Here is a 57,671-nt window from a genome sequence, read left to right as displayed (position 1 = left end):
TGGACCGCGCGGCCGAGCCGTACGACATCGCGCTGCCGGCCGGCGTCGTCTCCCACACCGGCGTCGCCGGTCTCACCCTCGGCGGCGGCATGGGCTACCTGTCGCGCATGTTCGGCTCCACCGTCGACTTCCTGCGCGAGGTGGAACTCGTCACCGCCGACGGCCAGGTGCGCCGCGTCGACGCCGACAGCGACCCCGACCTGTTCTGGGCGCTCAAGGGCGCCGGGCACAACTTCGGGATCGCGACCGAGTTCGTCTTCGATTACGTCGACCTCCCCGGCCTGGCGACCGTGCGCCTGGCCCTCTACCCGGCGCGGGCGCGCAAGGAGGTGCTGCGGCTGTTCCGCGAGCAGGGCCCGGCGATGCCGGACAACGTCGGCACGTACGTGCGGCTCTACCGCAGCCCGGAGTACTGGTCGCAACTGCCGCGCGAACACCGCGGCGAGCCGATCGTCTCGGTGGCGACCGTCACCTACGGCGACCCGGCCGACGAACCGGCGCTCAGCGCGCCGATGTTCCGGACCGGCGAGCCGATCTACCGGACGGTCCGCTCCATCCCGCACGTGACGCTGCAACACGCCACCGACGACGAGTTCCGCTACGGCATCGCGCACTACTGGCGGCACGTCGCCTTCGGCGAGCTCCCCGACGAGCTGCTCGACCTGGCCATCGAGCACGTCGACGCCTACCCCGGGCGTTCGCTCAACTCCAGCTCGTTCATCACGCACCAGACGATGTGCCCGTTCGAGCTGATCGCCGGCCGGCTCACCCCGCGCGACCACGCCAACGACTCCACCTCGGGCATCCACTCCCGCTGGGCGGGCAACATCGGCGCCGACTGGGAGCACCCGGACGAGCGGGCGGAGCTGGTGGCGTGGGTCAAGCGGTTCTCGGCCGCCGTCTCGGAGTGGGAGAACGGCAGCTACGTCAACTTCACCTCCGAGCAGGAGGACGAGGGCGGCGCCCGCGAGATCTACGGCCCCAAGTACGACCGGCTGGTGGAGCTGAAGCGCCGCTACGACCCGTTGAACGTGTTCGCCAACGGCCTCGTCGACCTGCGGCCCGCCGACGCCGGCCGCTCGGCCGCGAAGTGACGCGACCATGCTGAAAGTCGGCGTCGACAGCACCAAGTTCCCGCACGCCCCGGGCAAGGGAGCCGTCCGGCTGCTGGAGCAGGCGGCGGCGCTCGGCCTGGACGGCGTGTTCTTCCGGTCGGTGCTCGAACTGAGCGGGCGCCTCGACCCGGCGGAACTGCGCGACGCCGCCCAGGCCGCGCAGGCGCTCGGCCTGCGGGTCGAGGCGGGGGTGGGGAAGGTGAACCCGTTCGCCAACCCCGAGTCGCCCGCGATCCGCGCGCTCGGCGACGGGGACTACCTCCTCGGCCTGCGACGGATGATCACCGCCGCCGCGGACGCGGGCATCCGGGAACTGTGGACCGCGACGGCGAACTACCAGTTCCGCCTGAACGGGCTGTACGCCTGCGACCGCTTCCGCACCGACGTGAGCTGGCCACGGCAACTGGCCGCCATCGAGCGCTTCCTCGGCAAGGTCGCGCCGGTCGCCCGGGACGCCGGCGTGCATCTCGACATCGAGACGCACGAGGAGATCACGACGTTCGAGCTGGTCCGGATCGTGGAGGCGGTGGGCGCCGACGTGCTCGGCATCACCTTCGACACCGCGAACGTGCTGGTGCGCTGCGAGGACCCGGTGCGCGCGATGCGCCGCGCCGCGCCCTACGTGCGCGCCACCCACGTCCGCGACGCCGCCCTGGCCTTCACCGACGAGGGCATCGGCCGGTTCCTGCTGCCCGTCGGCCAGGGCGTGATCGACTGGCCCGCGCTGCTCGCACCGCTGGCCGGCCGCGACGTGATGCTCTCGATCGAGGGCATCACGGACAGCCGCGCCGAGATGTCGCTGCACGTCGACGACGAACGCTGGCTGCGCGGGCATCCGGATCTCACCGCCGCCGAGGCGCTGGAGGTCGTCCGGCTGACGCGGGCGTACGAGGCTCGGGCGGCCGCCGGGTCGGCGCCGGACCTGCGGCGGCTCAGGGCGCCCGTCACCCCGGACGAGCCACTCGAATTCATCAGGGAGAGCGCGCGTCGCCTGCGCGAGCTCGTCGCGGCCCTCCCGCCGTCACCCACAGAGAGCGAAGCACGCACATGAGCGACACCCTGGACGAGATGACCGCCACGTACCCCACCCTGAGCCTGCGCGAGCGCGACCGCCGCTGGGCCTCGATCCGGGCGCTGCTGGAACGCTCCGGCCTCGACGGAGTGGTCGTGTTCGGCTACGGCCGGGACTCCGCGGACTCCTACATCACCAACGAGGCCACCCACTCGGTCGTGCTGTTCCCCCGGACCGGCGACCCGCTGCTGCTGGTCGGCGACGTGCCGCTCGGCCGCTTCGACGAGCCGGGCGCCCGCTGGGAACGCTGGGTCGAGGACTGGACGCCCGGGGACCGGCTCGCCAACCTGGCCGCCGCCGTGCGGGACCGCGGACTGCACGGCGCGGCGCTCGGCGTCGTGGGGCTCACCAGCCGATTCGTCGGCGACTGGTCCGGAGTGATCCCGTTCGGCGAGTGGACGCGCGTGCTCTCGCTGCTTCCCGACGTCACCTGGGTCGACATCTCCGGCGAGTACGAGTCGCTGGCGCTCGTCAAGAGCCCCGAGGAGCAGGTCCTGCTGCGCCGGGCCGCGGCGCTGGGCGAGGCCGCCTGCGCGGCGTTCGTCGGCCAGGCCCGCGAGGGCGCGAACGAGCACGAGATCGCCGCCGCCTCCTTCCAGGCGGTCATCGCCGGTGGCGGCTGGATGCGCTGGCCGTTCATGCTGGAGCGCGCGGGACGGTCCGGCTTCGCCTGGAACATCCCCGAATGGTTTGGCATGGGCGGCGCCCCGCACGTGCTCCGGCGTGGCGACACCATCGCGGCGGAGATCTTCGCGTTCTACGGGGGCATGGAGTCGCAGCAGCAGATCGACGTGTGCGTCGGCGAGCCCGACGCGCTGCTGCGGGAGCTGGAGGAGGTCTGCCGGGAGTCCTACGAGGCGGGCCTGGCCGCGCTGCGCCCCGGGCTCCGGTTCGCCGAGCTCGCGGCGGTCATGGAGGAGCCCCTGCACCGCTCACGCACCTGGAACACCGGCCCGATGGTGCAGACGGTCTCGCCGCTCTACAACAGCGCCACCCGCCTGCACCCCGAGGTGGACCCGGCGCTGTCACACCTGGAGAGACTGCCGGGCGGCATGGGACTCGACGGCGACTTCGAGATCACCGAGGGCCACGCCTTCGCGTTCGAGCCCAACGCGCTGCGGGACGGCAGGCGCGTGTGCATCGGCGGCACCGTGCTGCTGACGGCGTCCGGCCCGGAGGAGCTCAACACCATCCCGAACCGGCTGAACGTGGTCGACTGACAGCGCCGGAGCGTCCGGCCTCGATTCGGAGGCCGGACGCCGCCGGTCCTGTCGCGTCAAGGACGCAGGGCGGGCACGAGCCGCCAGTCGCGCTGGAACACCAGGTTGTGCAGGTCGGCGGTGGCGATCGCCCGCAGGACGGGGACCAGCTCCGCCGCCTGCCCGGCGTCGGTGACGTTGAGCGGCCACTCCCCCACGGTGGCTCCCCGCAGGTGCGGGTGGTGGAAACCGGCGCCGTAGTGGGCGATCAGCGTGATCGGCGCGACGGCCGCCGCCCGCTGCTCCGGCCACGACAACGACCAGGTGGCGAAGCTGCCGCCCGCGGCGTCGTCCTGCGCGCCGGTGGCCTCGACGGTGCCGGAGCCCAGCAGGAGGTGCCGGTCGAACTCGGCCAGCACCTGCCGCGCGGGCGCGTCGAGGAGGGTGACGGCCTGCCGGAAGGCGTCCTGCTTGCCCTGCCGGGTGGCGTGCCCGGCGTGGGTGCCGTCGCGCAGGTCGGCGAAGTGGCGGACGAGAGCCTCAAGCGGGGCGGGCGGAACGTCGAGCTTCATCGGAGGTCCTTTCGCCGGTCGGACGGGGTGAGCCCGCGCAGGGCACGGGCGAGCAGAGGGAGAAGGGGACGGTCGGGGTGCAGCACGTCGCCGTGGACGGCCCCCGGCGGGCGCAGGAGCCGTACCGGGACGCCGTCCTCGCGCAGCCGGTGCGCGTACGCCTCGACGTCGTCGTGCACGGGGTCCTCGCGCCCGACGGCGAGGACGGCGGGCGCGAGCCCGGCCAGGGTGGGCGCCTCCCAGTGCGTCGCGTACAGGCGGGTGCCGTCGGCGTCGCGGACGGCGGCCGGCCGGTCGCCGCGCCAGGCGCGCCAGGCCCGGCGCAGCGGCTCCGCCTGCGGGAACGCGGCGGGCGACCGGTGGTAGGACGGGCCCGCGCAGTCGGGATCGAACGGCGGGTAGGCCAGCACCTGCGCGGCCAGCGGCAGGCCGCGGTCCCGGGCGGCCAGGGCGGCGCCGGCGGCGAGCGTGCCGCCCGCGCTGTCACCGCCCACCGCGAGCGGCATCCCGGCCGCCTGGCGGTGGGCCCAGCCGAGGGCGGTGAGCACGTCCCGCACGGCGTCGGGGTGGCGGTGACGCGGCGCGAGCCGGTAGTCGACGCTGATCACCGACCAGCCGGACCGTTCGGCGAGGGCCTCGGTGGCGTGGTGCCACGCGGCGGCCGAGCCGCGCTGCCAGCTGCCGCCGTGCGCCCAGACCAGCAGCCCGGCGGGCGGACGGCCCTGCGGCAGATGGACCCGGACCGGCACGGGAGGCGAGCCGGGCAGGACGAGCCTCGACCAGGACGACTCCCGGAGCTCGGCGCGGACGACCGGGCCGCTGCCGCCGGCGGCGTCGGTCACGGGGGTCGCCGGGCCGGTGAGCTGAAGATCCATGATGTGCTCCGTGACGACAGGGGGAGGGCGGGTCAGGCGTGCGCGCGGTCGCGCCGGCCGCGCAGGAAGAGCGCCGCGACGAGCACGCCGAGCAGGACGAGGGCGGCGTTGACCGCGATCGCGACGGTGACGCCGTCCAGGACGGCCGCGCCGGTCACGGCCCCGGCCGTCACGGCGGTGACGATCGCGGACATGATCGGGGTGCCCATGGTGATGCCGATCTGCTGGGACATCGAGGCCAGCCCGGTGGCCAGGCCCTGCTCGCGGTCGGGCAGGCCGGTGGTGGCGGTGACCATGAAGCCGACGATGACCAGCATGTTGCCCACGCCGCCCAGGAAGGTGGCCGGCAGCAGCAGCCCCATCGAGGCCGAGGTGCCGCCGAGGAGCAGCAGGGCGGCGGTGCTGACCGCCTGCAACAGCCCGCCGCCGACCAGCACGGTCATGGTCGAGGTACGGCTGATCGCCCTCGGGGCGAGCAGGCCGCCGGCCACGGTGCCGAGACCGAGCACGCCGAAGGACAGCCCGGCGGCCAGGGCGGTGAAGCCGAGGGTTTTCTGCAGGTAGAGCGTGAGCAGGTACACCAGGGACGTCTCGGTGACGAAGGCGAGCAGGCCGATCAGGTTGCCCCAGGCCACGGTCGGCTTGCGCATGACGTGCAGCGGCACGAGGGGCTGGGCGGAGCGGCGTTCGACCAGGTAGAACAGGCCGAGCAGGACGGCGCCGGCCAGCAGCCCGGTCAGGGCCAGGGGGTCGGTCCAGCCGCGCTCGCCGGCCTGCGTCAGGCCGTAGACGACGCCGAGCAGCCCGAGGGTCACGCTGAGCGCGCCGGGCAGGTCGATCCGGGGACGTTCGGCGGGCCGGGACTCGGCGATGACGGCGGGCGCGACGAGGAGCACGGCGAGGGCGACGGGCACGTTGATGAAGAACGCCCAGCGCCAGGAGAGCAGGTCGGTCAGGACGCCGCCGAGCACGGCCCCCGCGGTGAACCCGGCGGACATGAGGGCTCCGTTGAGGCCCAGCGCCTTCTGCCGCAGCGGCCCTTCGGGGAAGGACGTGGTGAGCAGGGCGAGCCCGGCCGGGGTGGCGGCGGCGGTCGCGAGGCCCTGGGCGATCCGGGCCGCGATGAGGATCTCGGGGGTGGGGGCGAGGCCGCCGGCCAGCGAGGCCGCGCCGAGGAGCGCCAGGCTGCCGAGGAAGATGCGCTTGCGGCCGATCAGGTCACCGATGCGGCCGAAGAAGAGGGTGAAGCCGGCCGCGCTGAGGGCGAAGGCGGTGGCGATCCACTGGAGGCCGCCCAGGGAGAAGCCGAGGTCGTCGCCGATGGCGGGCAGGGCCACGTTCAGGATCGAGAAGTCGACGGCCAGCATGAACTGGGCGACCAGGAGCACCGCGAGGACGAGGCGCAGGCGGCCGGTCAGGTGTCGTGGCGGGGTCTGCCGGGCGGATGCCGGCAGGGGTGTGGTGGTGGTCATGGCAGGGCTTTCTCTCGGGCGCGCCGGTCGGCACGCCGCCGTAAACGGTTCCGTAGTTCCGTTAAGATGAGAGGAGAGTAGCACCACAATCCGCGTTAAGGGAACTGTGGTGCCGATAAGAGGTCTGCGAGAAGGAGTGCGTCATGGCCGCCGTTCCACCGCCCGGTGCCGTCCGTCCTGGTGGGCGTACCGCCCGGGTCCGCGAGGCCGTCCTCCAGGCCGCCGGCGACACGCTGGCCGAGAAGGGCTTCTCCGGGCTCGACCTCGGCGACATCGCCCGTCTGGCGGACGTCGGGAAGACCACCGTCTACCGGCGCTGGGGCACGCCCGGCGCGCTCGCCGCCGACCTGCTCAGGGACATGGCCGAAACCTCACTCCCCCGCGCCCGCAACGGCAGCGTGGCGGAGGACCTGCGCGACAACGCCCGGCTGGTCGTCAAGACCCTCACCGACCCCCGCCAGGGGCGCCTGTTCAAGGCGCTGATCGCCGCCTCGCTCTGCGACGAGGAGGCCGCGCGGGCGCTGCACCGCTTCTACGCCGTCCGCATCGAGGAGTGGTCCGGGTGCGTCACCGACGCGATCGGGCGCGGCGAACTGCCGTCCGGCGCCGACCCGCGCCGGGTGATCGCCGCCGTCTCCGCGCCCCTGTACTACGCCCTGCTCAACACCGGGGAGGCCCTCGACGAGGCCGCCGCCGACCGGGCCGCCGCGGCGGCGCTGGCGGCGGCCCGCGCCGGGGCCCTCTGACCCGCGGCGGCTGCGCCCCTCCCGCGCCCGGCCCGGTCAGAAAGGAACGCGCCTCAGCGCGGGGCGCCGAGGACGCAGAAGTCGTTGCCCTCCGGGTCGGCGAGGACGATCCACGGGACGTCGCCCTGCCCGACGTCGGCCGGCGTCGCGCCGAGCGCCCTCAGCCGGGCCACCTCGGCCGCCTGGTCGTCGCCGCGGTACGGCAGCAGGTCGAGGTGGATCCGGTTCCACACGGTCTTCTCACCGGGCGTCGTGCGCAGGAACTCCAGGTACGGCCCGACCCCCTGGGGTGAGCGCAGCCTCGCGTGGTCGTCGGTCACCTCGTGCACGGTCCAGGCGGCCGCCTCGCCCCAGAACCGGGCCATGGCCCGCGGGTCCGCGCAGTCGACCACCACCGCGGCGATCGGGCCGGTGTCCCGGTAGATCTCCCGGGGCTCCAGCACGCAGAACACGTTGCCCTCCGGATCGGCCAGAACCGTCCACGGGACGTCGCCCTGGCCGACGTCGGCGGGCCGCGCGCCCAACTCCTTCAGGCGCGCGACCAGCTCCGCCTGATGGGCCTCGGAGGTGGTGGCAAGGTCGAGGTGCAGGCGGTACCGCACCGTCTCGGGGTCGGGGACGGCGACGAGGTCGACGCAGACGGCGGCCGGGTCGGGCCAGGAGAAGCCCACGGGTTCCACGTTGGTCACACCGGGGCTCTCGCTGGAGAGTCCCCAGCCGAGCGCCTGCGCCCAGAACCGGCCGAGCGCCGCGTCGTCCCGAGCCTTGACATTCACCTGAACAAGCCGCAACCCCATGCGGCTCACCCTATGCCCGACGACTCAACCCGGATGAACCACGGCAACCCGGGACGCGCGGGTCGCGACGACGGCGGCCGCCGTGGCCATGAACACGCAGAGCGGCGTGTAGAGGAACAGGTTCAGCCAGTAGAACGGGGTCGCGGTGTCCGCCCCGATGCCGAGGATCCAGACCAGGCCGGCCACCGCGCGCACCAGGGTCCCGGCGGCGACGGCTCCCGTGACCAGACGGGCGGGCAGACCGCCCCGGCCCCGGGAGCAGGTGAGCACCGCCGCCGCCCCGGTGCCGAGCACGACGACGAGCGGCACCAGGACGCGGGCGGTGAAGGGCACCTCGAAGTTCAGCACCGCCAGGGAGAGTGATCCGACCTCGCGGGCGGGCCAGGTCCGGCCGGTCAGCCAGTACAGGTGGGCGGTGGCGTCGGCGAGCAGGACGGAGGCGGTCAGGGCGCCGAGGCGTGAGGTCTTCATACCCGGCAAGAGTCGGCGAATCCGGCAATGGTTCCATGGAACCTTTCGCGCCTCGCCCGCCTCTGGATGGACATGAGCTGGCCTGTTTCCGACCTGGACCCCGTACGGCGCCTGCGCGCGCTGGCCGCGGCCATCCCCGGGGCGTCCGTCGCCGAACGCGTCATCCCCGCCCCCCTCGCGACGGTCTGGGCCGTCGTCAGCGACCTGGAGAAGGAGTTCGGCGCCTTCGAGCCCGACATGCGGCACATCACCGTCGAGCCCGCGCGTCCGGACGGCCGCCTCGTGGCCAGGGCCCGCAGCCGGTACGGCATGCGCGCCCGGTTCGACGTCGATTTGCGGCCGGGCTGGTGCTGGATGCAGAGCCGGTTCCTGCTCGTCGGCGTCGCCGCGACGGCCGTGCCGGAGGGGACCCTGGTCGCGCAGACGGGCGGGGTCCGCGTCCCGGGCCGCGCCGCGCTGCTGCCCTGGGGGGTGCGGGCGGCCGGGGAAAGGGCGCTGGCCAGGCTCGCGGCCCGGGTCGCCGGGGACCGGTCATGACGGCCGCCCTGGTGGCCGCCGCCCAGCGGGGCGACACGATGGCCATGAACGACCTGCTCGCCGAGCTGACGCCGTACCTGGGCCGGATCTGCGGGCCCATCGCCCTGGACAGCGGGCCCGACGCCGTCCAGGAGGCCCTCATCGCGATCTTCCGGCATCTGCGCGACCTGCGTGAACCCGAGGCCCTGCTCGGCTGGGCCCGGGCGATCGCCGTGCGGGAGGCCGTCAGGATCGCCCGGCGCGACGGCCGCGCCGGCCCTGCGGAGCTGGCCGAACCGCCCTCGCCGCACGACGTCGAACGCGCCGTGGACGTCCGGGACGTCCTGGAGCGCCTGTCGCCGGAGCACCGGGCGGTGCTGGTGCTGCGCGACCTGGAGGGGGTGCCGGAGGAGGTCGCGGCGCGGATGTTGCGGGTCCCCTCAGGGACGGTCAAGTCGCGGCTGCATCGGGCGCGGTCGAGCTTCCGCCGGGCCTGGCAGGGCTGAGCTCGACGCGCCGCCGGGATCGGGGGTCGGGCGCCACCGGTCACGGCCGTCCGCGGAACACCGTGTCACCGGGGCTTCTGGACGTCGAAAACCGTGTCACCGGGGCTTCTGGATGTGGAACTCGTTGTCGTCCGGGTCGAACATCAGGAGCCGGCCGCCGTCGTCCTCGCCGGAGGCGCGCTTCGCCCCGAGCGCGATCAGGCGGTCGACCTCCGCCTCCCAGTCGGCGTCGGCGGGCAGCGCCAGCTCGAACGACAGCCGGTTCGTGCCCGTCTTCGGGGCCACGGGAGGGCCGCCCCAGGTGAGCTTCGTGCCGCCGTCCGGCGACTGGATCGCGGTCTCCTGGTCCTGGTCCCAGACCAGCGGCCAGTCCAGCGCCGCGCTCCAGAAGTAGCCGACCTCCTGGGTGCCGTCGCCGGCCAGCGCTCCGATGACGCCGGTGCCGGCGAGGAACCCGTTGCCCGCCTCGATGACGCAGAACTCGTTGCCGTCCGGATCGGCGAGCACGACATGCCCCTCTTCCGGGAGCTGGCCCACGTCGATGTGCTTCCCGCCGAGTTCCAGGGCCCGGGCCACCGTCCGCCGCTGGTGCTCCGGGGAGGTGCTCGTCAGGTCGAAGTGCGCCCGGTTCTGGCCGATCTTCGGCTCTTGACTGGGCAGGAATCGCACGCGGAACCCGGCGGGGCCGGGAGGCAGGATCGCGCTGTCACCGTCAGGACCGTCGGCCTGCTCCCATCCCAGCAGCCCGGACCAGAACCTCGCCAGATCCGCGGGACGGGTCGCGTTGAAGCAGATCGCGAACAGGTGACTGGTCATGCCGCACGTACCTCCTGATCCGCCGACGGCGCCGCGCCCTCGGCGCGCACAGCCTAGGCGGGGCCGTGCGGCACCGCATCCGAGTTTCCGGCGAGCCCCTTTACAATGTAGATCATTTGCTGCGCCGCCAGGCCGTCCCCGTGCCGGGCGGGGTTCCTACCGCCAAAGTTGACGATCTTCTCAACCCATGGGCTGACGCCACCGTCATGCCGCGGGTCCTACCGTCTTGGCAGCTCTCGGCATCGCCGCGTCCCGGGCCGTCCCGGGGCCCCGTTATGCCTCCGATCAGGGCCGCAACCGAGGAGCACCCGTGAGAAGACGTTGGAACGCGGCACTCGCGAGCGTGCTCGCGTTGTGCTTTCTGACCGTTCCGTCCAGGGCCGACGCCGGTCCGGCCGGGCGGGCCGCGCCCGAGCCGGGGCCGCACGTGACCGAGACCGAGGCGGCGGCCGAGGCCGTGCGCGGTGGCCGGCCCGTCGAGGTGCTCGGGCTGCGCGGCGAGGCCCGCGAGGTGTACGCCCAGCCGGACGGCGGCTTCGTCGCGACCGAGCACCTGTTCCCCGTCCGCACGCTCAAGGACGGCGCCTGGGTGCCGGTCGACACCACCCTGGTCAAGGCGGACGACGGCTCGGTGCGCCCGGCGGCCTCGCCTGTGGGCGTGCGGCTGTCGGGCGGCGGCGACGACGCGATGCTGGCGATGACCAGGGCGGGCCGGACCATGTCGCTCACCTGGCCGGGGACGCTGCCCGCGCCCGAGCTCCAGGGCGACACGGCGCTGTACCGCGGCGTGCTCGGCCCGGACGTGGACCTGCGCGTGCAGGTGACTGCGAGGGGCGCCTCGCACGTCCTGGTCGTCAGGACCCCGGCCGCGGCCCGCGATCCCCGGCTGCGGCGGCTGCGGTTCGGGCTGGTCACGCCCGGCCTGCGGGTGTCGGCCGACGCGCGGGGCCGCCAGTCGGTGACCGACGCGGCCGGCGGCGGCGAGCTGTTCACGGCCGCGCCGCCGCGCATGTGGGACTCCAGCGCTCCCGCCGGGCTGCTGGCCAGGTCCGGAGCGGTCGACGACGGCCTGCGCGCCGCCTCGGCCGCCGCGCCGGGCGACACCTCCAAGGTGGCCGTGATGCCCGCCGCCACCGGTGACGGCGCGCTGACCCTCACGCCGGACCAGGGCATGCTCACCTCGCCCGGAACGGTCTTCCCGGTCTACATCGACCCGGTGTGGTACTCCCCCGGCGAATCGGCCAACCTCATGGTCTCCAGCGGCGGATGGGAGGACTACGGGTTCAAGGAGGAGGGCATGGGCCGCTGCCCGATCAGCCTGCCGCCCGCGGGCGCGTACTGCGGCAGCTCGTTCGTCAAGCGGCTGTTCTACCGGATGCCGACCAGCCGGTTCTCCGGCAAGCAGATCATCTCGGCGGAGTTCTCCGTCAAGGAGACGTTCGCGCCCTCCTGCGACGGCCGTTCGGTGCACATCTACCGGGCCACCGGGTTCGGCACCACGTCCACCTGGAACTCCACGAAGGACAACTGGGCCGACTACCTGACCTACCGGGACGTGGCCAAGGGCCGTACCGGCTGCCCGGCGGGCGACGTGGTGTTCAACGTGCTGAGCGCGGTCAAGGCCGCCGCGTCCAAGGGCTGGTCGGCCACCACGTTCGGGCTGCGGGCCGGCCACGAGGACGACGAGTACGGCTGGAAGCGCTTCGACGGCGACGCCGTCCTGCGCGTGTACTACAACACCCCGCCCCCGCAGCCGAAGATGAGCCAGCTCCGCTCCAGCCCCGGCGGCCCGTGCGCGGTGTACGGCAAGCCCACGGCGGTCAACCGCATCCCGATGATCTACGCGGACAACCTGACCGACGCCGACAACAGCGGCACCGAGGGCGAGAAGCTGAGCGCCGAGTTCGCGGTGGTGTGGACGGACGCGCAGGGCGTGGAGAAGAACTGGCACACGACGACGCCGAAGAAGCAGTCGGCCGCCGGCTCGAAGAAGTCGTCGTTCTCGGTGCAGATCCCGTCCGGGCTGATCCCGGTCGGCGCCGGGTTCAGCTACATGGTGCGCACCTACGACGGCGCGGCGTGGAGCCCGTGGAGCTGGGCTGGCTCGGCGACCGCCTGCTACCTGCGCTACGACCCGACCGCGCCGCGCACGCCGCAGGTCAGCTCGTCGGAGTACCCGGCGCTCAACCCCGACGATCCGGACGCCGTCGCCCGCGACGGCGTCGGCCGGTACGGCGGTTTCTCCCTCGCCTTCGACCCCGAGGTCGTCAAGTTCGCCTACGCGCTCAACACCACGCCGGACCCCGCCTCGGCCCAGGCGCGCACCGCCAACCCGCAGGTCGTCCGGCAGGCGCCCACCAGAGCGGGGATCAACACCCTGTACGTGACCGTGTGGGACGCCGCCGGCAACTTCTCCATCGGCGACCACAGCTTCTGGGTCAGCGAGGGCGCGCCCGAGCAGGTCAGGCTCAAGCTCGACGAACCGGCGGGCGCGACCGCGCTGACCGGTGAGACGCCGGGCGTGGCGGCGCTGACCGGGGCCGGCGCGACGCTCGGCGCCGAGGGCCGGACCGGCCGCGGCCTGCGGTTCGACGGCCTGGGCGGCGGTTACGCGGCGACCTCCGTCCCGCTGGTGCGCACCCGTGAGGGCTTCACGGTCTCGGCGTGGGTGCGGCTGCGCAGGAACGACGGCTACTACAACGTGCTGGCGCAGGACGCGATCACCCAGAGCGGGTTCCAGCTCGGCGTGGACCCGGCCCCCAACGGCTGGGTGTTCAAGACGCCGGCCGGCGACGTGCGCGGCGGCAGCGGCCCGTGGACCAGGGCCGGCGCGCCCGTCCTGCCCGAGCTGGACACCTGGACCCACCTGACGGGCGTCTACGACGCCACGGCCAAGGTGCTGCGCCTGTACGTCAACGGCACCCGGGTCGCCGAGACCCCGGTGACGTCGGTGCTGGACGCCCAGGGCGCCTTTCAGCTCGGCCGCAGCCTGTACGACGGCGGCTACGCCAACTGGTGGCCGGGCGACGTGGACGAGGTCGCCGTGCTGCGCAGGGCCGTGTCCGACGAGGAGGCCGCGGGCCTGGCGGCCGGGACCGTGCCGCAGGGCGCGGCGGCGGTGTGGCGGATGGAGGAGCCGGCCGGCGGCTCGCGCGTCTACGGCGAGAGCGCCCCGCCGACGGCCGCGGCGTCCGGCCTGACCCTGGGCGTGCCCGGCCAGGTCGGCACGGCCGCCCAGTTCAACGGCTCCACCGGCTACGCGGCCACGGCCGGCCCGGTCGTGGACACCGGCGGCACGTACTCCGTCTCGGCGTGGGTGCGGCTGCCCGCCACGCTGCCCGCCAAGGACGTCACCATGGTCAGCCAGGACGGGATCACCCAGAGCGGCTTCTACCTGAAATACCGGGCGAGCACCAACAAGTGGGGCTTCATGGTCACCGCGGCCGACGCGACGTCCCCCACCACGGCGACGGTCTACTCGGCCGCCGCGGCGGTCCCCGGCCAGTGGACGCACCTGGTCGCCGTGCACGACGCGGTCTCCAGGAAGCTGCGCCTGCTCGTCAACGGCGTCGACAGCGGCAGCGTGGACATGGCCGAGCCCTGGCGCTCCACCGGCGGCCTGCAACTCGGCCGGGCCAGGTGGAACGGCGTGATGGGCGACTACTGGCCGGGCGCGCTCGACGACGTGCGGCTGTTCGACCGGGTCGTCTCGGCCGAGGAGGCCAGGACGTTGTTCACCGTCAAGTCCGACGTGTCCGGACGCTGGCGGGTCAACCAGGCCGCCGGGACGCCGCCGGTCAGCGCGGACTCCGCGCCGGTCGCGGCCGGGCACCCGCTGACGCTGTCGGGCGGCGCGCGGATCGTGACCGACCCGGGGCTGAGCGTCGTCACGCCGCCGTCCGGGCAGGTGGCGGGGGCGCTCGACCTGCCGGGCGGCGACGGCGACTACGCCTCGGCGTCCGGGGCCGTGGTGGACACCGCCGCGAGCTTCACCGTGGCGGCCTGGGCGCAGACGGCGGGCGTGCCGGCCAGGTCGATGACCGTGCTGAGCCTGGGCGGCGCCGCCAACAGCGCGATCACCGTCCGCTTCGACGCCGCCAAGGGCCGCTACGTCCTGGACGTCCCGAACAAGGACGGCACGGGCGCGAGCGTGGCGACGGTCGAGCACTCCTCCTTCCACCAGAGCGGGTTCGGCGACTGGGACCACCTGGCCGTGGTCTTCGACGGCTTCGACAGCCGGGTCTCGCTCTACGTCAACGGCGTGCTGGAGGCCGCGGCGGAGGCGCCGACGGTCTCCTACCGGGAGGGCACCCGCGTCTTCGCCCCGATCTCCTCGCTGCAACTGGGCCGGGCCAGGAGCGGCGGCGCGTACCCGGCGGGACAGAACTGGGCCGGCCAGATCGACGACGTGTGGGTGCTGCGCGGCGCGGCGACCGACGACGAGGTCGCCTACCTGGCCAATCCGACCGAGATCGACGAGCTGTGAGGGAGGGCGCCGTGACGAGGTCAAGGCGTGCCGTCGGCATCACGACGGCGTTGACGCTGGTGGCGGGCCTGCTGGCCGCCTTACCGGCCGCCCCGGCGGCCGCGGACCGGGCCGCCGCCCCCAAGGACCCGGACAGGGTCGTGGCGGGCGGGCCGGTCAAGGCCAGGCCGCGCGTCCTGGACGCGTCGGTCACCCGTCCCGCGCCACCTCCGGTGGTGCGCTGGCCCGAAGCGGGCGTGGTGGAGGGCTCCCCCCAGGCGTCCCCGGGACTGTCCGCGGGGGCGTCCCGGGACGCCGGGGGGAAGGGTCCGCTGCGGATCTCCGGCGCGGCGCGGGCACGGGTGCTCGACCGCGCGGCCGTGGCGGGGACCGGGCTGGACGGCGTGGTCTTCGCGCTGGAGCAGCCCGCCGGCGACACCGTGGACGTGCGGCTCGACTACTCGGGCTTCGCCGCCGCCTACGGCGGTGACTACGGCTCCCGGCTGCGCCTGGTCGGCCTGCCCGCGTGCGCGCTGACCACGCCGGGCCGGGACGAATGCCGCACGGTCCGGCCGCTGACGGCCGTCAACGACACGGCGGCCGCCACGCTGAGCGCCCAGGTGCCCGCCGCCGAGACCGTGCTGGCGGCCACCGCGCAGAGCGGCGGCGAGAAGGGCGACTACAAGGCGACCTCGCTGGCCGCCTCCGACACCTGGCAGGTGGGCGCCCAGTCGGGCGACTTCACCTGGTCGTACCCGATGCGGATGCCGCCGGTGCCGGGCGGGCTGACGCCGTCGGTGGCGCTGTCCTACAGCTCCGCCTCGATCGACGGCCGCACCTCCAACGGCAACAGCCAGCCGTCGTGGGTGGGCGACGGCTTCGAGCTGTGGCCCGGCTACATCGAGCGCCGCTACAACTCCTGCGAGGACGACAAGGCGCCCAAGAACACCACCTGGAACATCTACCCCGGCGACCTGTGCTGGGGCTACGACAACGCCACGCTGAGCCTGAACGGCAAGGGCGGCGAGCTGATCCCGGCCGGCGACGGCACCTGGCGCACCAAGGGCGACGACGGCACCCGCGTCGAACGGCTGACCGGCTCGGGAACCGCCAACGGCGACGACGACGGCGAGTACTGGAAGGTCACCACGACCGACGGCACCCAGTACTTCTTCGGCCTCAACACGCTGGCCGCCGGCAAGCCGCAGACGAAGTCGGCCTGGACGGTCCCGGTGTTCGGCGACGACGACGGCGAGCCGTGCCACAAGTCCGACTTCAAGGACTCCTGGTGCCAGCAGGCCTGGCGGTGGAACCTGGACAAGGTGGTCGACACCGACGGCAACGCGGTCGTCTACTTCTACGAGCAGGAACGCAACCACTACGGCCGCAACCTCAAGGCCGAGGACGAGACCCCGTACGTGCGCGGCGGCCACCTGCGTTACGCCGAGTACGGCCTGCGCGCCGGCGACCTGTTCCCCACGCCGGCCCCGGCGCGGGTGGAGTTCACCACCGCCGAGCGGTGCATGCGCGAGACGGCCTCCGACTGCGCCGAGGCGGAGATCAAGGATCATCCGGACTACTGGCAGGACGTGCCCTGGGACCTGCACTGCGACGAGGGCCAGAAGTGCGAGGAGGACCACGGCACCGGCTCGCCCACGTTCTGGTCGCGCAAGCGGCTGGTCAAGGTGACGACGAAGGTGGCCAAGGCCGACGGCAGCGGCCACCGCGCGGTGGACTCCTGGACGCTCCAGCACGCCTGGGGCATGGCCGACGTCGACCGCCAGCTGCTGCTGACCTCCGTCGTGCACACCGGGCACGCGGGGGCCGCGCCGGTGACGCTGCCGCCGGTGTCGTTCGTGTACACGCAGCTGCCCAACCGCGTCGACAAGCTCGGCGACGACCTCGGGCCGTTCGTGAAGAACCGGCTGGGCACGATCTACAACGAGTACGGGGGCGTGCTCGACGTCAACTACTCGGCCGCCGACTGCACCACGTCCGACCTGCCGTCGCCGCAGACGAACCGGCGCCGCTGCTTCCCCGTCTACTGGATGAAGACCAGCGGCGTGGACGACCATCCGACGCTGGACTGGTTCCACAAGTACGTGGTGACGCAGACCGTGCAGACCGACCTGACCGGCGGCGCGCCCGACCAGGTCACCGCCTACGACTACTCGATCGGCCGGCCCGCCTGGCACTTCGACGACGACGACGGGCTGACGCCGGAGAAGTACAAGACGTGGTCGCAGTGGCACGGCTACGACAAGGTGCGCGTCATCTCGGGCGCGACCGGCCCGAACCCCGGCCAGGTGGACCACTGGTACTTCCAGGGCATGGACGGCGACCGGCTCGGCCCGGACGGCGGCCGCAAGGACGTCGACGTCTCCGACGGCGAGGGCGGCTCCTCCCCCGACAGCGAGGCGTTGCAGGGCTTCGAGGTGCGGAAGGTCACCTACGACCGGGCCGGCGGCACGCCGGTGGAGAAGGTCGTCACCTCGCCCTGGTACCAGCGGACGGCGAGCCGTACGCGCTCGTGGGGGACGGTCTCGGCCTACCTGTCGGCCCCGCGGACCACGCGGACGCTCACCGCGCTGGACGGCGGCCGCTGGCGGGAGTCGAAGACCGCCAACCTGTCCTTCGACGACGTGACCGGCCGGGTGCTGCAGGTCGACGACCAGGGCGACGTGGCGCTGGACACCGACGACGTGTGCGCCACCACGACGATGGCGGCGCGCAACACCGGCGCGTGGCTGGTCGACGCGGTCGCCGAGGAGCTGAAGGTGGCCAGGCGCTGCGGCGCGGCCGTGGACTACACCAAGGACCTGGTCTCGGCCACGCGCACCGCCTACGACGGCGGCGCGTACCGCCAGGCCCCGAGCAAGGGGCGGGCGACCTCGGCGGACAAGGCGTCGGCCGGCGGCACCACGGCGGCGGCCCTGGCGTACGTCTCCGACACCAGGACCTCCTACGACGCCTACGGCAGGCCGACCGCCGTCGTCAAGATCGACCACACCTCCTCCCCGGCCGTCGAGCGGCCGACCACCACCGTGTACACCGACACGCAGGGCCTGAACACCCGCACCGCCGAGACCGGCCCGCCGGCCACGCCGGGGGTCCCCGGCTCGGCCATGACCACCGCCAAGGACCTCGACCCCGCGTGGGGCAGCGCCGTCACGACCACCGACGCGGGCGGCAAGACGGTCACGATGGCGTACGACGCGCTGGGCCGGCTGGTCAAGGTCTGGACGCCCGCCCGCGGCACCGGCCAGGTGCCCGACCGCGAGTACGCCTACCGGGTGGCCGCCGGCCAGATCACCGCCGTCACCACGAAGAAGCTCGACCAGGACGGCGGCCAGGAGACGTCGGTCTCGCTGCTGGACGGCTGGCTGCGCGCCCGCCAGACCCAGGACGCCGGCCCCGGCGGCGGCCGGCTCGTCTCCGACACCTTCTACAACGCCCAGGGCGCCGTGGACCGCACCTACGCCCCCTACTTCGCCGACGGGCCGCCCGCGCCCGCGCTGTTCGGCGTGGCCCAGACCGGCCAGGTCGAGACCCAGACCGTGTACACCTACGACGGCCGCAACCGCAAGACCGCCGAGATCCTGCGGGCCGGCAACAGCGACACCGGCGAGCTGTGGCGCACGACCTTCGCCTACGGCGGCGACTGGTCGCGGGTGACGCCACCCTCGGGCGGGGTGGTCACCACGACCGTCACCGACGCCCGCGGCAGGCGTTCGGAGCTGCGCCGCCACCGCCCGGACGGCGGCTACGACTCGACGTTCTACACCTACACCGGCGGTGACCGGCCGGCGGAGGTCAAGGGGCCGGGCGGGCACGTGTGGCGCTACACCTACGACGTGCGGGGCCGCAAGACGAGCGAGCTGGACCCGGACAAGGGGCTGACCACGTTCGCCTACGACGACCTCGACCGGCTCGTGCAGTCGGTGGACGCCCGGGGCCAGAAGCTGACGCTGACCCTCGACGGCCTGGGGCGCAAGACCGCCCAGTACGACGGCGCCGGCGTCAAGCTGGCCGAGTGGACGTACGACACCGTGCGCAAGGGCCAGCAGGCCAGTTCCACGCGCTGGTCGGGCGGCGCCGCCTACACCAAGAAGGTGGACTTCTACGACAACCTGAACCGGCCGACGCGGACGACCGTGCTGGTGCCCGCCGCCGAGGGCGCGCTGGCCCCGGTGGGCGGATACACCTTCTCGACGGTCTACAACCCCGACGGCACGCTGCAGTCCACCGGCAGCCCGGCCGCGGGCGGCCTGCCCGCCGAGGTGATCGCCGCCTCCTACGACGAGCTGGGGCGCCCGCTGACCGCCTCCAGCAACCTGTCGTCGTACGTGGTCGGCACCGACTACAGCAGGACGGGCAAGCTGCTCGCCCAGCGGCTGGACACCGGCGCCGACGGCAAGCAGGTGGACTTCACCTACTCCTACGAGTTCGGCAGCCAGCGGCTGCGCACCCTGACCACCGTCCACGAGGGCGCGGCGGGGGTGGACCGCAGCGAGACCTACGGCTACGACGACGCCGGCAACGTCACGCAGATCGCCGACGCCTCCAGGGACGGCGCCGACAACCAGTGCTTCCGCTACGACCACCTGGCCCGCCTGACCGAGGCGTGGGCGCAGGGCTCCGGCGGGTGCGCGGCCGACCCGGCCGCCGCCGTCCTGGGCGGGCCCGCGCCCTACCACGACGCCTACACCTACGACGCGGCGGGCGACCGTACGGGCGAGACCCGCTACGACGCGGCCAACCAGCCGTCGGCCACCCGCGCCTACACCTACGCGGGCGACGACGGCGCCGCGGCCGGGCTCAAGGGGCACCAGCTCGGCGCGGTCACCCAGACCGGACCGGGGGCCCGCGCCGAGAGCTACGCCTACGACGCGGCCGGCAACACCACCACGCGCCGGATCGGGACCTCCGCCCAGACCCTCACCTGGGACGCCGAGGGCGAGCTGGCCAAGGTGTCCGACCCGGGCAAGGGCGAGACCTCCTTCGTCTACGACGCCGACGGCGGCCGGCTGCTGCGCCGCGACCCCGGCGGGACCACGCTGTACCTGGACGGCATGGAGGTGCGGCTGAACAAGGGCGCCACGGCCACGGTGGCCACGCGCTACTACACGCAGGGCGACCAGGTGGTGGCGGTCAGGAGCACGACCGGCGTGACGTTCCTGGCCGCCGACCGGCACGGCACCGGCGAGGTGGCCATCGACGCCAGGACCGGCACGGTCGTCAAGCGCCGCCTGACGCCGTTCGGGCAGCCGCGCGGGAGCGCCGCGGCGGGCTGGCCGGGCGACAAGGGCTTCGTCGGCGGCACCGTGGACGTCAGCACCGGCCTGACCCACCTCGGCGCCCGCGAGTACGACCCGGACACCGGCCGCTTCATCTCGGTGGACCCGGTGTTCAACGCCGACAACCCGGCGCAGCTCAACGGCTACGGCTACGCCGAGAGCAACCCGGCGACCAACAGCGACCCCTCGGGCGAGTGCAGCCCGGAGGGCGGCTGCGCCACCAACCCCTGCCACCCGACGGGCGGCTTCTGCGGCGGTTTCGACGGCTGCGGCGGCACGTGCCCCCACCACCCCGACGTCTCCGGCGGCGGCAACTACGTCCCCCGCTCCCCCGGCGAGCCCGAGCACGGCGGCTACCGGACGTGGAAGAGGACGCTCAAGCGGGTGCTGAAGATGATGAAGGTGCTGACCGAGTACGACGCGCTGACCGCGGGGGCCTGCGTGGCGGCCTGGACGCTGACCTGCGACACCTGGAGCCACTACCGCGGCAAGAGCGGCAAGGACTTCATCGTGGATCCGTACCAGATCTACTCCGACAACGAGGGCATCGGGAAACGGGTGGACCAGGTCATGCGGAGCATGGCGAAGAAGGCCATCGCCAAGTGCCGCGCGGCGACCTGCGAGCTGACGTTCGACTCCTTCTGGAAGAGCGCCCACGTCAGCGGGAAGGACAAGGACACCTACTACACGCTCGGCGGCAGCATGTTCCGCGCGGACGGCAAGTTCCTCATCGAGAACGGCGACAACCCCAAGAAGCGCGTCATCACCGCGCAGTACACGCTGCGCATGCACAAGGACTGGAACTTCGACCCCAACGACGCGGCGTCCGTCCCGATCCTGAACCGCAAGGCGAACTTCCGGGGCTTCTACGAGATGCACCTGCTGGGTTACGCCCGTGAGTTCGTCCTGCGGGGCAGCACGTCCATGAACCAGTCCTGGCATCAGTAGCGGGCGGGACTGCAACTTCCGCGGCAGTCGATGTCCACCCCCGGTTTGATGCGCCGGGGGTGGCGCCGGGGTTAGCGTGACGGGTGCCCTTCACCCCCTCGTCCCTTCTCCGGCGGGTGGTCGCGGTCCACCCGCTGCTGCTCGACGGCGCGGCGGCCCTCACGCTGGTCGTCGGCACCTGGCTGTGGGAGGTGTTCGAGCCGGGCCGGGGCCGGCCCGGCGACGGCCTGTCGATGGGCCTGACCCTGCTGGTCAACGCGCCGCTGGCGCTGCGCAGGGTGGCGCCGGTGCCGGTGCTGCTGGTGTCGGTGGGCGCGTCGCTGGTCTACCACGTGCTCGGCTACCACCACGGGCTCAACAGCATCGGCCCGCTGGTGGCCCTCTACTCCGTCGCCGCGCACCGGTCGTGGGCCTGGTGCGCGGCCGGCTCGGTGCTGGTCGTCACCGAGTGGACGTACGCCTCGGGGCAGCAGCCCGGCCTGGCGACGTGGTCGGCTCTGGCGCAGTCGGTCCTGGTGGCGGCGTGCGGGGTGGGCGCGGGGGCCAGCGTACGGCTGCTGTCGGAGCGCACCGCGCAGCTGGCCGACCTCGCCGCGCAGCTCCGCGCCGAGCAGGGGGCCGCCGCCCGGCGGGCCGTCACCCGCGAGCGGGTGCGCATCGCCCGCGAGCTGCACGACGTCGTCGCCCATCACATGTCGGTCATCTCCGTACAGGCCGGGCTGGGGCGTTACGTCGCGCTGAGCGACCCGGCCACCGCCCACGCCACGCTGGGGGTCATCGCCGACACCAGCCACGAGGCGCTGACCGAGATGCGCCGGCTGCTGTCGATCCTGCGCATCGAGGCCCACGACGACGACGAGGGCCTCTACGCCACCGCGCCGGGCCTGCTGGCCCTCGATCCCCTGGTCGAACGCATGCGCGCGGCGGGCGTCGGCACCGAGCTCACCGTCGAGGGCCACGCCCGGCCGCTGCCGCCCGGCCTCGACCTGTGCGCGTACCGCATCGTCCAGGAGTCGCTGACGAACGTCCTCAAGCACGCCGACCCCGGCCGGGTCGAGATCCGCATCGGCTACGGTCCGGCCACGCTGACGTTGCGTGTCAGCAACGACGGCGCCGCCGTCGAGGCCGGGGGCCGGGGTTCCGGTGGCCACGGGTTGATCGGCATGACTGAACGTGTCAGGCTCTACCAGGGTTCGATCACCGCCGGGCCGCTGCCCGAGGGCGGGTTCGAGGTGCTGGCGACCTTCCCGCTCCCCACACCCGGTGAGGGCGATCGGCCGCCGTGACGACCGTGAGGCAGGTGCGAGATCAAGGTTCTCGTGGTCGACGACCAGGTGCTCATCCGCGCCGGTCTGGCCGCGCTCCTGCGCGCCGCGGGCCTGGAGGTGGTGGGCGAGGCCGCCGACGGCGAGGAGGCCGTGCGCCTGGCCGCCACGCTCAGGCCCGACGTGATCCTCATGGACATCAGGATGCCGGGCATCAACGGCCTGACCGCGACCGAGCGCATCCTGGCCGCCGCGCACGACCCGCCGCCCAAGGTGCTCATCCTGACCACGTTCGACCTCGACGAGTACGTCTACAACGCGCTGCGCCTGGGCGCCGGCGGCTTCCTGCTCAAGGACACGCCGCCCGAACGCCTGATCGCCGCCATCCACACGGTCGCGGCGGGCGACATCCTGCTGGCCCCGGCCGCGACCAGGCGCCTGATCGAGGCGTTCACCGAACCGCCCGCCCCGCTGCCCTCCCCCTCCCTCGACCGGCTCACCGGACGCGAGACGGAGGTGCTGCGGCTGGTCGGGCACGCATTATCGAACAAGGAGATCGCCGAACGGCTGTCGGTGAGCGAGGGCACGGTCAAGACGCACCTCAACCGGCTGATGGCCAAACTCGGGCTGAGCAGCCGCGCGCAGGTGGTCGTGGTGTCGTACGACTCCGGCCTCGTCCGTCCCGGGCAGTCCTCGCCCCGCCGGACGACCCCCGAGGCCCAGGGGCCGGCGGATCGCACGGACGGCCGGTAGGTTGCGGACCGCGACAGGACGCGCCGCCGGTCTTGCGGCCGAGGCCGGGGTTGTGGACCCTTGGACGGTGGCCGACAGCGTCGACGCGGTGTGCGATCACCCGTACCGGAGTTCCTGGATCCACCGCATGGCCAGACCGAGCCCGGTGGTGTCCGCGTCCACCGACGCGATCCCGAGGAAGGATCGCCTGGAGTGGTGGGCGCACCTCGCCGCGCACGAGGTCGTGCCCACCGCGCTGTCCAGCGAGCACGCCGACGACTTCCACGGCCGGGTGCAGTCCATCGACCTGTCGCAGGTGCGGGTGGGCGACTTCACGATGTCGCCCCTGAAGGGCCGGCGCACCCCGGCCCACATCAGCCGGCACGATCCCGAGGGCTACGAGCTCTTCCTGCTGCACAGCAACGCCAACCGGCTGCGGCAGCGGGGCAACGAATCCCTGTTAGAGGCCGGCGACATGTCCTTGTTCGACACCTCCTCGCCGTACGTGACCGAGTTCCTCGACGGTGACCGGCCGACCCGGGTGACGCTCCTGTTCCTGCCGCGCGAGGCGCTGCCGCTGACCCGCGGCCAGCTGGAGCCGTTGCTGGCCACCAGGCTCCGGGCGGCCACCGGCTCAGGGGCGCTGCTGGCCCGCTACCTCACCGGCCTGCTCGAACACGCGAGCGGCTGCCACCCCGCCGAGCTGCCCCGCCTCGGCACCATCGGCGTCGACCTGGCCGCCGCCTTCCTGGCCGGACGCCTCGACGCCGGCCGCCAGCTGCCGGCCGAGAGCCGGCACCGGATGCTGGCCGCGCGGATCGACGCCTTCATCGACCAGCATCTCGGCGATCCCGACCTGGGGCCGTCGAGCATCGCCGCGCACCACCACATCTCCGTACGCACCCTGCACGCGCTGTTCGAGCAGCGGCACGAGACCGTCGGCGCCACCGTTCGCCGGCGCCGGCTCGAACGTTGTCACGCCGACCTGGCCGACCCGCGGCTGCGGGACCTTCCGATCGGCGAGATCGGCATGCGCTGGGGCTTCAGGAACGGCGCCGAGTTCAGCCGCGCGTTCCGCACCGCCTACGACCTCAGCCCGCGGGACCACCGCCGCCGGTCGCTGGCGGGCCACGACGACCACGACGGCCGGCCCGCCGGGGAAGCTCAGCGGTCGGCGAGCTCGCGGTAGGTGTCCCGGACGACCATCAGGCGGTCGCGGCGGAACCGGGGAGGCTCGGCGGCGCGCACCTCCCGCCCGCGGGCGGACCAGAAGGCCTCCGCAGGGACGTCGTCCTGCCCCTCGGGGATGAACTTGAGCACCTCGTCCATGGCCGAACGAGCCATGGAGAGCGCCCGGCGAGCGTCCTCCGGATCGTCGGGGACGTTGCCGGCCGTGAGGTCGGCCAGCCACATCCACTCCCCGGCGTCGAGCAGCTCGGACGGCTCCGCGCCGCCGAACGTCGGCCAGCCGACCGGCATGACCTCGCGCCTGGGCAGTGAGAACAGGTACTCCCGCGCCGCGCCGCAGTCGTCACAGGCACCCGACCAGCACGTGGCCAGCGAGCCTTCGACGCTGACCACGCCGCTGTCCCACTCGGTCTCCACCGAGCCGCACCGGCAGGGATTCAGGTCGAGGTACACGAGAGCCTCGTCGCGGGTGCGGGCAATCGGCCGATCCGTCACACGGGCAACCTACAGGGAACGCGGATCAACCCACTAGGGTGTCGCCATGCAGGCACCGACCGCGTTCGAGGAGCGGCTCAAGGAGGCGCACGACCGGCAGGACCTGTCCACCTGTCTCGCGCTGCTGCGGTACGCCGACTTCGCCTGCCCGGTCGGCGACGCCGCCGCCAGAGGTGACGAGCAGGTCGCCTGGCCGACGTTCGCGGGGGCCGATCGTGTGTGGGTGGCGGTGTACACGTCGGAGGAGGCGATGCGGGAGGCCACGGGTGGCGCCGTCCGGCACTGCCGGGTGCTGTCCCTGGTCGAGCTCGCGGCGGGCTGGCCCGACCCCCGCTGGGGGCTGGCGGTCAACCCGGGGCTCGAACCGTCGTTCCTGCTGGAGCCGGGCACGGTCGCGCGGCTGGCGGTGCCCACGCTGGAGCAGGACCTGGTGGCCGAGCCCGGCCACGGCGTCCCGATCGTGCAGAAGCTGCTGGAGGTGGCGCAGATCCAGGAGCTGCTGGACAGCGAACGGCCGCGCGTGTCCGGCTACTGCCACCACGCGCTCGACGTCGAGCACATCGCGACTCCGTCCGTGCTCGCCGACGCGCTGCTCCGGGACGACGCCCTCACCGCCGAGGGCGCGGTCAACCTGCTGCGCTGGCCGGCGGTCGGGGTGGAGCTCTACCGCACCCCGTACGGCGGGGTCGACGAGAGGGGCCGGACGGCGATGGCCGGCTGGGTGGTCGAGGAGCCGCCGTTCGTCGGCACGGGCCTGGTGCCGAACCCCGCCGAGACCATCAGGGAGTACAAGATCGACGGCATCGGCCTGCCGCACGGCGCCGAGATCGTGGAGCTGGCCGCCGACGGCAGGGAACGCACACAGGCGCGGTACGACGCCGACCGCTGCCGGTGGCTGATGGTGGAGGACGAATGAACCCCGGCTCCTACCGCGTCCGCTGGGCGGGCGCCGACCACGAGGCGTCGCCGGACCTCGTCGACGGCGTGCTCTTCATGCGTCTGTACGCCCCGGAGCCCGCCGACGGCTTCGAGGAGGTGGCGCCTGGCCGGTACGTACGCGCGGTCCCGGCGGCCGACTGCGCGGCGATCTGGCACCTGACCGTCGTCTGCGAGTGGCGTGGCGCCCCCTTCCTGGTCCGCGCGGCACGCGAGGCGGAGTTGCTCATCGAGTACCTGGGCGCGAACGCGCCGCACGCCGCGGAGCTCGGCCTGGAACGCGTCGAGCGCGGAGTGCACCGTGCCTGGGTGCTGCGGGACGAGGTGTCGGCGCTCAGTGAGAAGGCTGTGGCACTTGTCGGCATCTGAGGAACAACAAGGCTGTTGATCTCTTTCAGGCCAGATGATGTTGTTGTTATATTCACCCCAGTTAGGGGGTGGGCCTGATGGAAGACGCGGACGTGGTGGGCCTCCAGGCCTACGCCGACGAGTTACGCGAGACCTTCATGCGCATGCAACGCGAGGCGAGCGATCTCAACGCCAAGGCCCAGGCCATCCGGGTCACCGAGAAGTCCGACGACGGGCTCGTCTCGGCCACGGTGAGCGTCCGCGGCGAGCTGATCAGGCTCGATCTCGACCCCCGGCTGTACCGCCGGCCCAACGCCAGGGGGCTGGCCGACTCGATCACCGACACCATCCGGCGGGCCACCGCCAAGGCCCTGGAGGAGCTGGTCGAGCTCTTCGAGCCCGTGGTGCCGCCCGAGCAGTTACGCGCCCATCTGGAGGGCGACCTGGAGGTCGTGCTCGATCAGTTCTCCGGCCCGCTGCCGGGAGAGAGACGCCGCCGATGAGCGCCGACGACCGGGCGGACGTGCACATCCGCGAACCGATCAGCAACAGCCTGAACCAGTGGGACGCCATGGCGACCGACCTGAGCACCGCCTGGCCGGCCATCGCGGCGCGGATCCGGGCGTTGAACGCCGCCCACCCCCAGGGCGGCGGGCCGGACGGCCAGTCCTTCAGCAAGCAGTACCTGGCGGGCGGGGGCCCCGAGAGATTCCTGCGCGACACCGATGACCTGATCAAGGAGATCTCCGGCTCCGGGCCGCTGCTGCGCGCGACGGTCTCCAACACCCTCACCACCGAGCAGGCGATCGACGTGGGCCTGTCGAACGCCTACCGAAAAGCATGATGGCGGGCAAAGGCGACGTCACCACCGCGACCGACGAGGCCCGGAAGCCGGCGGGCGGCACCGGCGCGTTCGACGGCGGGATCGCCACCAAGGACGTGGAGCCCGTCTGGCAGACGGAGGCGCTGCCCGGCTGGGTGGTCCACCACCTGGTCCCCCTGCTGACGGCGGGCCAGAGCTGGCCGGAGGGCAGTGAGAGCAAGCTCTGGGAGTTACGCGTCGAGTACGTCAAGCTGATGAACCTGCTCATCAGCACCCTGGACCCGACCTCCGCCACGGTCCAGACGTTGAACGGCAGCCTCCAGTCGCCCGCCAAGCCGGCCATCTTCAAGCGGCTCGCCAAGCTCTACGACGACAAGGCCGGCGTGGTCGCCAAGGCCCAGGAGTCCTTCTCCTACGCGAAGATGGTCGACAACTTCGCCCGCGAGACCCAGTACACCAAGCTGTCGATCAACGTCGCCTTCTGGATCGCGGTGATCGCCGCGTTCATCGCCCTGATCGCCGCCGGCTTCTTCCCGCTGGCCAGCCTCATGCTGCGCAGCGTGGGCGCGGCGGGCGGGTCCAGGATCGCCCTGATCATGGAACGGCTGGCGCTGGTGGCGGCCAGGTCGGGCCCGGTCGCGGCGAGCGGCCAGATCTCCAAGCTCGCCGGAGCCGGCGCGGGCCGCTTCTTCAACGCGGCGCTGGCGGCCGAGCTGTTCGAGGAGATCTCCGAAGAGCTCGTCATCGACCTCACCACCCAGTACCAGCAGATCAGGATGGGCACCCGCGACTCGCTGGACTGGAAGAAGGTCAAGGCGGCGGCGATCGGCGCGGGCGCCGGCGCGATCGCGGGCACCAAGCTCGGCGATCCGATGTCGCGCTTCGCCAACGACCTGCCCGGCATCTCGCGGCTGAACCGGATCGCGGGCGACAACCGCGGCGTCGGCAACGCGTTCCTGCGCTTCCCCGGACGCGCGCTGAACACCGGCCTGAACAACATGGTCGCCTCGCCCGCCGGCAGCATCGTCGCCAACTACGCCGTCTACGACCAGTTCGCGCTGCCGGGCGCGGAGGGCTTCTACGGCGGCTTCCTCGGCGGCGCGGGACGTACGAACACCCTCAGCCCGACCAACCTGGAGGTCCTGCACGCGGCCGTCACCCCGGTGACCTCGCTGAGCGGCGTGTTCAACGAGGCGATGGCGGCCCAGCGGAACGCGTCCACCATCACGACGGCTCCCGGCCTCGGGGACCTCTCCTCCGTCCCCGGCCCTCAGACCGGTTCGCCCGACGCCGGCGGGAGCCCGGTGTTGCCGCAGGGCGACCTCTCCGGCGGGGGCAGGCGGGACCGTACGAGCACGGTCACCGAACCGGCTGCGCCCCAGCAGCCCGCACCGAAGGCGGCCCGAGCCGTACAGACGCCGGACGCGCCGCAGGCCCCCCGCCCCCAGCACACCGACGACGCCAAACCCCGCCAGGACTCCCCCACCCCTCAAGTTCAATCCCAGCCGCAGGACCAACAGGACCAGCAGGACCGATCGCAGGACCCGCCCCCAGACGCGCGACCGGCGTCCCAGCCGGTCGCGCAGGACGCCTCCCCCGCCGATCAGCAGGCCGCGCCCACGACGGACCAGGCGCCCGCCGAAACGCCGCACACCTCCCCCGGCTCGGACACCGCCGCCTCCCAGACGCCGGCCACCACCCCGGTCACGACCACCACCCCGGACACGACCCCCGCTCCGGACACGGCCCCCGCTCCGGACACGACCACCACCCCGGACACGACGCCCGCTCCCGACCGGACCAGCGGCACCTCCGACACGTCCGGCGCCCCGGCCGAGAACACCACCCAGGACAGCACCGGCACCCCGGAGACCGCGCGGACCGGGGGCCCGCAGAGCGTCGGGGAGCCCCGTACCGCCGAACCCGCTCCGGCCCCGCAGGACACCGGCACCCTCACCACGGCCGAGACGGCGGCCGCCCCCGGCCCCACCCCGCAGAACCAGGCTGACCCCACCCCCGTCCCCGCACCCGCCCAGCAGTCCGCCACCCCCGGCCCCTCCCTGGTCACCAGGCTGATCGGCGCAGTCCGCCGTACCAGGGACGCCCATGCCCTCGTGAGCGGGCGTCCCGTCAAGCGCACCAGGTTCGTCGCGAACGGCCGCGCAAGCGGCGTGCCGGCGCTCACGGTGGCGGAGGCCAGGGCGGCGTTCGAGGTCGAGGTCCTCGCCTCCGACCTCGGCCCCGAGGTCACCGGCATGCGCTGGACCGCCGCCGACACGCTCGTGGTCGAGGTCGCCGGTCTCCCCGACCAGCGGTTCACCTTCACGGTGGGCCGCGTCACCCGCAGTCGGCTGGGCCGTACCGTGCTGTACGCGAACGGCGAGAACAGGGTGCGGCTGGCACCTGGCGTGGCCCCCGACCAGGTCGCCAGGCTGGTCCTGCACGAGATCGCCGACACGTTGCACGCCAGGAACCAGCCGCGCCAGGGCCTGATGCGCCGCCTGATCACCCAGCCGAACGAGCGCGACGAGTGCCTCACCGCCCGCCGTCGCGAGCTGGTGTTCCTGACCCGCCGGATCGGCGAGACGAGCGGCATCGAACGGTCCGTCATGGAGGCGGAGCGGGACGCCGTACGCAGGATTCTGGAGGCTCACGGCGAGCTGGAAGGGGGTGAGGCGCGACCGGCGCCGGCCCGTCAGTCGACGAACGACCTGATCGACCTGCTGATCCGCCACGACCAGGCCGTCGCCCAGCTCGAACAGGATCTCGACCAGGTGCTGGCGCAGCAGATCGACCGGCTCCTGCGCGTGGAGTCCGACCTCCGGCTCCTGGCGATGACGGTCACCGACATGGGCACCTCCTCGCTGCTGACGGCGGCGTCCCAGGCGAGGGCCGCGTACGAGAGCGCCCAGTCACTCGTGCACACCGCGAGCGCTCCCGGCAGGAAGGGCACCGAGTTCGCCAGGGCGCTGCACGCGGCCCACCAGCTCCGCCTGCGGTACGAGGAGCAGGCCGACCCGGCCGTCTTCGTTCCCGCGCTGCCCCAGGCCGCCGAACCGGACGTGCTCGGCGCCCACATCGCCGCGCTGCGGGCGGCCGCCGACGAGCTCACCAGCCCGGCGGGACGTTCACCGGGCACGGCGGCGGAACGCCGGAGCGCGGCCGACTCGGCCGTACGGGCCGCCGAGACGTACCAGTTGCTCCTCGACGAGACGGTTCAGGCGCGGCGCATCCTGATCGCCCCGCCGCACGAGCTCGCCTCGCAGCTGCTCCGTCTGGGCGCCACCCACGAGGGGTACTACCGTAAGCTCACGACGCCGGACCTGCTGACGAACACGCGCGACGCCCAGGCCATCGACGCCACGCTCGGCGACCTCCTCCAGCGCGTGTCGGACCGGCGGGCCGCCGCCACGGCGCTGCGTACCACCATCGAGGGGTTCGACGGGGTCGTCAGGGCGCAGCGCGCGGCGGTACGCGCCTACAACCAGGCGGCGAGCACGCCGTACGTGCTCGCCGCGGAGGCCCTGGCCGCGCGGGACCTGGAGGGCGCACGGAGGTGGCGGGCCATCGCGGCGGAGCTCGCCCGGCTCGGCGCGCTGCACGAGGCGGCCGAAGGCCTGGCGATCGCCGCCCGCGACGCCCACGAGGTGCTCGCCGACTTGCTGAAGGGCGTGGCCTCGGGAGAGCCGGTCGACCACGCCGCGCTGAACGCCGCCGCGCGAGCGGCCGCCACGGCCATGGAGGCGTACCAGGATGCGGTAGCCGCGCTGCCGCCCGCGACACCGCCCGCCCTCTCGGTGCCCGAGCCCCCGCCCACCGCGCTGTCGGAGCTGAGGGCGGAGGTCGAAGCGGAGGAGAGGAGGCTGGAGGCCGCCTGGGCGCACAACCTCGAACTCAGCAGCCGTCACCGGCACCATGCCGAAGAGTCCTGGGACAAGGCTCGGGAGGCCTGGAATCACGCTTTCCTGCACGGCCTGGACGAGGACGACGGCGCTCCCGAGCGCGCGCGTCGGCAGGTGCTGGCCGCCGAGCAGGCGGAGTCCGCCGCCAGGTACCACACGCGGGCAGCCGAGCGGTACGCGGCCGCCGCGATCGCCGCGAACCAGGCACTTGACGCCACCGACGCGACACTGACCGCCCTGAACAGGGTGAACAGGCCGGACAAGCCCAGAACGCTCCAGGTCGAAGTCGCCCTCCAGGAGATGCGGAGCCGATCGGACGCCTACGACTCGGCACACCGGGAGGCACTGCCGCCGCCGCACGCCCTGCTGGCCGCCTACACCGCCGGCCCGATCGCCAACCTGGCCCGGCTGACCGATCTGGTCAACAAGCTGCTCACGGACCAGGGCCTGTCCGCACGCTTCTCCCAGGAGGAGCTGAGGCGGGCGATCCGCCAGGCCTTCCAGACCGCGGTCGCGCCGGACGGCCTGCTGCTGCGCCTGAACGGGATCGCGGGCGCGGAACTGCGGATCCGGTTGACGCTCGACGATCTCATGGAGGTGGTGAAGCCGGCCGCCTCCCACTCCGAGACCATGCTCGGACAACTGCCGCAGGGCGGCGGCAGGGCATCCGCCACCGGCCGCCGCTCCAGGGGGTTGACCTTCGACCGGGACATAATGGACCTGGGCCGGCATTGGATGCGGAGCACGTCCTCGCACACCCTCCACCGCATCGCCGACCACGGTGTCATGAGGTTCAAGTGGAGCCGGGGGGGCGCTCACTCCGTCTCCACCTCGGCTCAGGACAACGGGCTGGGCGGCAACGTCGAGGACAACCGCGGCACGGCCACCATGTTCACCGCCAGGGCGAGCTGGAGCGTGGAACTGCGCACCGCGTCCGGCACCCCGGTGACCGCCTCCCCGCCCGCCGGAAAGACCACGCGTCAGAGCCTGTGGCTCTCGCACGCCTATCTCCTCGACCCCAGTGACCAGCCCCTCCAGCTTCCCGAGGCCGACCGGCGGCGCTCCCCCTTCCCCGAGCACGTCGTCGTCAGCTTGACCGGCCTGCTCGATCTGGCCGAGCGGGTGACCGGACAGCTGCCGAAGGTCATGCGCAGCCCCGTCGCCCGCGGCCAGGTCGTCACGGCGATCACCGAGGACCTGCCCGGCAACCTCGGCACGGCCGTCAACGATCCGGCGGGGCTGCGCCGGACCATCATCGTGAACGGCCGGATCCATGGCGTGATGACGATGCGCACGACCGTGCTCCCCGGGGACACACGTGTCGGCGGCCCCAGCACCAAGCACCACCAGGAACGGCTGCGCGTCGGATCCTCCCACGCGGGCCAGAGCCATTCCGACAGCCACGACGCGGACCTCGGGGGGGCCGTGGGGTGGACCTCGCAGACGGCCGACCAGACCGGTCAGCACCACCCTGCATGGGAAGCCACCCTCCGCGGCGATGTGGACAGAGCGGCATCCGCGTCCTCCGGCGTGACCGGCGTGGCCATCCATCCGAGCGTGCATCGATGGGCGGGTGAGACCCAGGGCTACCTGCTGAACATGGTGCACACGGTGACGATCCAGATGGACGGTCAGGCCCCGATCACCCTCGTCTCCGACCCGAGCACCGGACTGTTCCGCATCCCCGAACCGGACGCCTACCGCTACGGCCTGCCGGTCGACCCTGCCGCGGAGATCGGGCGCGACGCGGACGGCAACGTCGTGCTCAGAGGCGATCCCGCCAAGGTCGATCCGCCCGGCAGAGTCGGCGCGCTGCCCACCTGGTACGGGACGGGCGAGAACCAGACGCGCGGCGCGGGCCCGGCGCTGGTTCAGCGGATCACCGGCATGGACTCGGTCCGGGAACAGGTCGAGAAGTATCTGCGCCGCGAAGGCGTGTTGCCGAAGCTCAGGAACGGCGTCCCCCACTACTCCCTCGACGCCTCGGTCAGGGCGAGTCAGATGGCCAACGAGCAACTGGTCGCCGAGCAGTTCTCCGCCGAACGCCTGGAGACCGGCTACGACCAGGCAGCCCAGGCGGGCCTGATCGTCAACCTGGTCCACCACAGCCCCCTCGGCCCGGCCGAGCACTACACCCTGCGGATCAGCCTGAGGCAGGACTTCGGCAACGCCGTCTACGAGGGGGTGACCGGCGCCGAGCCGGTGGTGAACCTGGACATCGGCTCCGACACCTACACCTCGTCCCGGAACCTGACCGGGTCGTGGGGAGCGGGATTGGGAAGCGGCCTCTCCCTGAAGGACGACCCCGGCCTCGATCTCGGGGGATCCAACCTCTCCGCCGGCCTCGGCCGGAACCGCCAGGTGGAGCTCACGACGGGCAGCACCGTCAACCAGGTGAAACTCCTGGAGGGCACCGGGCAGAGCGCGGTCTTCCGCATCCCGCACGTCGTCCAGGTCGAGCGGCTGACCGGGGCGAACCTCGTACGGACCGTGGCGGAGGGACGGGCCGGGGACGCGCGGATCGTGCTCCCCTCCGACCTGCTCCCGCTCGCGTTGTCGTCCGACGGGCACCCGCGTCCGCCGGGGCCGCGGCACCGCACCTCGACGTCGGTGCTCCGGCGGGCCACCGTCGCCCACCTCGACGTCGGCGACATCGCGACGACCGTCGCGGACCTGCTCGGCGGTTCGCTCGACCGCGGCTCGCCCGCGTTCCAGCACCTCGCGGCGTTCTTCAACGTACGCAGCCTGGTCAGCCACCCCGAGGTGTTCACCACCGGCCACCGGACCGGGGTGGACCGCCAGACGGCGAAGGGGACGGCGCGGCACCAGCCGGTCAGCCTCCGCCTGACGCAGGGCCAGTCGCGCTTCCTGTCCGCCACCGACATCCTGGTCGGCGACATCAACCTCACCCTCAGCTCCCAGAGCAGCACCACCCGGATCTCCAGACCGCGGGACGTCGAGGGATCCATGGGAGTGCCGGCGCCCGGTGAGCGGGCGGAGGAGGGGAGCGGCACCACCTCATGGGGGCGTACGACCTCCAACGAGCGGAAGCTGATCTCCGGCCCCGAGCGACTGACCATCGACACGGGCAGGCACTACGCCTTCGTGATGGACGTCGCCGCGGAAGTGACCGTGGGTTCCGGCATCGGCGCGAAGACGGTCACGCGGAACGACGGCACCGCCGTCTACCTGGTCGCCGAACGTGACGCGCTCGACCTGTACGCCAACGAAGAGGTGGAGCTGCCGCTGCACCAGCTCGCCGACGCGGCCGAACGGGTGATGAACGGCGACCTGAAGCTCGGCCGCCGGGTCGCGGTCAGGTTCATCACCCGGTACCTGCAGGACCTGGAAAGCGCGAGGACCGCCCATCCGTCGGGTGTCCCGGGCCTGACCACCCTGCCCGGCGTCCCCCTCAGCCGGGGGCACGACACCGGCAGGGCCCTCGCCGCGCTTCTCGAACTCTTCTCCTCCGAGACGCTGGCCGAGATGATGCCGCCGGGGGTTCCGCCGGGCCGGCCCGGCGAGACGGACGCCGAGACCATCGACCGCATGCTGAGTCGGCCGGAGTTCCACCACCACGTCCAGGCGCAACTGGAGGCGGCCGCCCGGCGACTGGAGAACGGCGACGTGGCCGCCGTGCTCGCGCCGCCGTACCAGGACGCCATCGGCATGAGCACCGTCAAGGGGGTCAGCCTCCATCCGGAGGACCGGCCGGGCGCCGAGGTCGAGCTGCTGGAAGAGATCAAGGAGGCGGTCGAGGCGGTGGCTCCGGGCGCGCTCGCCCAGGACACCGAACTGTGGCGCGCGCTGTCGGCCGACTTCTCCGGCAACAGCTGGCTGGGCAAGATCGACACTCTGCTCGACCCGGACTCCCCGCCCGCCGAGTACACCGTCAGGGGCGACGGGCTCACGGACACCCTTGAGGTCACCGTACGGGCCGTGCTCGGCGATGACGTCCAGTATCGGGGCGAGGTCTCCGACGTGGGGCAGATCCTCCAGCTCTACACCATGCACGAGGAGAACGTCTCCGAGTCCTCGGCGCTGACCGGCACCTTCGGCGGCAAGGACACGGAAGACGACATGGAGTCGGGTTCCGTGGGCACCGACCGCGGACGCGGCGCCTCGGCCGCGAGCAACCTGCAAGAGACCCGGGTGCAGCGGGCGGCCTCGTTCGAGGGGACCAGGGCGGAGGTGCGCCAGGGCATCAGGCTCGTGGTCGACGTACGGCGGGTGAGGTCCACGTCGCCTGTGGCGGACGCGTCGCCGGTGGCGGAGGCTTCCCGGCGCGTCTCGGGAACCATCGACCGGCTCGTCCCACCCGGCATGGTCGCGCGCGCGGGCACCGCTCCGCAGCCCGCCGTGGCCGATCCGCGGCCCTTCCCCGTGCCCGAGAACTTCATGGTCGAGAGCACGCGGGTGAAGGACCTCGCCAAGGCCGTCGAACGGCACCTGAAGGCGACGGTGGGCCGCGACCTCTCCGTCCGGGAGTCCCGCGCGCTCGCCCGGATCCTGACGGGCAGCAACCGGAACGTCAACTTCGAGCTCATGACGGCCGAGGACGGGCTCATGGTGCTCGAAGTGCCGCTGGCGCACCGCAGGGTGGCGCGCGTGCACGTCGGAGCGGTCTTGTCCGAACCCGTGACCATCGCCCAAGGTCACAAGGACTTCGAGATCGGGCAGGTCGACCGCAGGCAGTGGGGTACGTCCGCGAGCGCGGACCGTACCCGGTGGTTTCCGGCCGGGTTCTCCGGCGGGAGCAAGGACATAGGGAGGTGGCTCCCGTTCGGCCTCAAGTTCGGCATGGGCGGGAGCTACCGCAGCCAGGGCGTCGACGGCGCGTCGGTCGGCGGCGGCAACCGCAGGGAGACCAGCGTCTTCGAGAAGGCCGACAGCAGCTCGGTCAGGTTCCGGGTCGACTACACCGTACGCGTCGAGGTCTCGCCGGCCCAGAGATCCGGGCAGAGGCCGCCGCAGGGGGCCGTCCGCGTCGCCACGGGCCACGCAGATGTGATCGTCTTCGACGAGGTCATGCGGGAGCTGGCCGGACAGGCCGAGAACCCGCCGCCGGTCGCCGGCCACGAGGCTCCCGGGCCGGTCGCCCCCGCTGCCGCCGCCCTGCCGGGGCCGGTCGGCTCGGGGACCGGGCGGCCCGTTCGTTCGTACGGGGAGCTCAGGCGGGCGCAAGTGGACGCCCGCGATCGGAACGAGACCGTCCTGGTCACGCTCCGGCCTCCGTACGGGCCGCCCCTGACCTACGTCGCCACCCCCGACGGCCGCCTGACGGCGCAGGGGGACGACGGGGGATTCGGGCGGCGCTTCGCCGGACTGCCGTCCTCCCTGATCGCGGTGGCCGAGCAGCACGGCATGGACCTGCTGGCCCTGCACGAGCGCACCATGCCGAGGACGGACACGAACCCCGCCGCCTCCGTCGACCCCGTCGACCCCGCCGACCCCGCCGGACGCCCCGAGCGGCAGGCGGAGGCGGATCAGGCCCCCAGCCTCGCCGGGCACCTGAGGAACGAGCTGAGCAGGCGCGGCATCATGCCGGCCGCGGATCCGGCGGCCTGGCCGGCCAAGAACAAGCCCGACGACGCGGAGAACGGGCCGGGCGGCGCGCCCCGTCACACCCACGCCTCCCCGCTCAACTCCGCGTTCGTCGCCGACGGCCGCCCGGCCGACGAGGGCGACCTCACCGTCGACGAGGCCAGGCAGGCGTTCAACAACGAGCTGCTGCTGGAGGACTTCGGCGGCGCCGCCGGCGCCTGGCGGGTGATCTGGGACGGCGGCGACACCCTCGTCCTGGACTCCGCCCTGCTCGGACAGGTGCACTTCAAGTTCCAGGTGGGGCCGGTCGAGGGCGGCTACCTGGGCGAGACCACCGCGACGAACACCGGCGAGCGGGGCGATCCGCACCTGGTGACCCTGGCTCCCCGCGTCGCCTCCGACCAGGTGGCCCGGCTCGTCCTGCACGAGATCAGCGACGTGCTCCAGTTCCGTACGGCAGGCGAGCACACGCACCCGCACACGCCGGGAGAGGCCACGCGCGACGAGTGCGTCACCGCCCGGCGCAACGAGCTGCGCTTCCTGGAACGCAAGCAGCGCGAGGCCCTGGCGGCGGGCGACACCGCGGCCGCGGACCGGCTGGCCGTCGAGATCGCCGCGGTGGAGGCCGACCTCGCCGCGCGCACCGGCCCCCCGCACCCCATCGACGCCCTGATCAACTGGACGGAAGAAACCGACACCCAGGAAGCCTCGGACATCCGAACCGCCCTGGAACCGGAGGCCCAGGGCATCCCTGGTGATCCGGAACTGGCGGCTCTGGGGGTCCGGGGCGAGCCGGAGCCCCTCGGCGCGAACGTCTCCAAGGTGATGCTGGCCGACGGCTCCCCCGCCCTGCTCCTTGAGGAGTCCACCCCCAAGCGCAGGAACCTGACCCTGCTGATGACGCAGCTGGCCCACCGCCTGGGCCTGGTCGGCCCCGCCAGGGCGGCCGGCGACCGGCACATCCTGATCGACTGGACACCCACCGCCACCTCCGGCGCCTTCCTCGGCACCCGCGAGGCGGTGCTTTCCGGATACCTCGCCGCCCTGGCCGACATCACGCCGCTGGTCACCAGACCGGCCCTCCATGTGCTGCCCAGCACCCGCCCGCTGCTCGACCTGTTCCTGCGCGAGGACGCCTCCGGCCGCCGCGACTGGGCGAGCAACCCGCTGTCCCCCTCGGACGTGCGGGTGCTGGGAGCCATGCTGGAGGCCGCACGCGAGGACTTCGCCCGGATGGGCTTGCAGTCCCACTACGACGAGATCGTGCGACGGCACCAGGGCCTCGCGGGTGGGCCGTTCGCCGGGAACGCGGTCGGCCTGGAGAGCGTGGTGGCCGCCGTGCCGGGGGCCGAGCTGCCCCTCGCCCGTGTCGCGCCGCTCAGCGCCATGGACGAGAGCCCGTCAGCCTCGCTGACGGGCCTGGGCCCGGTTGCCGAGGGCCGGGCCATCAACGCGGCTCGCCGCCTCCGCCTCAACGTCGAGCAGACCGTCAAGCAGGGCGTCCCGTCGAAGCGGGCGTCGGCGCTGGGCGACGTGGTGACGTTCGCCGACGGGTCCCGCGCTCTCAGGATCCCCCTCAGCGACGCCCCGGAGGTCCTCGTCCGCGCGCTGGCCAGACAGGCGCTCGGCCTCGCCGGCCCGGCCCTGCACCTCGACGAGGACGGGTACGTGTGGCGTACGTTCGGCAGCGACGCGTTGCGGGCGAGCGTCGCCACGGGCGTCTCCCGCGTGCTCGACGTGCCGGGGTCACACGGGCGGACGACCGAGGTGGTCTTCGGCGACGGCCGGCGGGCCCTGCGCCACGAGTTCCCGACCCGCGCGGCGGCGGACGAGCACGAGGCCAGGCTGGAGGAGGCGTACGAGGCCGGTGACGGCCTGCCCGGCGCGCATCGGGCCACCCCCTATGTCCTCTACGAGGAGCTCCGCCGGCCGGCGGAACCCACTCCCGAGACGCAGGCCCGCCTGGCCACCCGGGCGCTGTACACCTTCCTCGCCCACGGCGAGCCCTTGGACCACGCGACACTGCGACGGCTGCTCGACGTCAACCCGCTGCTCGTCCTGTTCGGCGAGGCGGGCGACTGGGAGTTCCGGGGCGGCGCCCCGGTCCTGGCCCCCGGTGACGTCGCCCGGGTCACCGCCGCCTTCGAGGCGCTGCGTGACACCTTCGGCGCGCTCTCCCTCGGCGACCGGTACGAGCGCTTGCTGAACATGCTGAGCGAGTTCACCGGCTCCGACGACGCGAGGCTGATCCCGCTGGCGTTCTCCGAGGACCGGACGACCGTCGAGTATCGCGCGCCCGCGTGGCGGCCCGCACCGGGAACGGGCCCGGTCCTGGGCGACCTCCTGCGGAACGATCACCTGGCGCGGGTGATCGCGGAGAACCGGACCGACGTGATCTCCCGGGCCGACGCCGAGCTGGCGGCACGGGCGAGCGCCGAAGGGCACGTGTTCGCCCGGCTTCCCGCCGGCCTGGTTCCCCGGGGCATCCTTGCCGGGGAAGAGTTCACCGTGGACACCTTGATCGACGGTGTCGACGACGCCGGCCATCTGGCCGAGGGCCCCCACGGCACGCGAGTGACCATCCTGGCGTCCGACTACGTACCGGTCGCGGACGTGTCGGGCAAGCCGCATCACGCGCTGTTCAGGTCCGGCGCCCGGTTCACCGTGACGGCGGTGATGACCGCCGACAACGGTGAGGTCCATTACTTCCTCAAGCAGCACCGGGCCCAGGAACGAACGGGACCGGTGGTCACGCCGAGGATCGGGCTCACCGATGAACTGGCCCGGGACATAGCGCACCATCTCCAGCGGAACGCGGTCACCCCGACCGCGGCGGGCCTGCGCATCCGCAGCGGTCTGGACGTCGGCGCGGCGAAGCGGCACACCGTACGGCCCGTCGAGGGCGCCTTCGTGGTCGAGGGCCACTACTCCCGGCGGGGGATGATAGTCGACGACCGGCTCCTGCGGGCCGAGGTGGTCGCGGCGATGCTGCTGTGCTCCCCCGACCTGCCGCAGGACGCCGCGATCATACTGGCCGGCCCCCATGACGGGACGACGGCCTTCGCGCAGGAGCTCGCCTGGTACACCGGACGGGTCGTGCTGGCCGCGGACGGAGCCGTGGAGACCACGTCTCTGGGCAACCTCCGTGTCGGGAACGCCGCCCAGCCATCGGCGCAGTTCCGGTTCTTCCTGCCCGGCGACACCTCGGCGGTGGTCGGGGAGCAGCTCATGGCCTGGCTCGGTCCCGAGCTGGCGGCGATGCCGGAGGATCCGCGGGCCAGTCGTACGGTACGCAAGGGACACGTGCGTCCCGTCCCGCTTCTGGCGGCCGTCAGGCCCGTCGAGTCGTCCGGCCCGGTGTCCGCGCCACCGCTGAGCGCCCGGCACCGGGACCTGATCTCCGAGCATCGCCGCGAGGTCAACGCGGGCATCTGGTATCGCGACGAGAGCACCGCGGTCATGCCCACGGCCGATCCACGCCTGCTGCAACGCTCCAACGACATCATCGACGTCGCGATCGCCGGTGACGGCACCGGTTTCTTCATAGGCTCCGAACGACTCAGCGCGGCCGACCTGGGCACCATGCTCGCCCACGACCCGCGCGTGCTCGCGCAGCCCGACGCGTGGATACGCATCCTGGGCTGCGAGACGGCCCGCGACCCGGCGGTGCTCCAGGAACTGGCCGACCTCACCGGCCGGTCGATCCTGGCCGGCAACGAGATCGTCTACATCGGCGCCGACAGGCAGGCTCACACCGCGACCGTTCAGGGATACGACGCGGACGGGCGGCCGGTCTTCCCGTTCAACGACGACGGCCAGTGGTTGCAGGCCCACCCGTCCAGGAGGGTGACGCCCGCCACGCCCTTCGCCGTCCCGGCACCGCCGCCCGTCCTCGAACAGCGTCGCCTGCCCCAAAGCGCCGTCGACGAAGCGCTCGCGGCCGATCCGCACGAGTGGGAGATGTTCGGGGAGCAGGGCGAAGACGGCACCGTGGAGCACCTCACTCTGCGGGACGGCACCAAGATCGTACGGAAGTGGACAGGCATCCCCGAAGCCAAGGCCGAGATCCTCGGGTCACTGGTGGGACGACTCATCGGCGCCACGGTCCCCATCGTCGTCGCGCACCCGACGGACCCACGCACGGTCTTCATGGAGTACATCCACGGCACGCACCCCGCCGTCGGCAGGACGGACACGCGCGCCAAGCGCAACGCGATCCTGCTCGAACTCCTCGACCTGTTGATCCTCAACAACGACCGGCACCTGAACAACCTCTACGACACGGGCTCCGGTCTGGCCGGCGTCGACACCGGACGCGCCTTCATCGTGCCCCGCGTCGATCCCGCACGCGCCGCCTTGGTGACCGGCACCGACACCAGCTCCGTCCCCGCAGTCGGCAAGACTCTCCGCGGCAACTTCGTCGCGACCGGACCCGGCAACCGTTCCGTATGGGTCGACAACCCACTGAGCCGGCAGGACGTGGACTTCCTCACCGACGTCATGGTGTCGCTGGCTCCCCATTACCGGGACAGCGACTTCATTCCCGCCTACGAAGAGGCGCTCAAGAGGCTGTACCACATCGGGATGCACGCCAAGGGCGAGATCTCGCTGCTGGCGCCGCCGGCACCGGCGCCGGCCCGGGTCCAGAGCCATTTCGGCTGGGACTTCGACGACCACAACGAGGTCGTCGAGGACGTGACCCGGCGGCTGGCGGACGGCGAGGACGTCGCGTCCGTCGTGCCGTACATGACGCGAGACGCGATGACCACGGACGTGGCCTTCGGGCTGGAGCTGGAGTTCGCCCACGCGGGCGAGACCATGGACGTCCGGGCCGACGACGTGCGCCTGATGGCCGCCGAGCTCCACCGGGCGGGGCTCGCCGCGAGTCCGGAGGTGTTCGGTCACCACAAGGCCCCCGACTCGATGAGCGGCCGGCCGTACATGGAGCGGGAGGCGAACCCGCGTCTCATCGCCGGCGAGTTCGTCTCCGGCATCCTCCGGGACACCGAGCGGACGTGGGCGGAGCTGGCCCGGATCACCGAGATCATCAAGTCCCACGGCGGCGAGATCACTCCGGCGACGGGCGGGCACATCCATGTCGGCGCCCCGGGTCTCGGCACCGACGTGAGGGCCATGCACCGGCTGCTCACGCTCTACTACGGCTACGAAGACATCCTGTTCCGGCTCGGGCAGGACCCCAGGGAGCCCTTCGGCATGCACCGGCCCTACCGGCAGTGCGAGCCCAACGAGGTCACCGGCGGCACCGAGCGCTCGACGGAAGAGCTCCGCGAGGTCCACCGCCGCCCCTCCGCACTCAACCTGGCCCATGTCATCGGCACGGCCGACGATCACGTGGAGTTCCGCCACAACGACGGGCACCTGGATCCCTCGTTCATCCAGGCCCGGATCAAGCTCGTCGCCGCCATCGTGGACTACGCGCGCAACGGCGAGGAGCACCTGCCCGCGCGGGAACAACTGGGCACCCACCTCGAACATGACCGGGACCCGCGGCGGGACGCGGCCTCCTTCATCGAGATGGTGAACACCCTGTTCCCCCGCCAGGCCGACAAGGAACAGCTGACCGCCCTGTTCGCGATCACGACATGGCAGCCGGCCTCGGACGACGGACGATGGTGAGCGAGATGAGCGTACGCGTCAGGAACACGTCGGCGGCCGAGGCGCCGCCGACACCCCCGGCCAGGGCCGACGGCACGCCGTACGCCTACGAGGTCATCGACGGCTGGTGGCGGATCTACGGCGACGAGCCCGCCGAACTGATCACGGAGCTGATCCCCGGCTATGCCGGCACCCTGGAGGACAGGGAACGTTACGCGCTCGCCGCCGCGGCGCGGCTGCAGGCCGGGCTGGCGGCGGCAGGACGGTTCGGCGACTGCACGGACGGAGAGCGTGAGGTGATCCTGACCGACCGCGCGCGGATGCCCCTGGTCGAGCACTGGACCGCGGCCGTGCCGCTCGTGCTCGTCACCACGCTCTGCCCGCCGCCGAGGCCCACCGGGGAGATCGTCTGGATCGACCCCACGGACGACCTCTCCTTGTTGTCGAGTCTCGGGCGCGCGGGGTTCGTCCAGGTGAGCGGCGCATGAGCACGCTCAAGGTGGTCGTCATCGCCTCCGGCACGGTCATCGGCAGGGTGACGCGGGCCGGGGGCCAGGTGGAGTACAGCTCGGCCGACGTCCGGTCGTTGATCGAGGCGATGGCCGCCGCGCGGGAGTGGAGCCCGGCCGAGGCGTTCGACGGGTTGCGCGGCTGGAGCGACGGCTACGTGGAGATCGTTCCGGAGATCTCGGTGGCCAGGGTCTTCGACGGGGTCAGGGACGGCGTGCCGTACTTCCTGCCCGACCGTCCGCGGGTGCGGGACCCGCGGCTGGTCGACTACCTGAGGGCCGGCGCGGCCGTTCTCTCCACGGCGAATCTCGACCTCGATCGGCTCGACCCGGCGCGCGGCGCGGTGGTGCCGCTCAGCTTCCGGACCGACGGCACCTGGGTCTGGACGGACACCGTCACCTACTACCTGGAGGAGCACGGCATCCGGCCGGACGAGGAGCTCTGCGCGCACATCGTGGCACAGGACTTCCGATGTCCGGCGGTGAGCCAGGCCGTCGCCGCACGCACGCTGCGGGAGCTGCGCCGGTCCTCTGCGGGTTAGCCGATTCTGCCGGAGACGGCATCGCCCGGGTCGTTGCCCCAGACGTCGTCGTCCTCGTGCAGCCAGGTGCTGTTCTCCTTGTCCTCCGACTCGTGCGCGCCCCCGCCGGACATCGGCATGAACGGCATGCCGCTGCCGATCGCCGACGCGGACCTGGAGTTGAGCGGGAGGCCGCCCGGGCCGGTCAGCAGGTTGCCGCCGACACCGGCACCGGTGCCGTTGCCGCTCCCGGTGCCCGTGAACGGGTTGGGGGAGCCACCCTTCGGGACGGACGTGTCCGAGGCCCAGCCGGCCGGGCGCTGGAAGTCCTCCAGGGTGGTCTTCGAACCGGGAACGTCCGGCAGGCCGCCGATGCCCGGGGTCCCGGCGGCGGTGTCCGGGCCGGCGCCGCCGCTCGGGTACGCGCCGGTCCGGTCGACGCCGTCCGGGCCGCTGCCGCCCGGACCCGCGACGCCGGGGTAGGTTCCGTCCGGATCACGGCCGTCCGTGCCGGGAACGTCGGTCCCGGACTCCGGGGAGCCGCCGCCCGTGTCGAGGGTGTCGTCCGGCCCACCGGACGGGCCCGTGTCGTCGGACGTGATGTCGTCGAAGTCGAAGTCGTCGGCCCCCGGGTCGCCGCCCGGATCCTTGTAAGGGGTCGGATCGATCTTGTAGTCCTCCTTCTCACCGCCCGGACCTTCGTCGGCAGCGGGGACGGTGGGCGGCTTGAGGTCGGGCACGACCTTGCGGAGGCTGGCCGGCAACTCCTCAAAGACCTTGCGCAGGTCATTGTTGAGCAGCCGCAGGTGCTGACCGGCGAGGTGGTTCTGCGAGCCCAGTTCGAGCCCCTTGTCCATCGTCATGTACACGCCGGGGAAGTCGTCGTCCCAGGTTCTTCCGTCGGATTGGCTCCAGGCGCCGAACTTGTGGTTCACGAAGTTCTGGTGTTCCTTGAGCCGCTTGGCGAGCCCCTCCAGCGGCCCGCTCATCGCCCTGAACTTCGCCGCCAGCTCGCGGATGGTGGCGTGCAGGGTGCGCAGCGACTGCTGCGCCTCCACCGACGAGGCCCCCTCCCAGTACTTGGCCATCTGGGTCGCCCCCGAGACCAGGGTCTCGTTCATCGAGGTGAGCCGGTCCGCGGCCATCCGGTAGGTTGCCGCCGCGGTCTCGAGGGTCTGCGGGGTGAGGTCCGTGATCAGGTCCTTGACCGCCGCCACGCTTTGGTGGGTGTTGACGGAGAAGGACACGCTCCCGGCGGGGCGCATCGCGTGGTCGGCTGTCAGGTCTCCTGCCATCCCATGTCCTTGCTCACCGCGATCGCCGCGTCCGCCCGCTTGTAGTTGCCCGCGCCGGCGTCGATGAGCGCGAACGCGAGCGCCAGCTTCTGGTTGACCTCGTGGTACACCTGGGTCAGCCCCTGGTGGCTCTGCTTCAGGGTCGCGGCGAAGTTCCTGCCGCCGTCCCAGCTCTGGATCCTCTCCAGCGGCTCGGTGAACGTGTTCAGCAACTGGCCGAGCTGAGCCACGTCAGGACTGGACCCCTGGCCGGCGTTCCTGGGCGAGCGTTGTCCGGTCGGGTCGCTGCCGTAAACCTCCGGCAGCTTCTCCCAAAAGGCGTTGGCGACCTTTTCGAGTTCGGTGGAACTGTATTCGACGCCGTCCCTGTCGGCGACCAGACCCGGCCAGCTCTGCTCCAAATGCCAACCATTGTCGGTTGGTGCCATGACAGCCTCCCGCATGTGGTTGATCAAGGAGCCTACTAGTCTCCTCAGCCGTATAAAAGCGTGATATCCACCCTCGTTAAATTTCTTTCGGAACCTGCGTAACATTGTCCGTCATGCAGACCCGAAAGGATCTCTATCAGGCGCACAAACTGATGACCCAGCGCCTGGGACTGGCACTGCTTCAGGGCGAGCCGGACCTGCCCGAGTCCCCCATGCGGCGGTACAACGTGGCGACGTTCGCCGGCATCCTCCTGCTGGTGCTGATCACGGCCGGGTTCGGGATCTGGGGCATGCTCAGCCCCGGCGGCGCCACCAAGCTCAAGGAGGCGGGCCAGCTGCTGGTCGAGGAGGAGACCGGCGCCTCCTACGTCTACAACCAGAGCGACGGCAAGCTCCAGCCGGTGGAGAACTACGTCTCCGCCAGGCTCCTGCTGGACAGCCCGGAGATCAAGGTCCGTACGGTGTCGGCCGAGTCGCTGGCCGGCTTCGCACGGGGGCAGAAGGTCGGCATCTCGGGCGCGCCCGACTCGCTGCCGAAGCCCCAGAAGCTGGTCAGATCGCCCTGGACGGTCTGCGTGGTCGAACAGCAGGACGCGACAGGGGTCCGCCGTCCGTACGTCACGCTGCTGGGCGGGATCGACGTCGGTGGCACGCCGGTGGGCACCGACGCGCTGCTCGTCGACGACGGGCAGCAGAACTGGGTGTTGTGGAACAACTACCGCATGCTGGTCAGGAGCCCGCGCCGGCTCACCGACCAGGCGCCGCGCCGCGTGCCGATCTCCTGGGTGAACTCCATCCCCGCGGGCCCGGACTTCGCCGCGCCGGCGATCGCGCAGCGCGGCAAGCGGGTGCCGGGTCCCGGCGGCGCGCCCGCGCGGGTGGGGCAGGTCTTCACGCCGGCCGCCGTCCCGGGGGTGCCGGAACGCTGGTACGTGCTGCTCGCCGACGGCCTCGCGCCCGTCACCCACACGCAGGCGACGCTCCTGCTCCAGGACCCGGACACCAAGATCGCCTACGGCCGCGGCCGGGTACGCCCGATCGCCGTGGACGCCGCCACCGTCAACGCCGCCAAGATGTCGGCCCTCCGCCTCCTGGGCGGCGGGCTGCCGACCACCATGCCGCGCTTCCGCGCCCCGTCGGCGGACGCCCCCCTGTGCGCGGTGTACGCCGACACGGTCAGGGGCTCGGTCCGGGCACGGCTGACGACCGGGGCGACCTTGGCCATCCCGAAGCCGCCGAGCAGCGGCAACCCCGACCGCGTCGACCAGGTGCTGCTGCCGCCCGGCGGCGCGGCGCTGGCAGGTCAGCTCTCGGGCGAAGGCCAGACCGACGCCATCCACGAGTACTCCCTCATCACCGACGAGGGCAGACGATTCCGGCTGGCCTCCCCCGACCTCGTCGGCACGCTGGGCTACGACGCCGCCCAGGTGGCGCCGGTGCCCGCGCATCTGCTGCGGCTCATCCCGGAGGGCCCGCTCCTGGACCCCGCCGCCGCGCGGAAGCCCGTCGGGGAGACGTCGTCCGAACGCCTCCCCGGCCGGTCCTGAAGCCCGCTCAGATGCGGGGGAGACCGGCCTGCGTGTCCTGCTTGGGTATCAGCGAGTGGCTCTCCACGCTGTACTCGAGCGCGGCGGTGCTGAACTCCGGCTGGTCGCCGGACTTCAGGGTGTCGAGCTCGTTCGGTATGCCCTTCATCGTGGGGAACATCTTCCCGCTGGCCTCGGACTGCTGGACGGCCTGGTAGAACAGGGTGCCGAGGACGGTGACCGCGATGCCGTGCTTGATCAGCACCTTCCTCACGGAGCCGACCGCGGTCCGGGCCAGTCTTATCTGGATCACCTCGCCGAGAACGCTGGTGAAGACGTTGTGGCGGACATAGAACAGCGTCCACGCGACAACCATCATGAGACTGGCGACGGCGACGCAGGTGATCGCTCCCACGTAGTACAACTTCGCGCTCTGGTCGACCGCCTCGCCGGTGGCGTTCCGTGTCGACCTGAGCGTGGCCAGGGATTTGGTGAAGTCCGCGTAGGCCTCGTCGAACTTCTCGCGTGCCGTGCCCTCCCAGGTGGTCCCCGTGCCCGTGACCGTGGCCTGGAGTTGCTTGAGCTGTTCCTCCAGCGCGGCCAGTTCGGAGGTCGTCCCGCCGTTGTCGGTGGTGCGCCAGGTCTTCGACGACCCCGACATGCGCCCCGGATCGGAGATCATGAGCCCGATCATGGCCACTATGTAGAAGGCCCAGGGACGTCTGATCAGGGCCGTCGCGCCCAAGGCGATACCGACCGCCGTGATGTACATGCCCTTGCCCTCCTCGTAACTCATCTACGTCTCCTTGCCGATGATCTCGGGAGCGATGTCCTCGTCGTCCTCCCAGACGCTTTCGTCCTCCGACAGCAGCGAGCCTTCCTGCCGGTCGCGTTCGTCGAGGCCGTTGCCCGAACCGGCCATCGGCATCATGGGCATCATCGGCATGCCGCTGCCCATCCCCCCGGACGTGCCCATGCCGGGCACTCTCGGACCGGCGGCGGCGCCACCGCCCGAGCCCGCGCCGTTGCCGGTCGGCGACCCCCATGTGGTCCCCGGCCGGGTGCTCAGGTCGGTCAGGTTCGGGTTCGGCGTCCCGTTCAGGGCCCTGGGGTCGTACGACGACAGGGCGGTCGTGTCCTGCGGCGAGTTGATCGCCGAGTCGATGTCGGGGACCTTCATGTTCGGACCGCCGGCGCCGGACAGGCCGGAGTCCGGCCGGTCGATCCCCGGCAGGTCGGTGCCGGGATGGTCGGTGCCGGGAAGGTCGCTCCCGGGCCGGTCGGCGTCCGGCAGGCCACCGTTGGGCAGGTCCGTGCCGGGCAGCTCGGTATCCGGCCGGTCCGTGACGGGCAGGTCGGCGTCCGGAAGGTCGCCGTCGGGCAGGTCGGCGTCCGGCATGTTCAGGTCCGGCGATTCGGGCATCTTCGGGGTCGGCACTCCGCCGCCGGTCGGGTCGTACTCCTGGTCCTTGCGGTACAGGCCGGCGTTCTCCTCCTCGGCCTTGTGGTAGTTGGCGTCGGCCGCCTTCAGCGCGGCCTGCCAGCTCTGCAGCGCCTTCTTGCCCCGCTCCAAGGCGGTGGACTGGGCCGAGATCGCCCCGTCATGGGCCGCGGTGAGCCCGTAGCCGATCACGCCGAAAGCGGGGAAGGGCACCCCCATGTGGCCGGACTTGGCCCGCAGCGCGTCGATGATCGCGGTCTGTCCGTTGATCTGGCCGCTCGCCGCGTTGAGCGCGCCGTCCGTGAAGGAGATGCCCGACGACGGCAGCGGCACCTGGGTGCTCATCGGGATGCCGTACTGGCCGTAGGGCTGCTGCCCGGTCGGCTGCTGCCCGGTCGGCTGCGCGCCGGCGCCGTTCTTCTGCTGGTCGCTCACCTGATCACCGGATCCGTCACGTCATGGTTGCCGTTCCAGGCCGACCTGTCCTCCGACAGGTACGTGGTGCGCTCCAGGTCTCCGCCCGCGTCCCCGATCGGGCCCGCGCCGCCCGTCATCGGGAGGAACGGCGTGCCGGACAGGCCCGCCGCACTGCCGCCGCGCATCACCCCGAGCCGCCCGCCGGGTGTGTACGCGCCGTTCGGCGAACCGATCACCGACGGCACGGGCTGGTTCGCGGCGACCGGCGCCGCGGTCGTGTTGGGGGTCGTCACGAGAGGTGGACGCTCGCCGACCGTGGGCTGGTAGGCCGAGCTCTCGGTCCGGACCGGGTCGGCCTCGGGCGTGGCGTCGTCGAGCTCGGTCCTGTCCTGGGCGCCGATCACCGGCGGGGTGGTGCCGTCCTCCGTGCCGATGCCGGTGCCGGTGCCGGTGCCGGTGTTGCCGGTCTGGTCGCCGGGGTGTTGGCCAGGTGTGTCCCCGCCGGTGGGCTGGTCTCCGCCGGCGGGCTGATCGCCGGGGGGCGTCCCCGGAGCGGCGTCGTCCTCGCCGTCCGGGGGGATCTGGTCCGGCGCGCCCGGGTCGCCGGCTCCTGTCGTGCCCCCCTCGCCCGTGCCCGTCCCGTCCGGGCCGCCCGCGCCGGTCGTGGGCGACCCGCTCCCGCCCGTCCCGCCGTAGGCGACGCTCGTCGTGGCGAGCGGGCCGCCCGGGACCGTGACGGCCGGCAGCTCGTAGGTGATGTCGTACGGGACCGAGCCGAGATGCAGGTCGCGGATCTTCTCGTTGAGCTTCCGCAGCGCCGCCTGCGCCCGCATGTTCTCCAGCAGGGCGACGGCGTTGGCCTCGTCGTCGCCCTGCCGGTCGAGCCCGTACAGCGCCCGGTGGACCCGTACGACCTCCTGGACGTCCGGGTCGTTCTTGTCCAGTTTGATGCCTTCGACCTCGGCGATGGCCACGGGGATGGAGTCGGCGTAGCCCTCCAGGCTGCGGCCCATCTCCGCGAGCTTGTGCGCCAGCTCGTTGCCGGTGGCGTACAGAAGCTCGAGCGCGATGCGGGCCCGGTCGGCGTCCGGCCCCTTCCAGATGGTGAGGATCCGGCCCGCTTCGTCCTCGATCCCGACGACCGCGTTGAGGACCGCCTCGGCCGTGCTGATGTAGGTCGATCCGGCGAGTTTGACCAGGTCCGGCTGTGACGTCGCCAGCAGGCGCTGGATCTCCGCCTTCGGATGGACCTCCGTCTCGCCGGAGGGGACCTGGTCACCCCGGAGGACGAGCGTCTTACGCCTGGAGCCGGCGCCGGCCATGGTCACCCGCCCTCGTTCCGGGCGTCCGCCTCGGCGTGGTTGCCGGCGCTCGCCTCGATCGCGGCGATGACGCTCTTGTACGCCTCCACGAACTCGGCGTAGACCTGGCCGAACTTCTGCCCCGCGCCGTCCCTGCCCGCGGTCGAGCCGAACACCTTGGCGTCGATCCACTCGCCGAACTGGGCGGCGCCGGGCTGGACGTCGGCCAGGGTGCGCCCGCTGACGCCCGGCTTCTCCATGGCCTGCAGATTCTTCGACAGAGCCTCGGCGATCGACCGCATCACGGAGGGTTCGTGCACCCTGCCGTCGCCCTGGAACTTGTCGGCCGTGTGCGCCGGGATGCCCAGCGGGTCGGTTCGTGGTTCGGGTTCCTGGTTGCCCATCGGCTCACCCCTGCTGATACGAGACCCCGGTCACCACGTGGCCGCGGCGACCGGGGAGGCGGAGGCGCGTCAGTCCGTCCAGATGGCGATGTTGCGCCGCTCGGCGGCCTCGTAGTTGCCCTTGGCGATGTTGACCGCGGTGGCGGCCTCGAAGAGCTGCCTGCCCATGGCCCGTTCGTGGGCGTCCCACTGGTCCTTCTTGGTGTTGAAGAACTGCTCGGCCTCGCCCTCCCAGCTGGCGGCGAGCTCCTTCTTGATGTCGGCGAACAGGTCGTCGGTGACCTTGTCGAGCTCGGTCACGACCTTCTTGAGCTCCTCGTAGGCCTGCTCCATGCTGCCGAACTTGACGTATGTGTGATCATCGGGAACGGTCACTGGGATCTCCGTGGCGTCGGCCGGCTAGTTGCTGTTGATGACGTTGTCGATCCGGCCCGTGAAGCCGTCCCTGGCCAGGGACCCCGACAGCTCCATGTTCTCGTCGGCGGCGTTCCGGTAGACTCCGGCGCCCATGTTGAGCCGGTCGTGGATGTCCTCAAGGATCTTGATCACGGCCTTGAACTCGACGTCCCACTCGTCGAGGGCGTGGCTGAACTTCTGGGCCGCGCCGCCCCGCCACCCCTGGGTGGTCAGGTCGCCCTTGATCGTCTGAACGCGCTGGCGCATGCCTTCGATGTACTGCGCGGTGTCCTCGCAGTACCCGGCAGCGTTGGTCAGCTGCGTCGGACTTGCTCCGTACAGTGCCACTGGACCTCCGAGTGGACATTTCCTTGTCTCGCATACCGGTTGGCCGACATGAAAAAGGCGAACCCTGCGAAACAACATCGACTCGCATGTTAACCACCACCCGTCCCAGCGATCACAACCGTCCGGTCGCCGAGAAGAAATCTGCGCTCAATGCCAAAACATTCTGCGCTCTGTGCTAAAGACGCGAAGAACCCGGCATCACAGGATTGCCCCTCGGACAAATCGCCTTTCGACTCCTTCGGAGCTGAAGAACGTGAGAATCACGAAGAGAATGGCCGGTGCGGTCATCGCGACCGTGCTCGGCACGACGGCGGTCCTCACCGCCACCACCGCCTCGGCGTCCCGCCAGGCGGCCGAGACGCCCGCCGTCGTCTGCGGCCCGGGGTACACCGTCCAGCGCCAGGCCGCGTTCGCCGGCGGCGTCGCCTACCTGCTGTACAACCCCGGCAAGCAGAACGCCTGCGCGGTGACGTTCAAGACCAAGGACGTGGGGACGCGGGGCATGGTCTGGTCCGCGGTGGACGTGAAGGGCGCGGGAGTGGTGAAGAACGAGGAGATCACCCCGCTGCACACCGTGCCGGTCTACCACGCCGCGCCGACCGGGTCCTGGGTGAAGTTCTCCGGCGGCGTCAGGACCGCCGACTCCGGCGGCGCGTACGAACGCATCGGCTGAGACCCGCGGGCGGGCCCGCGACGGCCGACCTGTACGGCTGACCGCTCACGCGGTTAGTGTTTCTGATCATTTGGGCGGGTCACAGGCTTTGGGGGCGCGGATGGCCGAGTTCGGAAGCATCGACAGCCTTGTCAACTGGACCACGGCCGAGGACTCGGCGGTGACCGAGCGCATGTCCGCCACGGTCGTCACGAGCGACGGCGACACGGGTGAGCCCGGACAGGTCGTTCCTCTGACGGCCGTCGCCGGCCTCGGACAGGAGCCGTACGTCCAGGAGGTCGCGGACGACGGCGAGCACCGGCCGGACGTCGGCGCCGTGGAACCGGGGAACCCGGGCGACCTCGTCGAGATCTCCGGCGACGGCACCCCACCCGAGCCACACGATCCGCCCTCCACCGACCCGACGGCCTCCACCGACCCGACGGGCCCCGCCCGCGAGGACACCCCGGCCACCGAGGACGGCCCTGCCCCCCAGAGCCCGCCCATCCTGGAAACCGGCCCCTCCGACTCCACCCCCTCGGATCCCCCCGCCGACCCCGAGACGCCCGCCGACTCCGAGGGCACCGGCGCCCCCGACGCCGAGCGCCCTCCGTCGCCCACGACCCCCGACCGTCCCGAGGAGACCCCGTCGTCCGGGGAGCCGACGCCCGACCGGCCGGCCGCGACCACCCCCGAGGACACCGCGAAGGCGCCCGACGTCGCGAAACCCCCCACGGCCACCACCCCCAAGGCGGACGACCCCGAGAAATCCCCCAAGGCGACCACCCCGGCGGGCGGCGGCGGCGGGATGCCGAGCGGCGCGACCCCGGACCCCACCGCCGCCACCCCCACCACCCCCACCACCCCCACCACCCCCGCCGCCGCCGCGAACAAGGACGGCTCAGGCAAGGAACGCCCCCAGGACCCGAAGGCGACCGCGCTGAGCGACGGCGGCGTGTCCGGCGGCTGGCGCAAGGCCAGCCCGGAGGCCATGGAATGGCTGGGCCAGCGCCTCGCCCCGACGCAGGCGGGGGGTACGGACACGCCGGGAGACCGGTTCAGGGTGGTGGAACGCGCGGTCAGAGGCGCCACCCCCGGCTTCCCGGGCTTCGGCCTGGTCGGGAAGTTCGCCTTCGACGGCGCCTACGACGCGGCCCGCAACTCCGCCGCCGACTACCTCAAGCACGCCAAGAACCAGCTCGGCCGCTGGCAGACCCAGCTCAACGAGGGCGCCAAGGTCATCAGGGACGCCAGCGCCAAGAGCACGCCGAAGAAGTAGGGACCATGGACCAACACCGCAACGGCACGAACCTCTACACGACGGCCGTGGCCTTCTGCAACGCGGGCGCCATGATGAAGACCAACGTGGCGCTCTCCGTCGTCTGCAAGATGTGCGCCGCGCTGATCGGCACGATGTTGTCCAGCCCCGAGGACATCCGCGGCACGGCCCACGAGGTGCGCGCCGCGACGCACGAGGTCGAGCAGGCGAAGGAGAGCGTACGGCAGCTCATCGCCGACGTCCCCAACCAGGACTGGGAGCAGATGGCCCGGCCCGAGATGGAGAAGGTGGCCGAGAGGTTCACCCTTGAGGTGGCCAAGACCGGCGGCGTGTACAAGGAGCTGGCCCACGCCCTCGACCAGCTCGCGAAGCTGTCCCAGACGGGTGCGGTGTCGTCCGTCACCCTGGGCGGGTTGTTGCTGGGCCTCTCGGCCGCCGGGCACTTCTTCCCGGGCAGTCCGCTGGCGGCCTCGGCGGCCGTGCGGGCGCAGGGGGCGCTCAGGCGGTTCCTGTCCAAGATGCTCGTGGCGTACGGCGCGGCCGCCACCCTGGCCTGGGTGGCGAGCGGGCTGATGTCCGCCTTCAAGGACACGGGCATGTCGGAGGCGGTCACGCTCACCGGCAAGGACGCGCCCGCCTTCGAGCAGGTCGTCATCGCCGACCTGCCCACGCAGCGCCCGGCCTAGCTCACAACTCCAGCCGCCGCCGGATGCGGTCGAGTTCGCCCATGACGTCCTCGAACGTGCGGTTGTAGGCGGACTCCGCCTCCTTGATCTGGTTCAGCGCGGCGTCCGGATTCCTGAGGTACGTCATGGGGTTGTCCTCGGAGTCGCCGAACGTCTCGCTCATGCCCTCGGCGACCTGCCGCTGCAGGTCGGCGGTGGCGTCGTTCAGCGCCGTCTTGATGAGGTCGGCCAGCTCGCCGGACGACAACCGCAGGCCCTTGGGGTGCAGTTGCAGCTCGCGGACGCCCTCGTGGCCGCACTCGACGGTGACCAGCCCCTGCTCGTCCTGGGCCCGTCCGACGAAGGAGTCCATCTTCTCCTGGAACTCCTCCATGCGGGCGAACTGCTGGTCGGCCCCCTTGAGCAGCTTCTCGATGTCGATGTTCGCGAAGTCTCCGAATTCCTGCACAGCCTCACTCCTCCGCTCGAAACGGCCAGCAAAGTATCAGCCCGACAACCCGCGTACCCAGGTGTAGAGCTCCAGCACGCCGGCCGCGAGCGGGAAGAGCTCGACGATCAGCAGCAGGTCCAGGATGTCCCCGGCCCGTCCCCAGAACGGCGACGGCTTGCCCGAGGCCAGCCCCCTCCCGACGCCCACCATCAGCAGGGACGCCCACAACACGCAGACCGCCACCGCCAGCGCGCCGATGACCCCGCCCTTGGAGCTGAGCGCGTAGGCCGTCATGGCGAGCCCCGCCATGCCCGACCCGACCAGCCAGAGCCGCTGGCCGACGCCGGAGAACACGCGGGCGCGCATGATGAGCGTCAGCGAGATCGCGACGGTCATGATGTACGCGATCAGGCCGTCGTGCAGCACCAGCAGCGCCTGGGCGACCAGCGCGGCCAGCCCGACGGCGACGATCTGCGCCGTGGCGTAACGCTGGGCGATCACGGTGCGCTCCTGGATCGCCGCCGCGTCGAGCCGCTGGTTGTCGGCGCGCAGTTCCTCGGCCGTCGTGGGCATGGCCGGCAGCGGCACCCGGGCCAGCCGGAACGACAACGTCGGCACCAGCGGGCTCAGCGCCAGCAGCACGGCGATGGCCACGGCCGCCACCCCCGCGGGGACGGTTCCGGTCAACATGACCACCGCCGCACAGACCGCGCCACAGGACGCGGCGATGGACGTACCGAGAAAGCCGGGAATGCCATGCGAGATCATCATCCCGGCGACGGCGGCGGCGAGCGCGGTGCAGGCGAACGCGGCGAGCAGGTGGGGAGCGCCGACACCGGCCAGGCCGCCGGTCCCGGCGGGCGTGACCAGCCCGGCCAGAAAGGCGTAAGGCAGCGCCGCGTGACCGATCAGCGCGCTCGCCATGGAGTCGCCCATGGCCCGCGACAACACGGTTCCGGCGGCGATGAGCAGCAGTGCGAGCGTTCCGAAGACGACCGGCCCGACCAGCGGGGGCAGGCCCGCCGAAGCCAGGCCGACGGCCCCGAGGACCAGCAGTCCCGTGGCTCCGGCCGCGCCGAGACCTCTGGTGTGGGCCGCCGTCCACTTGCCCGGCCCCTCGCGCACGCCGGTGGCGACGACGTCGGCCACGTCGTCGAAGATCGCGGCCGGCAGGACCGACTCACGGGGGCGCAGGTAGAGGATCTCGGCGTCGAGCACGCCGAGCGCGCTGAGGCTCTGCTCCAGGTCGAGCGGGGCGCCGCCGAGCCGCTGCAGCGTCCATCCCGGCGACGAGGCCGCGTCGCCGCCCACCTCGCCGAGCATGCGCAACAGCCCCGGCAGCACGTGCGGCAGCGGGATGTCGGCCGGCAGCGTCAGGTCGGCCTTGCGGCCGGGCCCCACGATCGTGAGGTTGCACAACGTCGGCAGCGGCAACGGCAGTTGCGCGAGCGCACCCTGCTGAAGCGGCCCCGGCGGCGCCTGAGCGGGCCCGGCGGTCTCCCCTGCGGGGGGCCGGGACTCGGGCAGCGGCGGCTTCTGAACCATCGATCCCACGGTCCACTCCGTCCCAAAAGGATCACGGACAGCACAGACCATAGCGGGTCGATTCTGGTAAGAACGTCGCGTGAGCAAAGTGGTTGTCCGGCGCCCGGAGCGTCGTCCCGGCCCGAAGCCACCTCGCGGGGAAGTCATGCTGGAGTCTCCGCCGGAGATCCCCGAGGTTCAGGGCCAGGGTTTCATGGCGGTCCTCACCTACCTGCCCATGGTGGCCGGGGGCGCGGCGATGGCGCTGATGTTCACCGCGGGGGGCGCCAACACCAGCCCGGTCATGTACGTGGCCAGCGGCCTGTTCGCCGTCTCGATGGTCGGCATGAGCGTCGGCCAGATGGGACGCCAGTCGGGCGAACGCAAGCACCGGCTGAACGGCGCCCGCCGCGACTACTTCCGCTACCTCGGCCAGATCCGCAGGAAGGCCAGGCGCGCCGCCAAGCAGCAGCGCGAGGCCCTGGAGTGGAGCGGCCCCGAGCCGGACTCGTTGTGGTGGATCGCGATGGGCCCCCGCCTGTGGGAACGCCGCCCCCGCGACGAGGACTTCAGCACGATCCGCCTCGGCACCGGCGTGCAGAAGCTGGCCATCCAGCTCTTCCCGCCCGACTCCAAGCCCGTCGAGGACCTGGACGCGCTCTCCTCCGGCGCGCTGCGCAGGTTCATGCGCGCGCACTCCACCCTCGCCCGGCTGCCCGTCGCCGTCGCCCTGGCTTCCTTCGCGCGCATCCGGCTCACCGGCGACGTCGCGGCGATGCGGGACCTCGTCCGTGCCGTGATCGGCCAGGTCGTCACCTTCCACTCCCCCGACGACATGCGGATCATGGTCTGCGCCGACCAGGAGCGCATGCCCCACTGGGAATGGGTCAAGTGGCTCCCGCACGCCCACCATCCCGACATGGCCGACGCGTCCGGGCCCGTCCGCCTGATGGCCGGGAACCTCGGTGATCTCGATCGGCTCGTCGGCGGCGACCTCAAGGAGCGGCCCAGGTTCCAGCCGGGCTCACCGGCCGGCGAGCTGCCGTACCACGTGGTGATCGTGGACGGCGGGCACATGCCGCACGACTCCCAGCTCGGCAGCGACGCCATCCAGGGCGTGACCGTCATCGACCTGACCGGCTCCACCGGCGCCGTCGAGGAGGGCAACACCCTGCGGCTGGAGGTCCAGCGGGACGACCTGCACATGGTGAAGGTCGACCACGCGGGCAAGGAGCGCAGGACGCGGCTGGGCGCGCCGGACCGGCTCTCCTACGTGTGCATGGAGGGGCTGGCCAGGCAGCTGTCCCCGCTGCGCGCCTCGTCCAGGAGCGGCGGCGACGGCGAGGACATGTTGTCGATCAACACGACGCTCACCGACCTGCTCGGCATCAGCGACCCGCGCGCCCTGGACCCGGCCGTCACGTGGCGGCCGCGTGCCGGACGCAACCGGCTGCGCGTGCCGATCGGGCTCGGGGCGGACGGCCGCATGGTCGAGCTCGACATCAAGGAGTCGGCCCAGGGCGGCATGGGCCCGCACGGCCTGCTGATCGGAGCCACCGGCTCCGGCAAGTCGGAGCTGCTGCGCACCCTGGTGCTCGGGCTCGCCGTCACCCACTCCTCGGAGATCCTCAACTTCGTCCTGGTCGACTTCAAGGGCGGCGCGACCTTCCTCGGCCTCGACTCGCTCCCCCACGTCTCGGCCGTCATCACCAACCTGGAGGACGAGCTCCCCCTGGTCGACCGCATGCACGACGCGCTGCACGGCGAGATGGTGCGCAGGCAGGAGCTGCTGCGCGCGGCGGGCAACCACGCCTCGCTGCGCGACTACGAGCGGGCCCGCGAGCAGGGCGCCAACCTGTCGCCGCTGCCCACCCTGTTCGTCGTGCTCGACGAGTTCAGCGAGCTGCTGTCCACCAAGCCGGAGTTCATCGACCTGTTCGTGATGATCGGCCGGCTCGGCCGCTCACTGGGCGTGCACCTGCTGCTGGCCTCCCAGCGGCTGGACGAGGGCCGGCTGCGGGGGCTCGACACGCATCTGTCGTACCGGATCGGGCTGCGCACGTTCTCGGCGATGGAGAGCCGGGCGGTGCTGGGCGTGGCCGACGCGTACGAGCTGCCCTCGGCGCCGGGCAACGGCTACCTCAAGTTCGACACGAGCGGCATGACCCGGTTCAAGGCCGCCTATGTCTCGGCCGCCTACCATCCCGACCCCAGGCACGTGACCGACAGCGGGCAGCCCGCGGCGCGCGAGGTCATCGAGTACGGCCACGCCTACGCGCCGCTGCCCGCCGCCGAGACGCCCCCGGAGGAGACGCCGGAGGAGCCGGAGCAGGGCGGCGCACAGGCGAGCCTGCTCGACATCGTGGTCGGCCGGCTGGAGGGACGCGGCCCCGCGGCGCACCGCATCTGGCTGCCGCCGCTGGCCGAGCCGCCGACCCTGGGTCACCTGCTGCCCGCGCTGTCGGTGACCCCGGAGCTCGGGCTGTCCACGCCCGGCTGGGACGGCCGGGGCCGGCTGCACGCCGTCGTCGGCATCATCGACCGGCCCTTCGACCAGCGACGGGACCCGTACTGGCTGAACCTGTCCGGCGCGGCGGGGCACGTCGGCATCGCGGGCGGCACGCAGAGCGGCAAGAGCACGGTGCTGCGCTCGCTGATCGCCAGCATGGCGCTCACGCACACGCCTCGGGAGGTGCAGTTCTACTGCCTGGACTTCGGCGGCGGCACGCTGTCGGCCCTGGAGGGGCTGCCGCACGTGGGCGGCGTGGCCAACCGGCAGAACGCCGACCGGGTCCGCC

Annotated in this window: 40 protein-coding genes (2 of these 40 only partly in view); 23 read left to right on the top strand and 17 right to left on the bottom strand. The window is 72.3% G+C overall.

The features are described from left to right. The 3 genes in view from ACWCSU_RS33290 to ACWCSU_RS33280 are tightly spaced (at most 7 nt apart) and all read left to right on the top strand, a layout consistent with a single transcriptional unit that may run on beyond the window. On the top strand, window positions 1–1,094 hold the 3' portion of the coding sequence (locus ACWCSU_RS33290; protein ID WP_449940259.1) for an FAD-binding oxidoreductase. The gene continues 346 nt to the left of window position 1, outside the view; only the last 1,094 of its 1,440 coding nucleotides appear in the window; its start codon lies beyond the left edge, outside the window; its stop codon occupies window positions 1,092–1,094. Window positions 1,095–1,101: 7 nt separating this feature from the next. Further along, entirely contained in the window at window positions 1,102–2,166 is a 1,065-nt protein-coding gene (locus tag ACWCSU_RS33285) for a sugar phosphate isomerase/epimerase family protein (RefSeq protein WP_449940256.1), read from the top strand. Then, window positions 2,163–3,407 carry a M24 family metallopeptidase gene (locus tag ACWCSU_RS33280; protein ID WP_357701834.1) on the top strand — a complete coding sequence of 415 codons (1,245 nt, stop codon included), beginning with the start codon at window positions 2,163–2,165 and terminating at the stop codon, window positions 3,405–3,407. Before ACWCSU_RS33285 ends, ACWCSU_RS33280 begins: the two co-directional genes overlap by 4 nt. Before the next feature lie 56 nt (window positions 3,408–3,463). On the opposite strand, the gene ACWCSU_RS33275 is transcribed toward ACWCSU_RS33280, so the two are convergent. From ACWCSU_RS33275 to ACWCSU_RS33265, 3 genes are read right to left on the bottom strand one after another with little or no spacing between them, the layout of a single operon-like run. After that, the gene (locus ACWCSU_RS33275) at window positions 3,464–3,958 is read right to left on the bottom strand and encodes a hypothetical protein (RefSeq protein ID WP_364093010.1); all 495 of its coding nucleotides are present in this window, start codon (window positions 3,956–3,958) and stop codon (window positions 3,464–3,466) included. After that, window positions 3,955–4,833 (bottom strand): alpha/beta hydrolase fold domain-containing protein, encoded by an 879-nt coding sequence (locus ACWCSU_RS33270; RefSeq protein WP_449940254.1) that lies wholly within the window; start codon window positions 4,831–4,833, stop codon window positions 3,955–3,957. The genes ACWCSU_RS33275 and ACWCSU_RS33270 overlap by 4 nt, the downstream gene beginning before the upstream one ends. 32 nt (window positions 4,834–4,865) lie before the next feature. Next, entirely contained in the window at window positions 4,866–6,305 is a 1,440-nt protein-coding gene (locus ACWCSU_RS33265) for an MFS transporter (RefSeq protein WP_357701828.1), read from the bottom strand. A 143-nt stretch (window positions 6,306–6,448) separates the two neighbouring features. Between ACWCSU_RS33265 and ACWCSU_RS33260 the strand changes: the two genes are divergently transcribed. Beyond that, window positions 6,449–7,051 carry a TetR/AcrR family transcriptional regulator C-terminal ligand-binding domain-containing protein gene (locus ACWCSU_RS33260; protein ID WP_449940252.1) on the top strand — a complete coding sequence of 201 codons (603 nt, stop codon included), beginning with the start codon at window positions 6,449–6,451 and terminating at the stop codon, window positions 7,049–7,051. 53 nt (window positions 7,052–7,104) lie between these two features. Here ACWCSU_RS33260 and ACWCSU_RS33255 read toward each other — a convergent pair whose 3' ends face one another. Then, window positions 7,105–7,848: a VOC family protein gene (locus tag ACWCSU_RS33255; protein WP_357701824.1), complete on the bottom strand. Its 744-nt coding sequence runs from the start codon at window positions 7,846–7,848 to the stop codon at window positions 7,105–7,107. A gap of 24 nt (window positions 7,849–7,872) precedes the next feature. Beyond that, the gene (locus ACWCSU_RS33250) at window positions 7,873–8,319 is read right to left on the bottom strand and encodes a DUF3995 domain-containing protein (protein ID WP_357701821.1); all 447 of its coding nucleotides are present in this window, start codon (window positions 8,317–8,319) and stop codon (window positions 7,873–7,875) included. 72 nt (window positions 8,320–8,391) lie between these two features. Between ACWCSU_RS33250 and ACWCSU_RS33245 the strand changes: the two genes are divergently transcribed. Together ACWCSU_RS33245 and ACWCSU_RS33240 are read left to right on the top strand one after the other, a co-directional pair. After that, on the top strand, window positions 8,392–8,856 hold the full coding sequence (locus ACWCSU_RS33245) for a hypothetical protein (protein WP_357701819.1): 465 nt from the start codon (window positions 8,392–8,394) through the stop codon (window positions 8,854–8,856). Continuing rightward, window positions 8,853–9,341: an RNA polymerase sigma factor gene (locus ACWCSU_RS33240; RefSeq protein ID WP_357701817.1), complete on the top strand. Its 489-nt coding sequence runs from the start codon at window positions 8,853–8,855 to the stop codon at window positions 9,339–9,341. Before ACWCSU_RS33245 ends, ACWCSU_RS33240 begins: the two co-directional genes overlap by 4 nt. 96 nt (window positions 9,342–9,437) lie before the next feature. Here ACWCSU_RS33240 and ACWCSU_RS33235 read toward each other — a convergent pair whose 3' ends face one another. Next, window positions 9,438–10,157: a VOC family protein gene (locus ACWCSU_RS33235; protein ID WP_449940249.1), complete on the bottom strand. Its 720-nt coding sequence runs from the start codon at window positions 10,155–10,157 to the stop codon at window positions 9,438–9,440. Between the two features lie 310 nt (window positions 10,158–10,467). Here ACWCSU_RS33235 and ACWCSU_RS33230 point away from each other — a divergent pair, with 310 nt between their 5' ends. The 5 genes from ACWCSU_RS33230 (at window position 10,468) to ACWCSU_RS33210 (ending at window position 24,053) form a co-directional block, all read left to right on the top strand. Next, window positions 10,468–14,643 carry a LamG-like jellyroll fold domain-containing protein gene (locus tag ACWCSU_RS33230; protein WP_357701813.1) on the top strand — a complete coding sequence of 1,392 codons (4,176 nt, stop codon included), beginning with the start codon at window positions 10,468–10,470 and terminating at the stop codon, window positions 14,641–14,643. Between the two features lie 11 nt (window positions 14,644–14,654). Continuing rightward, window positions 14,655–20,867, top strand: coding sequence for an RHS repeat domain-containing protein (locus tag ACWCSU_RS33225; protein WP_449940248.1), 6,213 nt, complete (start codon window positions 14,655–14,657; stop codon window positions 20,865–20,867). A gap of 83 nt (window positions 20,868–20,950) precedes the next feature. Next, window positions 20,951–22,153, top strand: a complete 1,203-nt coding sequence (locus tag ACWCSU_RS33220; RefSeq protein WP_449940247.1) for a sensor histidine kinase — start codon at window positions 20,951–20,953, stop codon at window positions 22,151–22,153. A 33-nt stretch (window positions 22,154–22,186) separates the two neighbouring features. Further along, window positions 22,187–22,885 carry a response regulator gene (locus ACWCSU_RS33215; protein ID WP_449940244.1) on the top strand — a complete coding sequence of 233 codons (699 nt, stop codon included), beginning with the start codon at window positions 22,187–22,189 and terminating at the stop codon, window positions 22,883–22,885. Window positions 22,886–22,952: 67 nt separating this feature from the next. Continuing rightward, window positions 22,953–24,053, top strand: coding sequence for an AraC-like ligand-binding domain-containing protein (locus ACWCSU_RS33210; protein WP_449940243.1), 1,101 nt, complete (start codon window positions 22,953–22,955; stop codon window positions 24,051–24,053). On the opposite strand, the gene ACWCSU_RS33205 is transcribed toward ACWCSU_RS33210, so the two are convergent. Beyond that, entirely contained in the window at window positions 24,029–24,547 is a 519-nt protein-coding gene (locus ACWCSU_RS33205) for a hypothetical protein (RefSeq protein ID WP_357701801.1), read from the bottom strand. The two genes, ACWCSU_RS33210 and ACWCSU_RS33205, sit on opposite strands and share 25 nt — an antisense overlap. A gap of 46 nt (window positions 24,548–24,593) precedes the next feature. Between ACWCSU_RS33205 and ACWCSU_RS33200 the strand changes: the two genes are divergently transcribed. The 7 genes from ACWCSU_RS33200 to ACWCSU_RS33170 all read left to right on the top strand — a co-directional run bounded on the left by ACWCSU_RS33200 (window position 24,594) and on the right by ACWCSU_RS33170 (window position 42,767). Beyond that, window positions 24,594–25,463, top strand: a complete 870-nt coding sequence (locus ACWCSU_RS33200; RefSeq protein ID WP_449940242.1) for an SseB family protein — start codon at window positions 24,594–24,596, stop codon at window positions 25,461–25,463. Beyond that, window positions 25,460–25,852: a hypothetical protein gene (locus ACWCSU_RS33195; protein ID WP_397041620.1), complete on the top strand. Its 393-nt coding sequence runs from the start codon at window positions 25,460–25,462 to the stop codon at window positions 25,850–25,852. The genes ACWCSU_RS33200 and ACWCSU_RS33195 overlap by 4 nt, the downstream gene beginning before the upstream one ends. Window positions 25,853–25,929: 77 nt before the next feature. Then, window positions 25,930–26,334 (top strand): YbaB/EbfC family nucleoid-associated protein, encoded by a 405-nt coding sequence (locus ACWCSU_RS33190; RefSeq protein ID WP_449940241.1) that lies wholly within the window; start codon window positions 25,930–25,932, stop codon window positions 26,332–26,334. Further along, a complete protein-coding gene (locus tag ACWCSU_RS33185; RefSeq protein WP_449940240.1) occupies window positions 26,331–26,675 on the top strand; it encodes a hypothetical protein in 345 nt (114 codons plus the stop codon). The genes ACWCSU_RS33190 and ACWCSU_RS33185 overlap by 4 nt, the downstream gene beginning before the upstream one ends. Next, a complete protein-coding gene (locus tag ACWCSU_RS33180; RefSeq protein ID WP_449940238.1) occupies window positions 26,672–41,737 on the top strand; it encodes a WXG100-like domain-containing protein in 15,066 nt (5,021 codons plus the stop codon). Before ACWCSU_RS33185 ends, ACWCSU_RS33180 begins: the two co-directional genes overlap by 4 nt. A 5-nt stretch (window positions 41,738–41,742) precedes the next feature. Further along, window positions 41,743–42,204: a hypothetical protein gene (locus ACWCSU_RS33175; RefSeq protein ID WP_449940236.1), complete on the top strand. Its 462-nt coding sequence runs from the start codon at window positions 41,743–41,745 to the stop codon at window positions 42,202–42,204. Then, entirely contained in the window at window positions 42,201–42,767 is a 567-nt protein-coding gene (locus ACWCSU_RS33170) for a hypothetical protein (RefSeq protein ID WP_449940235.1), read from the top strand. The genes ACWCSU_RS33175 and ACWCSU_RS33170 overlap by 4 nt, the downstream gene beginning before the upstream one ends. Here ACWCSU_RS33170 and ACWCSU_RS33165 read toward each other — a convergent pair. Next, window positions 42,764–44,041 (bottom strand): WXG100 family type VII secretion target, encoded by a 1,278-nt coding sequence (locus ACWCSU_RS33165; protein WP_449940234.1) that lies wholly within the window; start codon window positions 44,039–44,041, stop codon window positions 42,764–42,766. The two genes, ACWCSU_RS33170 and ACWCSU_RS33165, sit on opposite strands and share 4 nt — an antisense overlap. Continuing rightward, the gene (locus tag ACWCSU_RS33160; protein WP_449940232.1) at window positions 44,026–44,496 is read right to left on the bottom strand and encodes a hypothetical protein; all 471 of its coding nucleotides are present in this window, start codon (window positions 44,494–44,496) and stop codon (window positions 44,026–44,028) included. Before ACWCSU_RS33160 ends, ACWCSU_RS33165 begins: the two co-directional genes overlap by 16 nt. A gap of 86 nt (window positions 44,497–44,582) precedes the next feature. On the opposite strand from ACWCSU_RS33160, the gene eccB reads away from it, so the two are divergent. Next, on the top strand, window positions 44,583–46,016 hold the full coding sequence (gene eccB, locus ACWCSU_RS33155; protein WP_449940231.1) for a type VII secretion protein EccB: 1,434 nt from the start codon (window positions 44,583–44,585) through the stop codon (window positions 46,014–46,016). A gap of 7 nt (window positions 46,017–46,023) precedes the next feature. Here the strand turns inward: eccB and ACWCSU_RS33150 are convergent, their stop codons facing one another. From ACWCSU_RS33150 to ACWCSU_RS33125, 6 genes are all read right to left on the bottom strand, one after another. Next, complete coding sequence (locus ACWCSU_RS33150) at window positions 46,024–46,791, bottom strand: WXG100 family type VII secretion target (RefSeq protein ID WP_449940228.1); 768 nt, start codon at window positions 46,789–46,791, stop codon at window positions 46,024–46,026. Then, on the bottom strand, window positions 46,792–47,871 hold the full coding sequence (locus ACWCSU_RS33145) for a hypothetical protein (RefSeq protein ID WP_449940226.1): 1,080 nt from the start codon (window positions 47,869–47,871) through the stop codon (window positions 46,792–46,794). Then, window positions 47,868–49,181, bottom strand: coding sequence for a hypothetical protein (locus ACWCSU_RS33140; RefSeq protein WP_449940224.1), 1,314 nt, complete (start codon window positions 49,179–49,181; stop codon window positions 47,868–47,870). The genes ACWCSU_RS33145 and ACWCSU_RS33140 overlap by 4 nt, the downstream gene beginning before the upstream one ends. Next, the gene (locus ACWCSU_RS33135) at window positions 49,178–49,558 is read right to left on the bottom strand and encodes a hypothetical protein (RefSeq protein ID WP_449940223.1); all 381 of its coding nucleotides are present in this window, start codon (window positions 49,556–49,558) and stop codon (window positions 49,178–49,180) included. Before ACWCSU_RS33135 ends, ACWCSU_RS33140 begins: the two co-directional genes overlap by 4 nt. A gap of 69 nt (window positions 49,559–49,627) precedes the next feature. Then, window positions 49,628–49,933 carry a WXG100 family type VII secretion target gene (locus ACWCSU_RS33130; RefSeq protein ID WP_357701773.1) on the bottom strand — a complete coding sequence of 102 codons (306 nt, stop codon included), beginning with the start codon at window positions 49,931–49,933 and terminating at the stop codon, window positions 49,628–49,630. A gap of 24 nt (window positions 49,934–49,957) precedes the next feature. Next, the gene (locus ACWCSU_RS33125; protein ID WP_357701771.1) at window positions 49,958–50,380 is read right to left on the bottom strand and encodes a WXG100 family type VII secretion target; all 423 of its coding nucleotides are present in this window, start codon (window positions 50,378–50,380) and stop codon (window positions 49,958–49,960) included. Between the two features lie 175 nt (window positions 50,381–50,555). Here ACWCSU_RS33125 and ACWCSU_RS33120 point away from each other — a divergent pair, with 175 nt between their 5' ends. From ACWCSU_RS33120 to ACWCSU_RS33110, 3 genes are all read left to right on the top strand, one after another. After that, on the top strand, window positions 50,556–50,975 hold the full coding sequence (locus ACWCSU_RS33120; protein WP_357701769.1) for a hypothetical protein: 420 nt from the start codon (window positions 50,556–50,558) through the stop codon (window positions 50,973–50,975). A gap of 100 nt (window positions 50,976–51,075) precedes the next feature. Beyond that, window positions 51,076–52,233, top strand: a complete 1,158-nt coding sequence (locus ACWCSU_RS33115; RefSeq protein WP_449940222.1) for a hypothetical protein — start codon at window positions 51,076–51,078, stop codon at window positions 52,231–52,233. A gap of 5 nt (window positions 52,234–52,238) precedes the next feature. Then, a complete protein-coding gene (locus tag ACWCSU_RS33110; RefSeq protein ID WP_449940221.1) occupies window positions 52,239–52,919 on the top strand; it encodes a hypothetical protein in 681 nt (226 codons plus the stop codon). A gap of 1 nt (window position 52,920) precedes the next feature. Here the strand turns inward: ACWCSU_RS33110 and ACWCSU_RS33105 are convergent, their stop codons facing one another. Next, entirely contained in the window at window positions 52,921–53,367 is a 447-nt protein-coding gene (locus ACWCSU_RS33105) for a YbaB/EbfC family nucleoid-associated protein (protein WP_357701763.1), read from the bottom strand. Between the two features lie 36 nt (window positions 53,368–53,403). Continuing rightward, on the bottom strand, window positions 53,404–54,894 hold the full coding sequence (gene eccD, locus ACWCSU_RS33100) for a type VII secretion integral membrane protein EccD (RefSeq protein ID WP_449940434.1): 1,491 nt from the start codon (window positions 54,892–54,894) through the stop codon (window positions 53,404–53,406). A gap of 145 nt (window positions 54,895–55,039) precedes the next feature. On the opposite strand from eccD, the gene eccCa reads away from it, so the two are divergent. Next, window positions 55,040–57,671: the 5' portion of a type VII secretion protein EccCa gene (eccCa, locus tag ACWCSU_RS33095; RefSeq protein WP_449940218.1), read on the top strand. The gene runs 1,301 nt beyond the window's last position; the window shows 2,632 of its 3,933 coding nt (coding positions 1–2,632); it begins with the start codon at window positions 55,040–55,042; its stop codon lies off the right edge, out of view.

This window comes from Nonomuraea sp. NPDC001699, assembly GCF_053596455.1.
Note: the sequence above shows the minus strand (reverse complement) of the source record. Positions and strands in the feature narration are given on the sequence as shown.

Bases quoted from the DNA above. Each gene is read 5' to 3' on its own strand.
- ACWCSU_RS33125 (WP_357701771.1), bottom strand. From the start codon at position 50,380: ATGTTGTTTCGCAGGGTTCGCCTTTTTCATGTCGGCCAACCGGTATGC.
- ACWCSU_RS33235 (WP_449940249.1), bottom strand. From the start codon at position 10,157: ATGACCAGTCACCTGTTCGCGATCTGCTTCAACGCGACCCGTCCCGCG.
- ACWCSU_RS33265 (WP_357701828.1), bottom strand. From the start codon at position 6,305: ATGACCACCACCACACCCCTGCCGGCATCCGCCCGGCAGACCCCGCCA.
- ACWCSU_RS33110 (WP_449940221.1), top strand. From the start codon at position 52,239: ATGGACCAACACCGCAACGGCACGAACCTCTACACGACGGCCGTGGCC.
- ACWCSU_RS33180 (WP_449940238.1), top strand. From the start codon at position 26,672: ATGATGGCGGGCAAAGGCGACGTCACCACCGCGACCGACGAGGCCCGG.
- ACWCSU_RS33135 (WP_449940223.1), bottom strand. From the start codon at position 49,558: ATGGGCAACCAGGAACCCGAACCACGAACCGACCCGCTGGGCATCCCG.
- ACWCSU_RS33250 (WP_357701821.1), bottom strand. From the start codon at position 8,319: ATGAAGACCTCACGCCTCGGCGCCCTGACCGCCTCCGTCCTGCTCGCC.
- ACWCSU_RS33275 (WP_364093010.1), bottom strand. From the start codon at position 3,958: ATGAAGCTCGACGTTCCGCCCGCCCCGCTTGAGGCTCTCGTCCGCCAC.
- ACWCSU_RS33285 (WP_449940256.1), top strand. From the start codon at position 1,102: ATGCTGAAAGTCGGCGTCGACAGCACCAAGTTCCCGCACGCCCCGGGC.
- eccB (WP_449940231.1), top strand. From the start codon at position 44,583: ATGCAGACCCGAAAGGATCTCTATCAGGCGCACAAACTGATGACCCAG.
- ACWCSU_RS33240 (WP_357701817.1), top strand. From the start codon at position 8,853: ATGACGGCCGCCCTGGTGGCCGCCGCCCAGCGGGGCGACACGATGGCC.
- ACWCSU_RS33260 (WP_449940252.1), top strand. From the start codon at position 6,449: ATGGCCGCCGTTCCACCGCCCGGTGCCGTCCGTCCTGGTGGGCGTACC.
- ACWCSU_RS33150 (WP_449940228.1), bottom strand. From the start codon at position 46,791: ATGAGTTACGAGGAGGGCAAGGGCATGTACATCACGGCGGTCGGTATC.
- ACWCSU_RS33195 (WP_397041620.1), top strand. From the start codon at position 25,460: ATGAACCCCGGCTCCTACCGCGTCCGCTGGGCGGGCGCCGACCACGAG.
- eccD (WP_449940434.1), bottom strand. From the start codon at position 54,894: ATGGTTCAGAAGCCGCCGCTGCCCGAGTCCCGGCCCCCCGCAGGGGAG.
- ACWCSU_RS33255 (WP_357701824.1), bottom strand. From the start codon at position 7,848: ATGGGGTTGCGGCTTGTTCAGGTGAATGTCAAGGCTCGGGACGACGCG.
- ACWCSU_RS33280 (WP_357701834.1), top strand. From the start codon at position 2,163: ATGAGCGACACCCTGGACGAGATGACCGCCACGTACCCCACCCTGAGC.
- ACWCSU_RS33185 (WP_449940240.1), top strand. From the start codon at position 26,331: ATGAGCGCCGACGACCGGGCGGACGTGCACATCCGCGAACCGATCAGC.
- ACWCSU_RS33165 (WP_449940234.1), bottom strand. From the start codon at position 44,041: ATGGCAGGAGACCTGACAGCCGACCACGCGATGCGCCCCGCCGGGAGC.
- ACWCSU_RS33270 (WP_449940254.1), bottom strand. From the start codon at position 4,833: ATGGATCTTCAGCTCACCGGCCCGGCGACCCCCGTGACCGACGCCGCC.
- ACWCSU_RS33190 (WP_449940241.1), top strand. From the start codon at position 25,930: ATGGAAGACGCGGACGTGGTGGGCCTCCAGGCCTACGCCGACGAGTTA.
- ACWCSU_RS33170 (WP_449940235.1), top strand. From the start codon at position 42,201: ATGAGCACGCTCAAGGTGGTCGTCATCGCCTCCGGCACGGTCATCGGC.
- ACWCSU_RS33245 (WP_357701819.1), top strand. From the start codon at position 8,392: ATGAGCTGGCCTGTTTCCGACCTGGACCCCGTACGGCGCCTGCGCGCG.
- ACWCSU_RS33115 (WP_449940222.1), top strand. From the start codon at position 51,076: ATGGCCGAGTTCGGAAGCATCGACAGCCTTGTCAACTGGACCACGGCC.
- ACWCSU_RS33175 (WP_449940236.1), top strand. From the start codon at position 41,743: ATGAGCGTACGCGTCAGGAACACGTCGGCGGCCGAGGCGCCGCCGACA.
- ACWCSU_RS33200 (WP_449940242.1), top strand. From the start codon at position 24,594: ATGCAGGCACCGACCGCGTTCGAGGAGCGGCTCAAGGAGGCGCACGAC.